The following is a 55,232-nucleotide window of genomic DNA, read 5'->3' as shown; positions in this document are numbered from 1 at the left end:
CGGCGAAACCGGCGCGCGACAGCGCGATCAGCCAGTGGATTTCGACCGTCACGCGATTGCGCATGAAGGCGGCTTCCGAGAGCCAGTCGCGCAGGGCTTCGGTTTTCGCGGCATAGCGGCCGTCGAGCGGGGAGAGCGCGTTCAGCGCGAACAGGGTGTCGGGGTGGATGTCGGACATGATGAGAACCGGGTTGAAGCGTTGAGCGCTCAGCGAGCGGATCGGGGACAGACGGAACCGTGAATTTTACCACTGTGCCGTGATGGGCCTGCCCGGATGCGTCAGCCGCAGCCCGCGCCGCTAGAATGCAGACTTCTTCCCTCCCGATGGCAAGCGCAATCGCATGGAACTGAAATGGCTAGAAGACTTCATTTCGCTCGCGGAAACGCGTAGTTTCAGCCGCTCGGCCGAATTGCGCCACGTTACGCAGCCAGCTTTCTCGCGACGCATCCAGGCGCTCGAAGCGTGGCTCGGCACGGAATTGATCGACCGCTCGGTTTATCCGACGCGCCTTACGGCGGCCGGCCAGGTGTTCAACGAGCAGGCACTCACGATGCTGTCGCAGTTCCACGAGGCACGCGCGCTGTTGCGCGGCCACACGGCGACGCCGCAGGCGACGATCGAATTCGCGGTGCCGCACACGCTGTCGCTCACTTACTTCCCGCGCTGGCTGCAGCGCATCGAGGCGCAGATGGGCCCGATCCATACGCGACTGCGCGCACTGAACGTGCACGACGCGGCGCTGTCGCTGGTGGAAGGCGGCTGCGATCTGATGATGGGCTATCACCATCCGAGCCATCCGGTCGCGCTCGATCCCGCCCGCTACGACATGCTGACACTTGGCCATGAGCCGATCAGCCCGTTCTCGGTGCCGGCCCGGGCGGGCCGTCCGCGTTACACACTGCCGGGCTCGGCCGATGCACCCGCGCCCTATCTCTCGTACACGCCGAACGCGTACCTCGGGCGCATGACCGAGGTGATTCTCGCGAACGCGCCGGAGCGCCTGTACCTGGACCGTCTCTACGAAACCGACATGGCCGAGGGACTCAAGGCGATGGCGCTCGCCGGTCACGGCATCGCGTTTCTGCCGCATAGCGCGGTCGAAGATGCGGTGGCCGAAGGCCGGCTGATCCGCCTCGATCGCGCGACGCGCGGCACGCCTGAAGGACAACTGACCCTCACCATGGAGATTCGCCTGTATCGCGACAAGCTCGCCGCGAAAAGCGACGACGCGCGTCAGATCCTCGTGCGGCAGTTGTGGGACGTGGTGTCGGAAGAACTCAGGCAGGGCGGTGCATAAAACCCGGTATTAGACGCGGCATAAAACTCAAGCTCAAACCTGCATCGCGACGACGCGAATTTGCGGCTTTCCGAACGTTATGCAATAAAAACATAACGGGATAAGGAAACGGCATTGGATTTCGATACGGCGTTTTTCCACAATGCCCGTACTCGATCAAACGCCGGAGCGTTCATGTCATCCCAGCAACAAGCCGCACAATCTGCTTCAACGTTGCAGTCCGTTCCCTCCTACCTCAATAGCGAAGACCTCGGCCCCTGGGGCAACTACCTGCGCCAGGTCGACCGCGTCGCGCCGTATCTCGGTTCGCTGTCCCGCTGGCTCGAAACCCTGAAGCGCCCGAAGCGCATTCTCATCGTCGATGTGCCCATCGAGCTCGATAACGGCACGGTCGCGCACTTCGAGGGCTATCGCGTGCAGCACAACGTGTCCCGCGGCCCGGGCAAGGGCGGCGTGCGTTATCACCAGGACGTTACGCTGTCCGAAGTGATGGCGCTGTCCGCGTGGATGTCGGTGAAGAACGCCGCGGTGAACGTGCCGTACGGCGGCGCGAAGGGCGGCATTCGTGTCGATCCGCGCACGCTGTCGCGCGGCGAGCTGGAGCGCGTGACGCGCCGCTACACGAGCGAAATCGGCATCATCATCGGACCGAATACCGACATCCCCGCGCCGGACGTGAACACGAACGAGCAGATCATGGCGTGGATGATGGACACCTACTCGATGAACCAGGGCCAGACCGCTACCGGCGTCGTGACCGGCAAGCCGATCACGCTCGGCGGCTCGCTCGGGCGTCGCGAGGCGACCGGCCGCGGCGTGTTCGTGGTCGGCTGCGAAGCGGCGCGACGCATCGGCTTCGACATTGAAGGCGCGCGCATCGCGGTGCAGGGCTTCGGCAACGTCGGCGGGATCGCTGCGCGTCTTTTCCAGGAAGCGGGCGCGAGAGTCGTCGCGGTGCAGGACCACACCGGCTCGGTGTACAAGTCCGACGGCATCGACGCGGTCGCGCTGCTCGAATACGTCGCGAAGACGGGCGGCGTCGGCGGTTTCGCTGAAGCCGACGCGATTTCCAGCGATGAGTTCTGGACGGTCGAGTCTGACATCCTGATTCCGGCGGCGCTGGAAAATCAGATCACCGAAAAGAACGCCGGCAAGATCAGGACGAAGATCATCGTCGAAGGCGCGAACGGCCCGACCACGACGGCGGCCGACGACATCCTGCACGACCGCGGCATCCTCGTGATTCCGGACGTGGTCGCGAACGCGGGGGGCGTGACCGTTTCGTACTTCGAATGGGTGCAGGACTTCTCGAGCTTCTTCTGGACCGAGGACGAGATCAACGAGCGGCTCGAGCGCGTGATGCGCGAAGCGTTCGCGGCGGTTTGGCAGGTGTCGAGCGAGCAGAAGGTGTCGGTGCGCACGGCGGCTTTCATCGTCGCTTGTAAGCGGATTCTGCAAGCGCGCGAAATGCGTGGCTTGTATCCCTGATTGACCGTGTTCTACTCTGTTTGAAAAGGCGGTTACGCGGCCCTGTTTTCGGGCCGGGAGGCGCAACCGCCCGACTTTGTGCATCAGCGCGGTCCACAAGACGGCGTGCTTTACCGGCGGACGACATCTATCGATGCCGTCCGCCTTCGCATGCGCGCGAAACGGCTGTGCGACGGCGCCGTGGACTCATCGCGGCGTGCGCGCAACAGCACGGTTAATAGTATTACTTTCAGAAAAATTACTTTGCTACACTGGCGCCCGTTCTTGCATAGGAGATCAACATGAAGATTAAAAAAGCTGCGCTGCTGCTTGCGACTCTCGGTTTGTTTACGGTTGGCGCGCACGCGCAAGATTCAGGCACACTGAAAAAGATCAAGGACACGGGCGTCATTTCGCTGGGCCATCGCGAATCGTCGATTCCGTTCTCGTATTACGACGACAAGCAGAACGTGATCGGCTACTCGCAGGATTACGCGATGAAGATCGTCGAGGCCGTCAAGCAGAAGCTGAACATGCCGAACCTGAAGGTCAAGCTCGTGCCGATCACGTCGCAGAACCGCATTCCGCTGGTGCAGAACGGCACGATCGACATCGAGTGCGGCTCCACCACGAATAACCTCGAGCGCCAGCAACAGGCCGCCTTCTCGAACACGATCTTCGTGATCGGCACGCGCCTCATGACCAGGAAAGACTCCGGCATCAAGGACTTCCCGGACCTGAAGGGCAAGACGGTCGTGACGACCGCTGGCACCACGTCCGAGCGCATCCTTCGCAAGATGAATCAGGACAAGAGCATGGGCATGAACATCATCAGCGCAAAGGATCACGGCGAGTCGTTCCTGACGCTGTCGACGGGTCGCGCCGCAGCGTTCATGATGGACGACGCGCTGCTCGCCGGCGAGCGCGCGAAGTCGAGCAACCCGGGCGATTTCGTGATCGTCGGCGCGCCGCAATCGCGTGAGGCGTACGGCTGCATGTTGCGCAAGAACGACGCCGACTTCAAGAAGGTCGCCGACGACGCAATCGCAAAGGTGCAAACGTCGAGCGAAGGCGAGCAGATCTACAAGCGCTGGTTCGAATCGCCGATCCCGCCGAAGGGCCTGAACCTGAACTTCCCGATGAGCGACGATATGCGTGCGCTGTTCAAGAATCCGAACGACAAGGCAATCGACTAAACGCTAGCTGCTTTTTCGACACTTTCGTAACGCTGAACGGGACGGAAGGGGCCACGCGCTTCTTCCGTTTCTTTTTGCCGGAGTCTTCGTCATGTCATATCACTGGAACTGGGGCATTCTGCTGAGTCCCGTCTCCACGGGCGAGCCGACTACCTATCTGGGCTGGCTGTTGTCGGGTCTGTGGGTGACGGTCACCGTGTCGTTGTCGGCATGGGTGATCGCGCTGATCGTCGGCTCGTTGTTCGGTGTGCTGCGCACGGTGCCGAACAAATGGGCGTCGGGCATCGGCACCGTCTACGTCGCAATTTTCCGCAACATTCCGCTGATCGTGCAGTTCTTTATCTGGTATCTGGTGATACCGGAGTTGCTGCCTGTGTCGATCGGCAACTGGTTCAAGCAATTGCCGCCGAGCGCGCAGTTCTTCTCCTCGTCGATCGTGTGTTTGGGTCTCTTCACCGCCGCGCGCGTGTGCGAGCAGGTGCGCTCGGGCATCAACGCGTTGCCGCGCGGCCAGCGCGCGGCCGGTCTCGCGGTGGGCTTCACCCAATGGCAGACGTATCGCTACGTGCTGCTGCCGGTCGCATACCGGATCATCGTGCCGCCGCTCACCTCGGAGTTTCTGAACATCTTCAAGAACTCCGCGGTCGCCTCGACGATCGGTCTGCTCGATCTGTCCGCGCAGGCGCGTCAGCTCGTTGACTACACGTCGCAGACGTATGAGTCGTTTATTGCGGTCACGCTCGCGTACATGCTGATCAATCTGATCGTGATGCAACTGATGCGCTGGGTCGAAGCGAAGACCCGGCTGCCCGGCTATATCGGAGGCAAGTGATGCATCATTTCGACTGGAGCGGTATTCCGGGCGCGCTGCCTACGCTGTGGACCGGCGCCATCATCACGTTCAAGATCACGCTGATCGCGATCGTGTTCGGCATCATCTGGGGCACCATTCTCGCGATGTTCCGGCTGTCGCCCATCAAGCCCCTCGCGTGGTTCGCGCAGGGCTACGTGACGATCTTCCGTTCGATCCCGCTCGTGATGGTGCTGCTGTGGTTCTTCCTGATCGTGCCGCAGGTGCTGCAAAGCGTGCTCGGTCTGTCGCCGGACATCGACATCCGGCTCGCCTCGGCGATGGTCGCGTTCTCGCTGTTCGAGGCCGCGTATTATTCCGAGATCATCCGCGCCGGCATTCAGTCGGTGCCGCGCGGCCAGGTCAACGCGTCATTCGCGCTGGGCATGACCTATGGTCAGGCGATGCGTCTGATCATACTGCCGCAGGCGTTCCGCGCGATGGTGCCGCTGTTGCTCACGCAAGGTATCGTGCTGTTTCAGGATACTTCGCTCGTCTACGTGATCAGCCTCGCCGACTTCTTCCGCACGGCCACGAATATTGGCGATCGTGACGGCACGAATGTCGAGATGGTACTGTTCGCGGGCGCAGTTTATTTCGTGATCTGCGTGATCGCGTCGAGCCTCGTCAAAGGTCTTCAGAAAAAGGTCGCAAGATGATCTCTATCAAGAATGTTTCGAAGTGGTATGGCCACTTCCAGGTGCTGACCGACTGCACGACGGAAGTCAAAAAGGGCGAAGTGGTCGTGGTGTGCGGGCCGTCCGGTTCGGGCAAGTCCACGCTGATCAAGACCGTCAACGGCCTCGAGCCGTTTCAGAAGGGTGAGATCGTCATCAACGGCCAGTCGCTGACCGACAAGAAAACCAATCTGTCGAAGCTGCGCTCGAAGGTCGGCATGGTGTTCCAGCACTTCGAGCTGTTCCCGCATCTGTCGATCGTGCAGAACCTGACGCTCGCGCAGATCAAGGTGCTCGGCCGCTCGAACGACGAGGCGACCGCGAAGGGCCTGAAGCTGCTCGATCGCGTGGGTCTGCGCGCGCATGCGGACAAGTATCCGGGGCAGCTGTCCGGTGGTCAGCAGCAGCGTGTGGCGATTGCGCGCGCGCTGTCGATGGACCCGATTGCGATGCTGTTCGACGAGCCGACCTCGGCGCTCGACCCGGAGATGATCAACGAAGTGCTCGACGTGATGGTCGAACTCGCGCAGGAAGGCATGACCATGATGTGCGTGACGCACGAAATGGGCTTCGCGAAGAAGGTCGCACATCGCGTGATCTTCATGGACAAGGGCTTGATCGTCGAGGACGACCGCAAGGAAGACTTCTTTGCGAATCCGAAGTCGGATCGCGCGAAGGATTTTCTCGCGAAGATCCTGCACTGAGGATTGGCGCGCAGGCCTCGGTCCGGGGCTTGCGTCGGATGAAAGAAAGCCAGCCGCTCCACGGAGCGGCTTTTTATTGCCCGGGTTCAAGGGGGCGGCAGCGGCCTAGGACTCGAACGCCGCCGTGTCGTCCGCGGCTTCGAGATCCGCCTCGCTGTCGGACGAAAGCGTGGCTCCGCTCGACGCCGCGATCGTCGCGGCCGACGCCGATGCATCGAGCGCCGGATTGCGCAGCTTCTCGAGCACCGACTCCGGCACCGGAATGTTGGTGCGACCGATCACTTCGCCATGCTGGAACATCAGCAGATCGCCGGGCTTGAACGCGGTCCACACTTCGTTGTCGGTCAGCGGCTTGGTGGCGATCACCGCGACGCGGTCTTCGGGCGTCGTGTATTTGGCGAAATCGATCGACACGTCTGCGTCGACCAGATGCGCGGTCGAAAACGGCCAACGGCGCACAAGGTAATGCAGATGCGTCGAGCAATGCGCGAACAGCGCCTGGCCATTCGACATCAGGAAATTGAACACGCCGTATTGCGTGATGTCGCGCGTGAGCGCTTCGAGCGCGGCGAGGAGTTCGTGAAGCGGTGGTTGCTGCGTGCCCGGGAAGGCCTTGCGCAAACCTTGCAGCAGCGCGCAGAACGCGAGCTCGCTGTCGGTCGTGCCGACTGGCTGGTACACGCCGTTCAACTCCGGCGCGTAAGCCTGCAGATCGCCGTTATGCGCGAAGATCCAGTGACGCCCCCACAGCTCGCGCATGAACGGGTGGCAGTTTTCGAGCAGGATGTGCCCTTGCGTCGCCTTGCGGATGTGCGCGATCGTGTTTTTGGATTTGATCGGGTAGCGCTTGACCATCTCGGCGATCGGCGATGTGGCCGACGATTGATGATCGATGAACAGCCGGCAGGCCTTGTCCTCGAAGAAAGCGATGCCCCAGCCGTCGGCGTGGTGATCGGTGACGCCGCCACGCGCCGCGAAACCGGTGAAGGAAAACGTGACGTCCGTCGGCGCGGCGCAGTTCATTCCGAGAAGTTGGCACATGTTGCGGTGAGCCTGTGAACGGAGCGAGCCGTTACAATGATGATTTTCCAAGCATATCACCGAGCCGGAGACGCCAAATAGCAGAATTGACATGTGTTCGGGCCGCAACAACGCGGTTTGACCGGTCGATCAGCCAGGCGCGCGAAGTCTCGTTTCCCTGCCATGACTGCTTCCAACGTTTCCCCTGATTCCATCACGCTAGTCCGCCCGGACGACTGGCACCTGCACGTGCGCGACGGCGCGATGCTCGCGGCCGTGCTGCCTGATACGGCGCGCCAGTTCGGTCGCGCGATCATCATGCCGAACCTGAAGCCGCCGGTCACGACGACGGCGATGGCCGGGGCATATCGCGAGCGCGTCATCGCGGCGATTCCCGAGGGCGCGAAATTCGAGCCGCTGATGACGCTGTACCTGACCGACAACACGCCGCCCGACGAAATCCGCCGCGCGCGCGAAAGCGGCTTCGTGCACGGCGTGAAGCTGTACCCGGCGGGTGCGACGACGAACTCCGACGCGGGCGTCACCGACCTGATGAAGTGCGCGAAGACGCTGGAAGTGATGCAGGAAGTCGGCATGCCGCTGCTCGTGCATGGCGAGGTGACGGATTCGGACATCGATCTGTTCGACCGCGAGAAGGTCTTCATCGATCGCGTGATGATGCCGCTGCGTCGCGAGTTTCCGGCGCTGAAGGTCGTGTTCGAGCACATCACGACGAAGGACGCGGTCGACTACATCCGTGAATCGGGCGCCGCTCCCGAACTGCTCGGCGCGACGATCACCGCGCATCACCTGCTGTACAACCGCAACGCGATCTTCCAGGGCGGCATCCGTCCGCATTACTACTGTCTGCCGGTGCTCAAGCGCGAGACGCATCGCGTCGCGCTGGTCGAGGCGGCGACATCCGGCAATCCACGCTTCTTTCTCGGCACCGACAGCGCGCCGCATCCAAAGGGGCTGAAGGAGCATGCGTGCGGATGCGCGGGCTGCTACACCGCGCTGCACGCGCTCGAGCTTTACACCGAAGCGTTCGACAAGGCCGGCGCGCTCGACAAGCTCGAAGGCTTCGCGAGCTTCCACGGTCCGGACTTCTACCGTTTGCCGCGCAATACGGAGAAGGTCACGCTGCGTCGCGAGGAGTGGACGTTGCCGGCCGAGCTGCCGGCGGGCGATACGCCGGTCGTGCCGCTGCGAGGCGGTGAGTCGATTGGCTGGCGTCTCGTTTGAGGCTGCGCTAGATGCGGGAGCTTGGGGCGCGGCAGCGCGCTGCGGATGAGGTCGCGGTGAAAGCGGGCTCCGCAGTAGCGCACGAAGCCGCGGCCAAAGCCGCGCGCGGCATGGCAACCGAACCTCTATCACCAGGCTTCGCCGCAATCGACTGGTCGAAGGCGTGGTTTGCGCAATTCGCCGCTCGCGGTCAGCGCTGGCAGCAAGCCGCGCTGACCGGCTACGCGGACCTGCTCGCCGTGATGAACGCCGACGCCGCCCAGATGCAACAAACCACCGGCCGCGGCCAGCGTCTTGCGTTCATCGCGCAGGACGATCTGCCGGCGGGCGCCGCGTACGAGGCGCATATCGCGTCGACCGGTTGCGTGCCGACGCGCCACAATCTGCACGACTTCTTCAACGGCTCGATGTGGTTCGCCTTTCCGCGCATCAAGGCGGCGCTGAACGCGCGCCAGTCGGCGGAACTCGACGTGCTTGGCGTCGGCCCGACGCGCGGCGGCGTGCGCGACATGTTGACCCTGTTCGACGAAAACGCGCTGCTGTTCGCTTGCGCCGATCCTTCGCTGAGCGCCGCGCTACGCGGCTTCGACTGGCAGACGCTGTTCGTCGCGCGGCGCGATGCGTGGGGCCGAGGCTGTGAAGTGCGCTGCTTCGGCCATGCGCTGCTGGAGAAGCTGATCGCGCCGTTCAAGGGCTGCACCGGCCATGCCTGGATCGTCGACGTGCCGGCAGCGTATTTCGACTGGGATACCGCTGCGCGCAACGCGTGGCTCGACGAAGCGGTCAGCGCGGCGCTGCTCGGCACCGACGCTTTGACCAGCCGCATGTTCGCGCCGCTGCCCGTGCTCGGCATTCCGGGCTGGTGGCCTGATAACGAATCGCCAGCGTTCTACGACGACACGTCCGTGTTTCGCGCGGGGCGGCGCAAGCGCTAGGCGCGGCACAGGTCGGCGCCGGCGGGATCCGCGTTCGGTGTTAAAATTCGCGCCAGCAAAGCAGGCCAGGCAGTCGCGGCCTCGACGGTTTCGGCCAACGAGGGCGAGGAAAGTCCGGACTCCACAGGGCAGGGTGATGGCTAACGGCCATCCGTGGCGACACGCGGAACAGGGCAACAGAAAGCAAACCGCCGATGGCCCGGCGCAAGCCGGGATCAGGTAAGGGTGAAACGGTGCGGTAAGAGCGCACCGCGGCTGTCGCAAGGCAGACCGGCACGGTAACCTCCACCCGGAGCAATTCCAAGTAGGCAGGCGCGCATCTTCGCGATGCAGGACGGGGCCCCCGTCTCGTCTGCGGGTAGGAAGCTTGAGCGCGTCAGTAATGGCGCGCCTAGAGGAATGGCTGCCACGCGCGTCGCGTCTTCGGACGCGGCGCGTGCACAGAATCCGGCTTATCGGCCTGCTTTGCCGCCAAATAAGAAAAGCCGGCGTCCGTTGGGACGCCGGCTTTTTCATTTGAGGCACGGATGGCGGCCATGACCGCCATCACTATCGCTATCGCGCTCAGATTGCGACGATGTCGAACGAATGCGTGAGTTCGGCGGTCTTCGCGATCATGATCGACGCCGAGCAATACTTGTCGTGCGACAGATTGATCGCGCGCTCGACGGTTGCGGGGTTCAGATTCTTGCCCGTCACCGTGAAGTGGAAATGGATCTTCGTGAACACCTTCGGATCTTCGCTCGCGCGCTCGGCCTTCAGCGTCACCGAGCAGCCGGCGATCTCCTGACGGCTCTTCTTCAGGATCATCACGACGTCGTAGGCGGTGCAGCCGCCGGTGCCGAGCAGCACCATTTCCATCGGACGCGGCGCGAGATTGCGGCCGCCACCTTCGGGTGCGCCGTCCATCGTGACCAGATGGCCGCTACCCGTCTCGGCCGCGAACGCCATCCCGTCTTGCCCCATCCAGCTTACTTTGCATTCCATGCTGTGACTCCCACCGCGCATCGCTATATCGAGTCGGCATTGTAGCCCGGTGTCTGACAATTAGCTCACGCCGCGCGCATCGCGAGTCTATGCATCCTGATTGCTTTTTTGCTGCGGTGCAGAATGGAAGGGCGATTCCCGAATCTTCCCAGCGACTTAGGGGTTTCGCTCTAGAGGACGTCTGATGCGGTTTGGGTTCTTTAATCCTTAGTGCTTGATCCAAAAGAAGTTTCGCAAAACGCGTTCCGCTTTACGATTTTTTTACATTATGAAAACACATTTCGTAATGCAAATGTTCTTGCGTCGCACAAGGGCGGCTCTTATAATCTGTCCCATCGTTGCAGCAGTTCTGCAACCTCCGCTGTCTCCTCCACCTCCTCCTTTGGTGGATTAAACCCGAACCGCTCGTTCGGGTTTTTTTTCGCCCGCATTTGTCCGGCGTTTCGCCCCGTTTTCGGACCGTTCGCGGCGAGTGCATCACGCATTTTGACTTGCGAGCACAAATTCCTTTATAATTCAGGGCTTTTCCGCATCCGCGCCCGCGGAGGAAGAACCAGGGAGAGCCTGCACGCGCCTCGATGCGCACACTACAAGCAGGAAAGAACACATTGGGCGCAGCAATTTTTTTGGATCGATCATGAAGACGTTTTCCGCAAAAGCCCATGAGGTGACGCGCGAATGGTACGTGATTGACGCGACGGATAAGGTTCTCGGGCGTGTCGCCAGCGAAGTGGCACACCGTCTTCGCGGCAAGCACAAGCCTGAATTCACTCCCCACGTCGACACCGGTGATTTCATCATCGTTATCAACGCCGGCAAGCTGAAGGTCACGGGCAACAAGGTTACCGACAAGAAGTACTACCGTCACTCCGGCTACCCGGGCGGTATCTATGAAACGACGTTCGGCAAGATGCAGGAACGCTTCCCGGGCCGCGCGCTCGAGAAGGCGGTCAAGGGCATGCTGCCGAAGGGCCCGCTCGGCTACGCGATGATCAAGAAGCTGAAGGTCTACGCTGACGCAACGCATCCGCATTCGGCACAACAGCCGAAGGCGCTCGAGATCTAAGGGGAGCCCACATGATCGGTAACTGGAATTACGGCACGGGCCGCCGCAAGAGCGCCGTCGCTCGCGTGTTCATCAAGGCAGGCAAGGGCGACATCGTCGTCAACGGCAAGCCCATCGCCGACTACTTCTCGCGCGAAACGTCGCTGATGATCGTCCGTCAGCCGCTGGAACTCACGAACCACGGCACCACGTTCGACATCAAGGTCAACGTGACGGGTGGCGGTGAAACGGGTCAAGCCGGTGCGGTTCGCCACGGCATCACCCGCGCGCTGATGGACTACGACGCAACGCTGAAGCCGGAGCTGTCGAAGGCTGGCTTCGTCACGCGTGACGCTCGTGAAGTCGAACGTAAGAAGGTCGGCTTCCACAAGGCACGTCGCCGCAAGCAGTTCTCGAAGCGTTAATCGTTTCGGGCGCAAACCGGGCTTCACGCCGGTTTGCAGCAAAAGCCGCCAACGCCACGCGCGAAGGCGGCTTTTTTTATGGTTCGCCGGGGTTCGCGGGCCGGTCTCGCTCGCTTGATCGGCAGCGAATCGCCTTGCATTGTCCTTTCAGCAAGAACCCATTGATTTTGTGGGCTTCGGCACGATATCCGGATCAGCCCTACAATACCGGCTAAAGCTATTTGGAGAGTTCGAATGAACGCAGTCACCGACACCCCCGTGACCGAGATGCCGGCCCCCTTCGTCTTTACCGACGCAGCGGCTGACAAGGTCAAGCAACTGATCGATGAGGAAGGCAACCCGGAGCTCAAGCTGCGCGTGTTCGTGCAGGGCGGCGGCTGCTCGGGCTTCCAGTACGGCTTCACGTTTGACGAAGCGATCAACGAAGACGACACCGTGATGAACAAGAGCGGCGTCCAACTGCTGATCGACTCGATGAGCTACCAGTACCTGGTCGGCGCCGAGATCGACTACAAGGACGACATCAACGGCGCGCAGTTCGTCATCAAGAACCCGAACGCGACTACGACCTGCGGTTGCGGCTCGTCGTTCTCGGTCTGAGCGCAAAGGCTCGTCAAGCCACAGCGAAAGAAACGGGGCCGAGAGGCCCCGTTTCTCATTGCATTCGCGCCGCAGACGCAGCGTGCGGCAGCCAAAGGCGTTTGTTTTCCCCCATCCCTTCTCAGCGCGGATAAATCGCCCCCAGCACCCGCTCCGCGGACGCCCCGGTCACGCTCGGCAGATTACCCGGCAGACGCGCGATGCAGCGCATCGCGAGCCACGCGAACGCGAGCGGCTCGACCTGGCTCGGCGGCACGCCGAGCGCGTCGGTCGTCATCACGGGTAGTCCGCTTACGCCGCTGTCTTCGAGTGCCTGCTGCAACGCCTTCATGATTTCCGGATTGCGCGCACCGCCGCCGCACACATACACCGCGCGCGCGTCGGAGGCATGACGCTCGATCTCGCGCGCGACCGTCACCGCGGTCAGCGCGACGAGCGTCGCCTGTACGTCGGCTGGCGCAAGCGCGGCGAACGGCTCGAGCTTCGCATCGAGCCATGCGGTGTTGAACAGATCGCGGCCGGTGCTCTTGGGCGGCTGCTCGGCGAAGAACGGCTCGTCGAGCAACGCGTTCAGCAGCTTGCGATCCACCTGGCCGTTCGCCGCGAAATGACCGTTTTCGTCGAATGGCTTGCCGAGATGGCGCTCGGCCCACGCGTCGAGCAGCGCGTTCGCCGGGCCGCAGTCAAAGCCGCGTACCCCGCCGGTCGCGCTCAGGATCGTGATGTTGCTGATGCCGCCAAGATTGCAGACGACGCGCGTTTCGTCCTTCGCGCCGAAGATCGTCGCGTGAAAAGCGGGCACGAGCGGTGCGCCCTGGCCGCCTGAGGCGACGTCGCGGCTGCGGAAATCGGCGACCACGTCGATATGCAACATTTCCGCGAGCAGCGCCGGGTTGTTGATCTGTCGCGTATAGCCCTTTTCTGGACGATGCCGCACGGTCTGTCCATGCACGCCGATCGCGCGGACGTCGTCGGCCGACACGCGGCTGTCGCGCAGCAGATCGTGACAGCATACCGTGTAGCGCGCCGCAAGCGCGTTGGCGGCGAGCGCCTCGCGCTCGATCTCGTTGTCCCCCGGCTGCTGCAGCGCGAACAGTGCCTGGCGAATGCCGGCCGAGAAGCCGACGAACGCTTCGGCCAGCACCTCGGGCGCCTTCCCTCTGGCAAACCGGACGGCCACGCCGTCCACGCCGTCCATACTGGTTCCCGACATCAGTCCGAAATAGATGCCGTCTGCGGGGTCTTGCGCCACGTCGCTGCTCCTGTCGATGTTCATTGCGATTCGTTGTAGCAGATTATCGACGCAAGCGCGGCCCAAGATAAGCGCGGCGTGGCTGCCCCGCACGCGTCAGTGGGCGCGGCGGCGCGCATCTATGGGACAATCCTGTTTTTTCGCGACTTCACGTTTCCAGCATGAGCACCGAGTCCACCCAGCCCAATCCCGCTTCCGCCTTCCCGATCACCGACGAAGTCCGTCATGCGCTCGCCGTGACCAAGCGAGGCGTCGACGAACTGCTGATCGAAGACGAATTCGCGCAAAAGCTCGCGCGGAGCGCGGCGACGGGCAAGCCGCTGCGCATCAAGCTCGGCCTTGATCCGACCGCGCCCGACATCCACATCGGCCACACGGTCGTGCTGAACAAGATGCGCCAGCTGCAGGACCTCGGCCACACGGTGATTTTCCTGATCGGCGATTTCACGTCGTTAATCGGCGATCCGTCGGGGCGTAACGCGACCCGCCCGCCGCTCACGCGCGAGCAGATCGAATCGAACGCGAAGACCTACTTCGAGCAGGCCGCGCTCGTGCTCGATCGCGACAAGACCGAGATCCGCTACAACAGCGAATGGTCGATGCCGCTCGGCGCCGACGGCATGATCAAGCTCGCGTCGCGCTACACGGTCGCGCGCATTCTCGAGCGCGAGGACTTCACGAAGCGCTTCCAGGGCGGCGTGCCGATCTCGATCCACGAATTCCTGTACCCGCTGATGCAGGGCTACGACTCGGTCGCGCTGAACGCGGACCTCGAACTCGGCGGCACGGACCAGAAGTTCAACCTGCTGGTCGGCCGCGAGTTGCAGAAGCAGTACGGCCAGGAGCAGCAATGCATCCTGACGATGCCGCTGCTCGAAGGGCTCGACGGCGTCGAGAAGATGTCGAAGTCGAAGAACAACTACATCGGCATCAGCGAAAAGCCGACCGACATGTTCGGCAAGCTGATGAGCATCTCCGACACGCTGATGTGGCGTTACTTCGAACTGCTGTCGTTCCGTCCGCTGGACGAGATCGCCGGCTTCAAGCGTGAAGCCGACGCTGGCCGCAATCCGCGCGACTTCAAGGTGATGCTCGGCCAGGAAATCGTCGCGCGTTTCCACTCGCAGGCGGATGCCGAGCGCGCGCTCGACGACTTCAATCATCGCGCGAAGGGCGGCGTGCCCGACGATATTCCCGCGGTGACGCTCGCGGGCGCACCGCTCGCGATCGGCCAATTGCTGAAGCAGGCGAACCTCGTGCCGTCGACGAGCGAGGCGTTGCGCAACATCGAGCAGGGCGGCGTGAAGATCGACGGCACTGCGGTGTCCGACAAGGGCCTGAAGGTCGAAGCGGGCGAGTACGTCGTGCAGGTCGGCAAGCGCCGCTTCGCGCGCGTGACGCTGACGGCGTGATCGCGCTGATCCAACGCGTGCGGCGCGCCGAAGTGCGCGTCGCCGATCGCGTGACCGGCGCGATCGACGCGGGTCTGCTGGCGCTCGTGTGCGCGGAGCGCGGCGACACCGAGGCCGCGGCCGACAAGCTGCTCGCCAAGGTGCTCGGCTACCGCGTGTTCAGCGACGCGGCCGGCAAGATGAACCTGTCGGTGCAGAATCTCGACGGTGCTGGTCGTGCGGGCGGCCTGCTGCTCGTCTCGCAATTCACGCTCGCGGCCGATACCAACAGCGGCCTGCGCCCGAGCTTCACGCCGGCCGCGCCGCCCGACGAGGGCAAGCGCCTGTTTGATTACTTCGTCGCGGCCGCGCGCGCGAAGCATCCGATCGTCGAGACGGGCGAGTTCGGCGCGGATATGCAGGTGTCGCTCGTCAACGACGGGCCGGTCACATTCTGGTTGCAGACCAACGCATAAAAGAGCGCTAGCGTTCAAGCGCTCCGTCGCCGCAAGCGAGGTGCGCCGCCGCTTTTTGCGACAATAGTCGCTCGGCACAATCGGCGAACGGCGCCCCTCTTTCTCATGACGACGCAGATCCTGTTTATCCGGCACGGCGAGACCGACTGGAACCGCATCAAGCGCATCCAAGGCCACATTGACATTCCGCTCGCGGCGACGGGTATCGCGCAAGCGCGACGTCTCGCGCAGCGCTTTGCCGTTGAGGCGAAGCAGGGCGCGCGGCTCGACGCGATCTATTCAAGCGACCTGCAGCGCGCGCGGCAGACCGCGCAGCCGATCGGCGATGCGCTCGGCCTGCCGCTACTTTCGCGCGAGAACTTGCGTGAGCGCTCGTACGGCGCGTTCCAGGGCCATGACAGCGACGAAATCGCGCAACGTTTCCCCGACGAATACGCGCAGTGGCAAACTCGCGATCCCGGCTTCGCGCCGCCCGAAGGCGAGTCGCAACGTGTGTTCTACCACCGCATCGTGCATGCGATCGAGCCGCTCGTCGCCGCGCATCCGGGCGGGCGCATTGCCTGTGTCACGCATGGCGGCGTGCTCGACTGCGTGCGCCGCTTTGCGACCGGCATGCGGCTCGACGCGCCGCGCGACTACCCGCTGCTGAACTCCAGCCTGAACGTCGTGGATTACGTGGACGGTCGCGCGACGATCGTCGCGTGGGCGGACGTATCGCATCTCGACGCGGGCAGCGCCGACGATGATGGTTTCAGGAAGGGGCCAGGGCGCTAAGCAAAGGCGGGAAATGGCCCGAGACGCGTGCCGCAATCAATCCTGCTTCCGCACCGCCGTGGCGCGGCGCCTGGCCCGCTTCGATATCCCATTGACCAGCGCCCAGCGAATCACCGGCGCGACGACCCGCACGCCGGGCCGCGTGAAGGTTCGACGCAGCGCCGCGTAGCGATTCAAGCCGAGCATCGTCTGCGCCCAGTCGGGCAGCAGATCGACGCCGGCGTTGAGCATCAGCGTGCCGGCGGGCCGCATCGCGAAGCTTGGCGCCGGCGCGTTCATCAGAATCCTGACGACTTCGCGCGTGCGCTCGCTGGCAACCATCGCGGGCCGCATCGCGAGCAGGTACGCTTCGATTTCGGCGCGCGAGCGCGGAATGTCGATGGCGCCGAGCATTTCCGCGATGCGCGCGGTCTCTGCGAAGTATTGATCCTGCGCGGCGACGGACAGCACCGGATTCACGTAGCGCAGATGTGCGGTCATGAAGCTCGACACTTCCGCGACGTGCACCCATGTCAGCAACGCGGGCTCGCTCGCGCGATACGACTGGCCGTCCGGCGCGAGGCCGGTCACGTCGAGATGGATACGCTTCACACGTTCGATCAGCGCGAGCGCATCGTCCTTGCTGCCGTACGTCGTGCCGGCGATGAACGTCGCCGTGCGGCGCAGCCGGCCCAGAATGTCGGTGCGAAAGCTCGAATGGTCCCAGACGCCCGCGAGCGCGAGCGGATGCAGCGCCTGCAGCAGTAGCGCGCTGATGCCGCCCGTCATCATCGACGTGAAGTCGGCGTGGACTTTCCAGCAGACGGAGTCGGGCCCGAACAGGCCGGGGTCGCCCGGCGGTGACGAGTAGTCGAGCACGGGGCCGCTGCCGGTCGTCAGATGCGTGACGCCGGCGGCGAGCTTCGAGCGCAGGCGATGGGTGAGCCGCTGTGTGAAGTTGCCGGACGGGTCTCCGGCGGGATTGACGGGGGAATGGTTGGACGGGCCGGGTTGCTGGGTCTGGTCGGACATCCTGGTCGGTCTCGTCGCGTGACTCAGTTCGTGGAATTCCACAGACCCGGCAGCGCGCTCGACGAATCCGGCGCGGCCAGGCCGAAGTGCCGATAGGTGAGCAGCGTGGCGACGCGGCCGCGCGGCGTGCGCTGCAGGAAGCCCTGCTGGATCAGATACGGTTCGAGCACGTCTTCGATCGTGTCGCGCTCCTCGCCGATCGCCGCCGCGAGATTGTCGACACCGACCGGGCCGCCGTCGAACTTGTACAGGATCGCTTCGAGCAGCTTGCGGTCCATCAGGTCGAAGCCGACCGCGTCGACGTCGAGCATGCTGAGCGCGGCGTCGGCCACCTGAGCGGTGATGTTGCCGTCGGCCTTCACTTCGGCGAAGTCACGCACGCGCCGCAGCAGCCGGTTCGCGATACGCGGCGTGCCGCGCGCGCGACGGGCGATTTCGAATGCACCGTCCGGATGAATTTGCGCGCCGAGCAGCGACGCCGAACGCGTGACGATGCGCGAGAGCTCTTCCGCGTTATAGAACTCGAGCCGCGCGACGATGCCGAAGCGGTCGCGCAGCGGATTGGTCAGCATGCCCGCGCGCGTGGTCGCGCCGACCAGCGTGAACGGCTGCAGGTCGAGCTTCACGCTGCGCGCGGCCGGCCCTTCGCCGATCATGATGTCGATCTGATAATCCTCGAGCGCCGGGTACAGAATTTCCTCGACGACCGGCGAGAGCCGGTGGATTTCGTCGATGAACAGCACGTCGTTAGCTTCGAGATTCGTGAGCAGCGCGGCGAGGTCGCCAGCGCGTTCGAGCACCGGCCCCGACGTTTGCCGCAGATTGACGCCCATCTCGCGCGCGATGATGTGCGCGAGCGTGGTCTTGCCGAGGCCCGGCGGGCCGAACAGCAGCACGTGGTCGAGCGATTCGGAACGGCGCTTCGCGGCCTCGATGAAGATTTCGAGCTGGCCGCGTACTTTCTCCTGGCCGACATATTCCTCGAGCTGGCGCGGACGCAGCGCGCGCTCGAACGCTTCTTCGTGCGATGACGCGGGCGTGGCCGCGATGATGCGCTCGGCGGCGAGTTTGTCGGTTTCGATCATGCGGTCATTGTACCGCGCGCGGATCGCGCATCAGCCCTTGGACAGCGCCTTCAACGCGAGCTTGATGCCCTCGGACACACCCGTGCCGGCCGGCACGTTCTTGATCGCCGCGAGCGCTTCTTTTTCCGAGTAGCCGAGCGCGAGCAGCGCATTGAGGATGTCGGATGCGTGGTCGGATGCCGACGCGGCGCCCGCCATCGCGCCGAGGTCGGCGCCGAGCTTGCCTTTCAGTTCGAGCAGCAGGCGCTCGGCGGTCTTCTTGCCGATGCCCGGCACGCGCGTGAGGCGCGCGGCGTCCTGCATCGTGACGGTCTGCGCGAGCTCCGCGACGCTCATGCCCGACAGCACCGCGAGCGCCATGCGCGCGCCGATGCCGGAAATCTTCAGCAGCTCGCGGAAGGTCGCGCGTTCCTGCGCGGTACCGAAGCCGTACAGCAGGTGCGCGTCCTCGCGCACGATCATCTGTGTGAGCAGCACGACGCGCTCGCCGGTCGACGGCAGGTTGTAGAACGTGCTCATCGGCACGTCCACTTCGTAGCCGACGCCGTTGCAGTCGACGAGCAGATGCGGCGGGTTTTTTTCCAGCAGAACGCCGGCAATGCGACCGATCATGGCGGATTAGTTTTTAGAGTCGAATGGGAATGCGCGAGTGTAGCGCAGCGGATCGGCGGCGCGTGCGGCGAAGCGGGTCACATATCGCTTTAACCGACCAGACGTCCGCGCCGCACCCGCAGCCCCTTCTTCGCGAGCGCCGGCGCGATGCCGCCGAGCGTGCTCAGTGTCGAGCCGCCGTGCGCGTGACAGATGGCCATGCCGAGCGCGTCGGCGGCGTCGGTGCCGGGTACGCCGGACAGACTCAGCAGCCGCACGACCATCTGCTGCATCTGCTCCTTGGTGGCGCGGCCATAGCCGACCACCGACTGCTTCAGTTGCAGGGCGGTGTATTCGGCGACCGGCACGCCGCCCGCGACGAGCCCGCAGATCGCGGCGCCGCGCGCCTGGCCGAGCAGCAGCGTCGACTGCGGATTGACGTTGACGAAAACTTTTTCGATCGCCGCCTGATCCGGCGCGTGCTCGCGGATCAACGTCGAGATGCCTGCGAAGATGGTGCCGAGCCGCGACGGCAGATCGGCGTCGGCGGTGCGGATCACGCCGCTCGCGACGTAGCTCAGCTTGTGGCCGTGCTGTTCGATCACGCCGAAGCCGGTCACGCGCAGGCCGGGGTCGATGCCGAGAATTCTCATGAGGTGCCGCAGAAGCGCTAAAAACCAGGTGCCTGCGATACTACAACGAACGCGGCGCGCCCCAAAGCAAAAGGCCCGGCGGAACAACCCGCCGGGCCTTTTTTGCAGCTATCGAACCTCAGCCGATCAATGACGGAAGTGACGCACGCCCGTCAGCACCATCGCGATGTTGTGCTCGTCGGCGGCGCTGACCACCTCGTCGTCACGCACCGAGCCGCCCGGCTGGATCACGCAGGTCGCGCCTGCCGCGACGACCACGTCGAGACCGTCGCGGAACGGGAAGAACGCGTCCGATGCGACCGCCGAACCGGCCAGCGTCAGACCGGCGTTCTGCGCCTTGATGCTCGCGATGCGCGCCGAGTCCACGCGGCTCATCTGGCCCGCGCCGACGCCGAGCGTCATGCCGTTCGCGCAGAACACGATCGCGTTCGACTTCACATACTTCGCGACGCGCCATGCGAACAGCAGGTCGTCCATTTCCTTCGGCGTCGGGTGACGCTTCGTGACCACGCGCAGCTCGCGCGGCTGCACGTTCTTCGAGTCGAGCGACTGCACCAGCAGGCCCCCGCCGACGCGCTTCAGATCGAACGTGTTATGGCCTTCGCCCAGTGCGATTTCGAGCAGACGCACGTTCTGCTTCGCCGCGAACACCTGGCGTGCCTCGGCGCTGAACGACGGCGCGATCAGCACTTCGACGAACTGCTTCGCGACGGCTTGCGCAGCGGCTTCGTCGACTTCGCGGTTGAACGCGATGATGCCGCCGAACGCCGAGGTCGGATCGGTCTGGAATGCCTTCGAATACGCTTCGAGCGCGTTCGCGCCGACCGCGACGCCGCATGGATTCGCGTGCTTGACGATGACGCAGGCCGGCACGTCGAAGGTCTTCACGCATTCCCACGCCGCGTCGGAGTCGGCGATGTTGTTGTACGACAGTTCCTTGCCCTGCAACTGGTTGTAGTTCGCAAGCGCGCCGGCCGGTACCGTCAGGTCGCGGTAGAACGCCGCGCTCTGATGCGGGTTTTCGCCGTAGCGCAGGTCCTGCACCTTCTCGAACGCCATGTTGAAGGTGGCCGGATATTCGTTGCGCGACGCATGCTGCAGCTCGTCGGTCAGGCTCGTCAGGTAGTTCGTGATCGCGCCGTCGTACTGCGCGGTGTGCGCGTACACCTTGGTCGCGAGGCGGAAGTTCGTCCTGTACGACACCGTGTTGCCGTTCGCGCGCATTTCATCGAGCACGACCGCGTAGTCGGCCGGATCGACGATCACCGTCACGTCGCGGTGATTCTTCGCGGCCGAGCGCAGCATCGTCGGGCCGCCGATGTCGATGTTCTCGATCGCGTCTTCCAGCGAGCACTCTTCCTTCGACACGGTCTGCACGAACGGGTACAGGTTCACGACCAGCAGGTCGATGGTCGGAATGTCGTGCTTCTCAAGTGCGGCCATGTGCTCGGGCAGATCGCGACGCGCGAGGATGCCGCCGTGCACCTTCGGATGCAGCGTTTTCACGCGCCCATCGAGCATTTCCGGGAAGCCCGTGTAATCGGCGACTTCAGTGACGGACAGGCCCGCGTCCGCGAGCAGTTTCGCGGTGCCGCCGGTCGACAGGATCTTGATGCCGAGGTCCGACAGCGATTTGGCGAAGTCGACGATGCCGGACTTGTCTGAAACGGAGATGAGCGCTTGCTTGATCATGATGAAGACGAAAAGCCGAAGGGAAACGTGGCAGGGCGCCAGAAACTACAACGCGCTACAGCAAACCGTGTTGTTGCAGCTTCTTGCGCAGCGTATTGCGGTTGATGCCGAGATACTCGGCGGCCAGCGACTGGTTACCGCCGGCCTGCTCGAGCACCACTTCGAGCAAGGGTTTTTCCACGCATGAAATGACCATGTCGTAGACGTCGTGCGGATTGGATCCGTCGAGATCCTGGAAATACACGTCCAGGCTGTCGCGGACGGATTGTTCGATATTGTTCTTGCTCATGCTGCTAGTCGGTCGGTGGGGTCCTCGCCCTGGCTGTCGGGCGCTTCGTCGACGTAGACGAGGCGGTCTGAGATCGCCTTTTGCGCGTCAAAGAATTCGTTGACGGCGAGGAGTTGTTCGCGCGTGGTGTCCAGCGTATTCATGCGATGCCGGAACAGGTTGGCGCCGGAAAGGCCGCGAGTGTACCAGCCGATGTGCTTGCGCGCAGTGCGCACACCGGTAAATTCGCCGTAAAACGCATAGTGATCTTCGAGATGCTCGTTCATCACCTGCTGGATTTCGTCGATGCGCGGCGGCGGCAGCAGCTCGCCCGTCTGCAGGAAATGCTCGATTTCGCGAAACAGCCACGGACGGCCCTGCGCGGCGCGCCCGATCATGATCGCGTCCGCGCCGGTCGCGGCGAGCACCTCGCGCGCCTTTTGCGGCGACGTAATGTCGCCGTTCGCGACGACTGGAATGCGTACCGCCGCTTTCACCGCGGCGATGGTTTCGTATTCGGCGTCCCCGTGGTACAGGTCGGCGCGCGTGCGGCCGTGGACGGTCAGCATCGAAATGCCCGCTTCTTGCGCGAGACGCGCGACATTCAACGCGTTTTTGTTCTCGCGATTCCAGCCGGTGCGGATTTTCAGCGTGACGGGCACTGCGTCGGGCCCGACGCCGACCGCGTTGACGACGGCCTCGACGATCCGCTGCACGAGCGGCTCGTTCTGCAGCAGCGCCGAGCCGGCCGCGACGTTGCAGACCTTCTTGGCCGGGCAGCCCATGTTGATGTCGATGATCTGCGCGCCGTTCGCGACGTTGTAGCGGGCGGCTTCGGCCATCATGTCGGGGTCCGCGCCGGCGATCTGAACGGCGATCGGCTCGACCTCGCCTTCGTGGTTCGCGCGGCGCATGGTTTTTTCGCTCTTCCACAGCTGCGCGTTCGACGCGACCATTTCCGACACGGCGTAGCCCGCGCCGAGCCGTTTGCACAGCTGGCGGAATGGCCGGTCGGTCACGCCGGCCATCGGGGCGACGAACAGGTTGTTGCGCAGATTGTGGGAGCCGAGAGTGGGCATGACGTGAGCGCGCGCCGGCGACGGGTCAGGATTTGACAATCGTGACAGCCGACGCAACGCGAAATGCGAGGGAAAACGTCCATTTTAGCGTTAACGGCTTGCCGGGACTCGCCATCTGAGTCTCGTAACCCGTTAAATCTTCTATGAAAGTCGCGCGGTTCATAGAACCGCGCAGCGCTTTCTCGCGGTTAGCGGCGCTGGCCGAACATCATCTGCCGGGCGAGCGCGGTCTTCACCGGTGGCACGAATTCGAGCGCGGTTAGCGCGAGGCCGCGCAGTACCGCGAGCGGCGCGAAGTCGATGGTGAACAGGCGCGCGAGCGTGTCGGTCGAGCCGATCGTCAGGCGCCGGTCGAGCTCGCGGCGTTGCGCGAAGCTCGCGAGCGCGAGCGGCGTCGGGCCTTCGGCCGACAGCGCATCGGCGAGCGCGTGCGCGTCGCGCAAGCCCAGATTGAGGCCCTGACCCGCCACCGGATGCAAGGTCTGCGCCGCATTGCCGATCGCGACGATGTGGCCGTTCACAAGCGTGTCGACCGCGTTGAGCCCGAGCGGGAACGATGCGCGCCCCTTGATGTGCGTAAAACGGCCCATGCGGTCGCCGAACGCGGCGTCGAGCTCGCGCAGGAACGCTTCGTCGGAGAGCTGCGCACGGCGCACGGCTTCGTCGGGTGCGCAGCACCAGACGAGCGCGTAGTCGGCGCCGCGCACGCCGCCCATCGGCAGCAGCGCGATCGGACCTTGCGACGTGAAGCGCTCCCACGCGACGTGCGGCTGCGGCGCGGACACGGTGACCGTGCCAACCAGCGCGGTCTGGCCGTAGTCGCGCGAGCCGGCGTTGTTCTTGCCGAGGTTGCGTGCGCCGGGGTTTTCGTCCGGGACGCTGCTCACGTTTTTCGCGTGCTTCTGGTCGCCGAACAGTCCGCCCTCGGCGTTCACCAGAATCCGCGTGCGCAACTGTCGGGCGACGCCCGCGGTTTCGATCGGCAGCGTGACGCCGTCGAGTTCCTGAACCGGCGAGCCGGCCGACGTCGAGCGGAACCAGTGGACGGGCGTCGCACGCACCGCGTCGGCGAGGCCGTGCACGATCGAGCCGTAGCGCAGCACGTAGCCGAGCGCGGGCAGCCCGTGCTCGCGATGATCGATCAGCGTGCGCCCGAAATGGCCACGCTGCGACACGTGGATGCGCTCGATCGCGGTGGCATCGGCGGGCCAGCGCAGCGGCTCGAGGATCATGCGGCTGCCGTGCGAGACCGCGATCGCGCGTGGATCGGCGATCGAGTCTTCCGGTTCGCGCGCATCGACGAGCGCAATCTTCAGTTCGCGTGTGACGCTGCGGCGCGCGAGCCAACCGGCGAGCGCGAGGCCGACCGGTCCGGCGCCGACGATCGTTACGTCGAAATTGAACCCCTGCTGGTGGGAGGCGGGTTTCAGGATCACCGCCGATGGAGAGGCTTCGTTCATCGCGGATCAGGTCCTTGCTTCATGCGGCGCCGGGTGGACCGCCCGGGCTTCCTGCATCAGGGCCTCGATCTCGTCGGCGGCCACCGGCACGTCGCGCGTGATCAGATCGCAGCCCGTCGGCGTGACGATCGCGTCGTCCTCGATGCGGATGCCGATATTCCAGTAGCGCTCCGGTACACCCTCGGCCGGGCGGATGTACAGGCCCGGCTCGATCGTAAGCGTCATCGACGCGCGCAGTGTTCTCCACGGCAGCGCGCCCGCCTCGTCGCGCGCCGCGCCGCGCTCGCGGTAGTCGCCGCAGTCGTGCACGTCCATGCCAAGCCAGTGGCCGGTGCGGTGCATGTAGAACGGCGCGTAGGCGTGCTCGGCGATCACGTCGTCGACCGATGCGAACTTCGCGCGCGGCACGATGCCGGTGTCGAGCAGCCCCTGCGACAGTACGCGCAGGGCAGCCTGGTGCGGATCGTCGAAGCTTGCGCCGGCGCGCGTCGCGGCGACGGCGGCCTGCTGCGCGGCCAGCACGATGTCGTATAGCTCGCGCTGCGCCGGCGTGAAACGGCCGTTCGCCGGGAAGGTCCGCGTGATGTCGGACGCGTAGCCGTCGAGTTCGCAGGCCGCGTCGATCAGGATCAGGTCGCCGTCCTGCGCGATCGCGTTGCCGGCCGGGTAGTGCAGCACGCACGCGTTGGCGCCGGCCGCGACGATCGACCCATAGGCCGGCGCCTGCGCGCCGAACTTGCGGAACGTGTACAGCAGCTCGGCCTCGAGTTCGTACTCGCGGATGCCGGGGCGGCACGCCGCCATCGCGCGACGATGCGCGGCCGCCGAAATCTGCCCGGCGCGGCGCATGATCGCGAGCTCGTGATCGTCCTTGACGAGCCGCATTTCGTCGAGCAGCGGCAGCAGGTCGCGCACGGCCGTCGGCGCGACGGTGCCGCTGCGGCTTTGCGCGCGCACCGCGTCAAGCCAACCGCGCACCTGCTCGTCGAGCCGCGCCGACGTGCCGAGCGCGTAGTGCAGCGCCGGCTTGTCGGCGATGATGCGCGGCAGCTGTGTGTCGAGTTCGCCGAACGGAAACGCGGCGTCGAGCCCAAACGCTTCGCGCGCGCCGTCGGGGCCGAAGCGGAAGCCTTCCCAGGTCTCGCGCTCGACGTTTTTCTCGCGGCAGAACAGGATCGACGCGGGCGCGCCGGGCGCGGCGCTGGCGTCGAGCACGAGCAGCGCTTCGGGCTCGGTGAAGCCGGTCAGATAATAGAAATAGCTGTCGTGACGGTACGGGTAGTCGGCGTCGCGGTTGCGCAGCGCCTCCGGCGCGGTGGGGACGATGGCGACGCCGCCGCCCGCGGCGCGCAGCGCGGCGAGAACGCGCTCGCGGCGCGCGCGGTAGACGTCGATGGCGATGGTGGGTTCGGTCGGCTGGTTCATCGTGCGATTGTAGCGCCGCGATTCTCAAGGCCCTATTTCCCGCGCCCGACATTGACCGGTTTTGTGCGGATCCCGACGGCGCGGCGGCCGCCGTCATGTTGCAATCCGCCTACAGCGGGTCGGCGGGAAGCTCGCGAAGATGCTGGCAGCACGTTCGCGAACGCCTTGGACCACTTATACTTTCGCCGGATTCAGATAAAGGCATAAGGTCATGATGAAACTCATCGGTTCGTTTGGCAGCCCGTTCGTGCGTAAAGCGCGGATCGTGCTCGCCGATAAGAAGATCGACTATGAACTGGTGCCCGAGAACGTCTGGGCGCCGGATACCCGGATTCACACCTTCAATCCGCTCGGCAAGATACCGTGCCTCGTGATGGAAGACGGCGAGGCCGTGTTCGATTCACGGGTGATCTGCGAATACGTCGATACGCTGTCGCCGGTCGGCAAGCTGATTCCGCCGTCGGGGCGCGAGCGCGTCGAGGTTCGCTGCTGGGAAGCGCTCGCCGACGGCGTGCTTGACGCGGCCGTGCTGATCCGTCTCGAAGGCACGCAGCGCGCGCCCGAGCAGCGCGTCGACGCGTGGGTCGCGCGGCAGCAGCGCAAGATCGACGAAGGGCTGATCGCGATATCGCAAGGGCTTGGCAGCAAGCCGTGGTGCGCGAGCAATCACTACACGCTCGCCGACATCGCGGTAGGCTGCGCGCTCGGCTATCTGGACTTCCGCACGCCGGAACTGAACTGGCGCGAATTGCATCCGAATCTGGACAAGCACTTCCAGAAGCTGTCGCTTCGGCAGTCGTTCATCGATACGGTGCCGAGGGATTGAGGAAGCTCGAAAGAGCATGAAAAAAATGCGCCTGCATGTCAGGCGCATTTTTTTTGCGGGTGGTGTTCGTCTGACGTTGGCGTTACCGCTTGCCGTTGCGTCGCCGCGCGATCCCCGGTCCGAAAGCAAAACCGAACGCGAGCAGCAGCGCGGACACCGCGAGCACCGTGTTGTTGCCGCTCGTCACGTAAGGCGTGTTGCCCGAGGTGCCTTGCACGCTCACGTCGAGCGAACCGACCGTGTACGGCGTCAGGCGCCCGATTACGCGGCCGTTCGCGTCGATCGCGGCGGTCATGCCGGTGTTGGTCGCGCGCAGCATCGGCCGGCCGGTTTCGAGCGAGCGCATGCGCGCGATCTGCAAATGCTGGTCGAGCGCGATGGTGTCGCCGAACCACGCGAGATTGGTCGAGTTGATGAGCACGCCGGCGGGCGTCGCATTCTCGCGCAGCGTGCGCGCGATCTCCTCGCCGAAGATGTCCTCGTAGCAGATGTTCACCGCGACCGGCTGGTTATGAACCATGAACGGCTGTTGCACCGGCGGGCCGCGGAAGAAGTCGCCGAGCGGAATGTTCATCAGGTTCACGAACCAGCGGAAGCCCCACGGCACGAATTCGCCGAACGGCACCAGGTGGTGCTTGTCGTAGCGGTAGATCTCGTGCGAGCCGGGCGTGACGCCGAACAGGCTGTTGGTGTAGTCGACGACCCGGCCTTCCGGCGTGATCGTGCCGCCGATCGCGCCGAACAGCAGCGCGCTGCCGGTCGAATCCGAGAACTTCCGGATCGCCGCCGCGAAGTTCGGCGGCAACTGCTGCGCGAGCACGGGGATCGCGGTTTCCGGCGTGACGATCAGATCGGCCGGCTTCGACGTGATCATCTGCTGATACTCTTCGATCGCCCCGCGCGTGCCGGCTTCCTCGAACTTCATCTCCTGCTTCACGTTGCCTTGCAGCAGACGCACCGACAGCGGCGCGTTGGCGGGCGTGGTCCATTGCACGAGCGGCAGCAGCAGGCCGATCACGATCAGCGCGAGCGCGACGCCGGTGGGCATGACGATAGGGGCGATGCGGCCTCTGGTGCCCGGATCGCGCGCTTCATCGGCACGCCCGGAGCGCCACGACGGTCGCAGCGCGAGTAGCGCCTGCACGATCAACGCGGCCGTCAGCGCGACCATCCAGCCGACGCCGTATACGCCGACCACCGGCGCAAACCCCGCGAACGGGCCGTCGACCTGCGCATAGCCGGTCGCGAGCCACGGAAAACCGGTGAACACCGTGCCGCGCAGCCATTCACCGATCGCCCAGGCGCTCGCAAAGGCGAGCGCGCCGTGCCAGGTCGGTGAGAACGGTGCGCGCTCGTCGGCCGCGCCGTTCTGCGCATGGCCCGCGCAGAACGACCACAACCCCGCGGCGAGCGCCGGATAGACGGCGAGGTACAGCGAGAACAGCACCAGCGCCGTGCCGGCAAGCGGCGCGGGCATGCCGCCGTAGTAGTGCATGCTCACATAAAGCCACCAGATCCCGCTCACGAAATTGCCGAAGCCGAACGCGCCGCCAGTCAGCGCGGCGCTTTTCCAGCCGGTGCTGCGCGTGAGCCACGCGAAGAAGAACACGAAGATCGCGAGCTGCAGCCAGCCGCCGTGCGGCGTCGGCGCGAACGACAGCGTATTGGCCGCGCCAGCGGCCAGTGCGACGAGGTAGTGCCAGCGAGGCAGCGCGCGGCTGCGCGCGACGTCGTCGGCGGGAGCGGGGGTGCTCACGCCGCGGCGCGAACGGGAAGTGATCGGGTCGGCCATTGTTGCGCGGTCGGCGTCGGAAGTTAAAAAGTCAAATGAGAACGCAAAATGCGCACACGAAAAAACGCGCGGACGCGCAGGCAGTGCATAGGCCCGCGCAGCGGGCTCAGGTTTGCACGTCCTGCGTCTCGCGCTCGCGCTGGCCCGCGAGCGGGTCGCGGCGCACCAGCAGCATGTGGACCTGGCGGGCGTCGCCGCGCAGGATCTCGAAGATCAGATCGTCGAGGCGGACCTTCTCGCCACGATGGGGCACCCGGCCGAAGTGATGCGTGACGAGCCCGCCGATCGTGTCGACTTCGTCGTCCGGATAGTGCGTGCCGAAGGTGTCGTTGAACTGCTCGATCTCGGTCAGCGCGCGCACGCGGAAGCGTCCGTCCGGCGACGCGATGATGTTGCCGCTTTCCTCGTCGAAATCGTATTCGTCCTCGATGTCGCCGACGATCTGCTCGAGCACGTCCTCGATCGTGATCAGGCCCGCGACGCCGCCGTATTCGTCGACGACCACCGCGAGGTGATTGCGATTCACGCGGAAGTCGTGCAGCAGCACGTTCAGCCGCTTCGACTCGGGGATGAACACGGCCGGGCGCAGCATGCCGCGCACGTCGAACTCTTCTTCGGCGTAGTAGCGCAGCAGGTCCTTCGCGAGCAGCACGCCGATGATGTTGTCACGATTGCCCTCGTACACCGGATAGCGCGAATGCGCTTTCTCCAGCACGTAAGGGATGAATTCAGCGGGATTGTCCGCGATGTTGATCGCGTCCATCTGCGCGCGCGGCACCATGATGTCGCGTGCGCTCAGTTCCGACACCTGGAATACGCCTTCGATCATCGACAGCGAGTCGGCGTCGATCAGGTTGCGCTCGTGCGCGTCCTGCAGAATTTCCAGAAGTTCGGCGCGCGAGTCGGGCTCGGGCGAGATGAAGTCGGTCAGGCGCTCGAGCAGCGAGCGCTTTTCCTGCGGTTTGTCGAGTTGGCGTCCGGTATGGCGTCGACTGGGATACGTGTCGTTCATGGTAGTGCGCCCGGCGAGACTGGGCGCGCTGTTACAGAGCGTTAAGGATACACCAGGCGTATGGCGGAACCGTGTCCCACCGGGACTGGCGATGAGCGAAGCCGGGGTGAAGCGGCCGCGCCGAAACGGCGGGGCGTGGGTCCATGCTAACCGATTACGCGGGCAAAAGCGCTTGCCGGAAAAAAAGTCGTGGGTGGGGTTTTCGCCGATTCGCCGGGGTCACACCGTGCGCTCGCAGCGCGCGAGTAGCGCTTCGAGCGCACGGTCCGGTATCCCGCTTTCGCGCAGCGCGTGCACGGTGCGACTCACGTATTCGAACGTCGTGCCGTAGCGGCCGCTCGCGCAGCCCAGCACGGTCCGGATGATGTCGTCGTCCAGCTTGCCGGTGTAACTCGGCACGTCGCGGCGCATCACGAACGCGAGCGCCTCGACACGTCGGCCGTCCGCGAGTACGCACGGCAGCCACGCGGGACGGTACGAGCCCATCGGCATTTCGCGGCGCCACAGTGCTTCGAGATGCGGCATCGAGCCAACGGCGGCGAGCCGGAACGCCATGCCCGTGCATGAGCCGCCGCGATCGAGCGCGAGCACGAGGCCGGGCTGCTCGGGCGTGCCGCGATTTACGCGTGACCACAGATAGAGGCCGCGGTGATAGCCGTGCACCTTCGAGCGCATCGCCTCGACGGTGGGCAGGCCCGGGTTCCAGATCAGCGAGCCATAGCCGAACAGCCACAGATCGCTCTTGCGGTCCCAGCCGCGCAACGCGCATTCGAGCGACTCGCGCAGCTCGTCGTCCGTCAGAAGCCGCGATTCGCCGAGCACCGGCGGGTAGTCCGGGCACTGCACGGGGGTATCGGCTTCGGGGAACGGTGTGCTCACGATGGGTTCGACCGGGCTGGCGTGGAAGAGGACGGGGCCGCGAGAAGGGAGCTTATTGATAAGGGTCCGGAAAGCCGAGCTTGCCAAGGATTTCGGTTTCGATCGCTTCCATTTCCTCGGCTTCTTCTTCGACCTCGTGGTCGTAGCCCTGTGCATGCAGCGTGCCGTGTACGAGCAGGTGCGCGTAATGCGAGGCGAGCGGCTTGCCCTGCTCGGCGGCTTCCTTTTCGACCACCGGACAGCACAGGATCAGATCGCCCGTGACCGGGTCATCTTCCGATTCGGCGTAGGCGAAGGTCAGCACGTTGGTCGCGTAATCCTTGCCGCGATAGGTGCGGTTCAGCGTGCGGCCTTCTTCGGCATCGACGAACCGCACCGTCAGTTCGCCATCCGCGAACAGCGCAGCCTTGATCCAGCCGGCCACCGTCGCTCGGGGCAGCAGCGCCTTGTGTTCCGGCCAGGCTTTGGCGGCGGGGAATTGCAGGTTCAACGTCAGTTTCGGGGTGCGGGTCATGCGGTTTCTGTGCGTGGCGTTCGTGGCTTAAGCGTTTTTTTGCGGTGTGGCTGGTTGCGCCTCGGGCCGCGAGGCGCATCGCTCAGCGCGGATCGACCGAAGCCGGCGTTTTCTGCGCATGCGCATCGTACGCCTCCACAATTCGCGCGACCAGCGGATGCCGCACGACGTCCGCACTCGTGAAGCGCGTGAGCGCAATGCCGCGCACGTTCGCGAGCACCTGCTGCGCTTCGATCAGACCGCTCTTGTGACCGCGCGGCAGGTCGACCTGGGTCGTGTCGCCGGTGACGACCGCCTTCGAGCCGAAGCCGATCCGCGTGAGGAACATCTTCATCTGCTCGGGCGTCGTGTTCTGCGCCTCGTCGAGGATGATGAACGCGTGATTGAGCGTGCGGCCGCGCATGTACGCGAGCGGTGCGATTTCGATCATCTGCCGCTCGAACATCTTCGCGGTCTTGTCGAAGCCGAGCAGGTCGTACAGCGCGTCGTACAGCGGACGCAGATACGGATCGACCTTCTGTGCGAGATCGCCCGGCAAAAAGCCGAGCCGCTCGCCCGCTTCGACCGCGGGGCGCGTGAGCACGATGCGCTTGACCTGGTCGCGCTCGAGCGCGTCGACCGCGCAGGCCACCGCGAGGTAGGTCTTGCCGGTGCCGGCCGGACCGACGCCGAACGTGACGTCGTGCGACACGATCTGCTTCAGGTACTCGCGCTGCGCCGGGGTGCGGCCGCGCAGATCCGCGCGTCGCGTGTACAGCTTCGGGCCGTATTCCTCGAAGTCGTCTTCGCTCGCATTGGCATCGACGGGCTGGTCGAACGGATGGTCGGGGTTGCCCGCGAAGCGCGGTTCGCCGTCGCCGTCGCCCTTGCCATTGCCATTGCCATTGCCGTTGCCGTTCGGGCGGTGGCGCGCCGGGTGGCGCACTTCGACGAGCGCAAGCTGGATGTCGTCGACCGACAATGGCTCGCGTGCGTTGTTGTAGAAGTTTTCGAGCGCGGTGAGCGCGAGTTTCGCGCCGCGCCCGCGGATCGTGATGCGGTGGCCACGGCGCTGCAGGGTCACGTCGAGCGCCTGCTCGATCTGCCGCAGATTTTCGTCGAGCGGTCCGCAGAGGTTGGCGAGCCGCGCGTTGTCTTCGCGCGGTGCGGTGAATTCCAGATGCTGCTGAGTGGTCTTCAAGGCGGTGAGTCGATCCTGTCGGTTGGTACTCAGAATGTCGTTCAGTGCGTCGCGGCGGCGCTGTCGTCGTGAACCATCACGAGTTCGCCACGCAGCGAGTGCGGGTACGCGTGCACGATCTTCACGTCGACCATCTGACCGATCAGCCGTGCATGCGAGGCGACCGGCGCCGGGAAATTGACGACGCGGTTGTTCTCGGTGCGGCCGGCGAGTTCGTTCGGGTCCTTGCGCGCCGGGCGCTCGACCAGAATGCGCTCGACCTTGCCGACCATCGCATTGCTGATGCGCTGCACGTTCTCTTCGATCGTGGCCTGCAAGTGTTGCAGGCGTTTGAGCTTGACCTCGCGCGGCGTGTCGTCGTGCAGGTTCGCGGCCGGCGTGCCGGGGCGCGGGCTGTAGATGAACGAGAAGCTCGTGTCGTACTTCATCTCGTCGACGAGCGCCATCATCTTCGCGAAGTCCTCGTCGGTCTCGCCGGGGAAGCCGACGATCATGTCCGTCGACAGCGACAGGTCCGGGCGGATCGCGCGCAGCTTGCGGATCACGGACTTGTACTCGAGCACGGTGTAGCCGCGCTTCATCGCCATCAGGATGCGGTCGGAGCCGTGTTGCACCGGCAGATGCAGGTGGCTGACGAGCTTGGGCACCTTCGCGTAGGCGTCGATCAGGCGCTGCGTGAATTCCTTCGGATGCGACGTCGTATAACGGATCCGCTCGATGCCGGGGATGTCCGCGACGTATTCGATCAGCGTCGCGAAGTCGGCGATCTCGGTCGAGCCGATTGTGAGCGCGCCGCGATAGGCGTTGACGTTCTGGCCGAGCAGCGTGACTTCGCGCACGCCCTGGTCGGCGAGGCCGGCGATTTCGGTCAGCACGTCGTCGAGCGGACGCGATACTTCCTCGCCGCGCGTGTACGGCACGACGCAGTAGCTGCAGTACTTGCTGCAGCCTTCCATGATCGACACGAATGCGCTCGGGCCTTCGACGCGCGCCGGCGGCAGGTGATCGAACTTCTCGATTTCGGGGAACGAAATATCGACCTGCGCACGGCCGCTGGCGCGGCGCTCGTCGATCATCTGCGGCAGGCGGTGCAGCGTTTGCGGACCGAACACGATGTCGACGTACGGCGCGCGCGCGACGATCGATGCGCCTTCCTGGCTGGCAACGCAGCCACCCACGCCAATGATCAGATCCGGATTCGCGTCCTTCAGCTCGCGCACGCGGCCGAGGTCGGAAAAGACCTTTTCCTGGGCTTTTTCGCGCACCGAGCAGGTGTTGAACAGGATCACGTCGGCGTCTTCCGGCGTGTCGGTCTTGACGAGTCCTTCAGCGGCGCCGAGCACGTCGACCATCTTGTCGGAGTCGTACTCGTTCATCTGGCAGCCAAAGGTCTTTACATAAACTTTCTTGGTCATCGAATTTCGCCGGTCGCAGTGGTTAACCTGGGGGCGTCGTAAAAAGGTGAAGGAGGCTGCGGCGCGGGGTTGCGCGGCGCGTGGCGGCCGGCTTGCACGTGTCTTTGCAGCGTAACTGCATATTATAGCCCTTCACGCTACGGGGGTTTTGGTGCTCATCGGCCGGACCGGCGGCAGTCCCAGCAAGCTTTTCAGCTCATCCGACACGTGCGCGAAGCGCGCGTGAGTCGTCAGTTGCTTGCCTCCACAATGCTGATAACAGTGTGAAGATAACTTCGTTGGGCGCGGCGAAAGCCGATGCTATCTTGCTTCCACTTACTGCTCTTGCGTCCCCCGCCGGCGCTCTGGAGGCCAATATGCATTCCCCGCTCGCACTGGTTCGCGATCCCTCGGCGCAGGCCGATAGCGACGCGGCGCCGCGCTGCGCCGAACCCTTCGATGCGCTCGAACAGCTGGTCGGCGTGAATCTGGCGCGGCTGCGTGCCGAACGGCAGCTTTCGCTCGACGCGCTGGCGCGTGCATCCGGCGTGTCGCGCGCGATGCTCGCGCAGATCGAGTCGGCGCGCAGCGTGCCGTCGATCAAGGTGCTGTGCAAGGTGGCGGCGGCGCTGAAGGTATCGGTGGCGGCGTTCCTGCGGCGTCACGCGACCAATGGCTTCGAGCATCTGCCGGCCGAGCGCTCGGTGCGCGTGGTCAGCGCGAACGGGCGGTACTCGGCGCGGCCGCTCTATCCCGACGACGAGCCGATCGCCGCCGAGTTTCACGAGCTGCGTATCGCGCCGCTCCACACCGAAGCGGGCATCCGCCGCGCGCCGGGCACGACGGTGAATCTGGTGGTCAGCGACGGCACGCTCGAAGTCAGCGTGCACGACCAGCGTCAGCTGCTCGCCACCGGCGACGCGATCGTGTTCGACGCCGACCAGCCGCACAGCCTGCGCAATCCCGGCGACACCGAGGCGCGCGCGTTTCGCGTGACGCTGCGGGCGGAGACGCCGCCGCGCTGGGACGTGCCGGCGGCAGGCGTCGCACGTGATGAAGCCGCGCGCGCAGGCGTGTCGGGTTGAGGATCGACGGCGTTCGAGGTTCAGGCGCAGGTCAGGGCGTTGATCCAGGTCAACCGCCACGAGTAGGGTCTTTGTGTGTCGCGCTGCAACTCAGGCGCGACTGTTGTATGCTTCGCCCGCCGGTCGAACCGGCAATCAGTGCGTCTTCAGGGCGGGGTGAAATTCCCCACCGGCGGTAGGCCGGCAGCGCGACAGCGCGAGCCGGCAAGCCCGCGAGCGCCCGCATCGTGCGGTCTTCGAAGTGTTGGAGACAGCGGCGGGGTCAGCAGATCTGGTCAGAAGCCAGAGCCGACGGTCATAGTCCGGATGGAAGAAGATGTGCAGATAGTTCTGTGCGTTCCGCGACGCCGCCTGTAGCTGAGGCGGCAGATGAGCGCCCGCTTTCGTGCGGCGCCCGGCGGCGCGTCTCAGTCTGTTTGCAATGCCCTGAAACGTTTCTCGCCCAACTTTTGCGATGAGCGTTTCAACCATGTCTTTTGCTACTTTTCCCGCTCCGTCGACGATTGCAGACGATGCCTTCGCCGATCTCCCGCTGCTTGCCGCCGAAGCCGTTCCGCCGCGTATCGCCGCCGCCTTGCAGGCGCTGCGCGAGGGTCGCGCCGTGGTGCTGCAGGACGACCACGACCGCGAGAACGAAGCCGATCTGATCGTCGCGGCCGAGCGCCTGTCGGTCGAAACGATGGCGCTGCTGATCCGCGAATGCAGCGGCATCGTGTGCCTGTGCCTGCCCGACGACAAGATCCGTGCGCTCGAACTGCCGCCGATGGCCGTCAACAACGAAAGCCGTCACGGCACCGCGTTCACGGTGTCGATCGAGGCGCGCGAAGGCGTCAGCACCGGCGTGTCGGCGCAGGATCGCGTGACGACGATCCGTGCCGCGATCGCCGATACGGCGAAGCCCGCCGACATCGTGCGCCCTGGTCACGTGTTCCCGCTGCGCGCGATGCCCGGCGGCGTGCTCGCGCGGCGCGGCCACACCGAAGGCACCGTCGATCTCGCGATCCTCGCGGGCCTGAAGCCGGCTGGCGTGCTGTGCGAACTGATGAACGCCGACGGCACGATGACGCGCGGCGCGGACGTCGAACGCTTTGCCGCGCAACACAATCTGCCGATGCTGACGATCGCCGAGCTGGTCGAGTTTCGCGAGGCGCTCGCGCAGGTGCGCGAGGGCGCGATGGTCGAGGCTTGACGGGCCATCCATCGAGCGGCGCTTGACGCCATCATGCAAAAAGCCGGTTCTTCAGAAGAAGAACCGGCTTTTTTTCGCCTTGCGGAAACCGCTACGACTGCACGTCGCCAAACTCGCCGCGCACGCCCGCCTCGATGAGCGCCGGCAGCTCATCCATGTGCTTCATGATCCGCGTGATGCCCATCGCGCGCAGCGCATCCGCGTAGCCGTCCGGAATATGGCTCGCGCCGACGAACGCGATCGTCTTCATGCCGGCTGCGCGCGCCGCGTTCAGACCCGCGACGCTGTCTTCGACGACGAGGCAGCGCGCCGGCTCGACCCCGAGCGTGCTGGCCGCGAACAGATAGACGTCGGGATAGGGCTTCGGCCGCGCGACCTGCTCGGCGCTGAACACGCGCTCGCCGAAGATCTGCTGCAAACCCGCGCGCCGCACCGAAGCGCTCACGCGCGTCAAGCGGCTGTTCGAGACGACCGCGGCCGGTAGCGTCACGCGTTGCAGCGCGTCGCGCACGCCGTGGATCGGACCGAGCGACGCGGCGAGCGCGAGCTCGACGTTGTGCTCGATCGTATCGAGGAAGTTCGCGGGCAGCGTAATGTCGAACTGCTTTTCGAGGCCGGCGAGAAAGCGCGACGTCTGCTGGCCGAACGCGGTTTTGACGACGGGGGCGAAATCGAGGCCGGGGAAGGTGGCCGTCAGCGTGTCGAACATCACGCGATCGGCGATGACTTCACTGTCGACGAGCACGCCGTCGCAGTCACAGATGAGGTGGTCGATCATGCCTGAAAAACGTTAAGCGCAAAGCGCTCGGGCGACGGGTTGCGGGCCCGCGCGCCGCGGTGAAAAAGCGCCATCATACGTGCTTTCGGACGCGGGCCTTCGCGCCGCGCCAAACCGGACGAATGCGCCGCCTTACGGCGTATCGGCCCAGGCCTTCGCCGCGCGAATCGCGCGCTGCCAGCCTTCGAGACACGTCTTCACCTCCGCATGCGGCAGCGCCGGGGTAAAGCGGTGCTCGAGCTTCCACTGGCTTTTCAATTCGTCGATGTCCTTCCAGTAGCCGACCGCAAGCCCGGCCAGATACGCGGCGCCCAGTGCGGTCGTCTCCGACACCTGCGGTCGCACCGTGTCGACGCCGAGAATGTCGGCCTGGAACTGCATCAGCAGATTGTTCGCGCAGGCGCCGCCATCCACGCGCAACTCGCCGATGCGAATGCCCGAGTCGGCTTCCATGGCCGTCAGCACGTCGAGCGATTGATACGCGATCGAATCGAGCGCGGCGCGCGCGATGTGCGCCGACGTGGTGCCACGCGTGACGCCGAACAGCGTGCCGCGCGCATGCGCGTTCCAGTGCGGTGCGCCGAGACCGGCGAACGCGGGCACGAGGTACACGCCGTCGCAATGCGGCACGCCGCGCGCGAGCGTTTCGATTTCCGCCGCGTTCTTGATGATGCCGAGGCCATCGCGCAGCCACTGCACGACCGCGCCGCCGATGAAGATGCTGCCTTCGAGCGCATAGTCGATCCGCTCGCCGATCTGCCAAGCGATCGTCGTGATGAGATTGTTCTTCGATTCGATCGGTTTCTCGCCCGTGTTCATCACGAGGAAGCAGCCGGTGCCGTAGGTGTTCTTCACCATGCCGGACTCGGTGCACATCTGGCCGAACAGTGCCGCGTGCTGATCGCCGGCGATGCCCGCGAGCGGAATTTTCGACGCGAACACGGTGGTCACCGTCAGTCCGTACACCTCCGACGACGGCCGCACGTCCGGCAGCATGCTTCGCGGGATGTCGAGCGCGGCGAGCAGCTCGTCGTCCCACTTCAGCATGTGGATGTTGAACAGCATCGTGCGCGAAGCGTTGGTCACGTCGGTGACGTGCAGCGCGCCTTTCGTGAAATTCCACATGAGCCAGCTATCGACGGTGCCGAACGCGAGCCGGCCCTGACGCGCTTTTTCGCGCGCACCTTCGACGTTGTCGAGAATCCAGCGGATTTTGGTCGCCGAGAAATACGAGTCGATCGGCAGACCGGTCTTCGCGCGTACGCTCGCTTCGAGCCCCTGCGCCTTCAGTTCGTCGCAGAAGTCGGCGGTACGGCGGTCCTGCCAGACGATCGCGTTGTAGATCGGATGGCCGGTTTCGCGATCCCACACGATGGTGGTTTCGCGCTGGTTCGTGATGCCGATCGCCGCGATCGACGTGCCGTTCATGCCGGCGCGCGTGACGGCCTCGGCGGCGACGCCGGCCTGCGTCGACCAGATTTCCTGCGGGTCGTGCTCGACCCAGCCCGGATGCGGGTAGATCTGCTGGAATTCCTTCTGCGCGATCGACACGACGTTGCCGCGCCGGTCGAACAGCATCGCGCGCGAGCTGGTGGTGCCTTGGTCAAGCGCGAGGACGTACTGATCCTGCATTGTCTCTTCTCCATGCGTGTTACGGATCGCCGGATTGCTGGCCGGCGATGGGAACGGCGTGTTGTTATGAGCGGGCCGCCATAGTGTGAGGGTGCGTGCCGGAGCCGTCCAGCCGAACCTGCAGTGGGTGGCCGAAGCGCGGCGCGTGGGTGCGGGTGGCGCGCCGCCTACGCGCTCTGCTGCGCCGGCTCGCGCGCGAACCACGCGTCGATGTCGCGCGTGACCTGCTCGAGCGTGCCCGGCTCGAGATGCAGGCCGAGCTTCGAGCGTCGCCACAGCACGTCCTCGGCGCTGAGCGCCCATTCGGTATCGCGCAGATAGACCAGCTCGGCTTCGTGCAGTCCCGGCGCGAACTCGCGGCCGAGCTCGGCGCGCGAACGTGCCGGGCCGATCACGCGATTCGCCCGCGTGCCATACGCGCGCGCGAGCCGGTGCGCGAGCGACGCCGGAAGCCACGCATGCTCGCGCGAGAACTCACCGAGGAAGCGATTGAAGTTCGCCTGCGCGATGTCGCCGCCCGGCAGCGGCGCGCCGGCGGTCCACGCGGGCGCACCGTGTCGCAGTGCCTCGGTGAGCGTGTCGACGGCCTGCTCGGCGAGCTTGCGAAAGGTCGTGATCTTGCCGCCGAACACCGACAGCAGCGGCGCCTCGTTCGCGGGCGCGTCGAGTTCGAGCGAGTAGTCGCGCGTGACCGCCGACGGATTGTCCGCGTTCTCGTCCTCCAGCAGCGGGCGCACGCCCGAATAGCTCCAGCGCACGTCGGCGGGGGAGATCTTCTGCCTGAAGTAGCGGTTGATCGAATCGCACAGGTACTGCGTTTCGTTCGCGTCGATCGCGACCTGCGACGGGTCGCCGCGATATTCGAGGTCGGTCGTGCCGATCAGCGTGTAGTCGTGCTCGTACGGAATCGCAAAGATGATCCGCTTGTCCGGGTTCTGGAAGATGTACGCATGGTCGTGCTCGAACAGGCGCCGCGTAACGATGTGGCTGCCCTTGACGAGCCGCACGCTGTGCGACGCCGGCCGGCCGAGAGCGCCTTTCAGCAGCTCGCCGACCCACGGGCCCGCCGCGTTGGCGATCGCGGCGGCGCGCACGTCGAGCGTCGTGCCGTCCGCGCGCTGCAGTCGCGCGCGCCACTCGCCATTGGCGCGCTCGGCCTTGACCAGCTTCGTGCGCGTTAGGATCGTCGCGCCGCGCTCGTGCGCGTCGAGCGCGGTCAGCACGACGAGGCGCGCGTCGTTGACCCAGCCATCCGAATATACAAAGCCGCGCTTGATCGAATCGACGAGCGGCGCGCCGGCGGGATGCCGGCTCATCACGATGCCGCGCGAACCCGGCAGCAGCTCGCGTTTGGCCAGATGGTCGTAGAGGAACAGACCCGCCCGGATCAGCCAGGCGGGGCGCAGGTCCGGCATATGCGGCATCACGAAGCGCAGCGGCCACATGATATGCGGCGCCGCACGTAGCAGCGTTTCGCGTTCCTGCAGCGCCTTGCGCACGAGCCCGAACTCACGGTACTCGAGGTAGCGCAGGCCGCCGTGAATCAGCTTGGTACTCGCCGACGACGTGTGCGCGGCCAGATCGTCCTGCTCGCACAGCAGCACCGACAGGCCGCGACCGGCCGCGTCGCGGGCGATGCCGGCGCCGTTGATCCCGCCGCCCACGACGAGCAAATCGTAGTTCGTGCCTTGCGCCACCTGCTGAGTCCTTTGCATCGAATCTGGAAGTGAGTTGGAAAGCAAATCGAACGCACCATGTTCGTTTGCGAACTCTAATGAACATATTCGAAAAAGTAAAGTTCACTCTATCCGAACCAATCCTGGCCGTATGGCGAGGGAGTGGCGCAACGCATAGCCGCGGACGATACTCTCGTCAGCAGCCATTTCGAGGTGATGTATGCGTGGACTTTTGATGATCGGCGCGGCGGTGCTTCTGGCGGGATGCGTGAGCACGCCGAGCCTGGAGGGGACGAGGGGCGCGCCGTCGTTCGATGCGTTGCAGCAGATGTGCTCGCCGCAGATCGTCGACTACGGCCCCGACGCGCAGGTCGTCTACGAGACGTTCTTCGACGCCTATGTGGCGAACCGGCGCGGGCGGCTGTCGAAGGAGGACTTCTGCGCGTTCCAGGCGTCGATTGCGCAGCGCCATGCCAGCGAGGCGACGAGCAGCGATCCGAAGGTGCGTAACCAGTGGGTCGAGTTCTTCAACGAGCAGCGCGCAAGGGCAATCAGCTGGCGTGCGAGTGTCGATTCGACCTTGCGTGCCGGGTGAGCGGCGCACAGATTTACGCGCGCTGCGCCAACGCTCCGCGCCACAGCATGCGCAAAATCTGCGCGAACACCGCTTCGCGCGACGGCTGTTGGGCGCCGTCCGCAGCAGAAGGGGCCTGTTGCGCCGCCGACGGCGGCAACTGGTTCGCGAGCGCGAGCATCGTGAAACCGTGCAGGCTCGTCCAGTACGCGTAGCCGATCAGGCGCGGATCGCCTTCGAGAATGCCCGCTTCGACGAGCCGCTCGAAATGCGCTTCCAGCAGCTGCCATGCGCGCCGCGACGCGTCGGCCAGTTCAGGGTAAGCGCCTTGCTGCTGCGGCGTCTGGTCGAACATCAAACGGTAGGCGTGCGGTTCGTCGAGCGCGAAGGCGACGTAGGCCCGGCTGACGGCGCTGTGATCGATCGCGGGGGCATCCATGGGGATGCTTTGCGCGGCCGCTTCGAGGCGCGCGGCGAACCGGTTGAACGCGGCGGCGCGGACCATCGCCAGAATTTCGTCTTTGTCGCGGAAATAGCGATAGGGAGTCATCGCGCTGCAGCCGAGCTCCTTCGCCAGCTCGCGCATCGTTACGCCCTGCGCGCCGCGTGTCGCGAAGGCATTTTCGGCGACACGCCGCATGGCTTCGCGAAACTGCTGGATGTCGTCGGCGGAGAGCGTCTTGGGCATATGCGAGGGCGGGGAGTCCGTCGCGTGAATTTACTGTGTAAATGAGCCGCGCACAATAAAAGGCCGCGAAGGCGGCCGTCGTTATGCGAATCGGGTGAGGCGAAGTCGCAAGAGGGGAGCGCGCGGGGCGTGCGCCAAGGCGGCGCGAGCACGCCGCCAACGACTCTCGAATCGACTGCCGGAGAAACTCAGGAATAACGTTTGATGGCCCGCAACGCGGTGTCGCCGGTTTCCGTGACGCGCCATTCTTCATTGCCCGATGCGAGGCGTTCGAGTTGCACCAATTGGCGTTCGAGCAACGCATCGAGTTCTTGTCGGTCCATATCGACCTGGTGGGGGGCGTCCTTGACGAGCAACAACGTGGCGAATTCATGCGGACTCAGCATCGTTCTCTCCATGTCAGGCAATCGCGGACAACCCATACAGTCGACCGGCAGGCCGGGTCGGGGTCCGCTAAAGGATCAGGGCGGGAGGTACGGCTTACACGACAGATTCACACAACCGACGCCGTGCGAAACTCGCAACGCACGTTGGGGAACTGGAGTGTAGGCGAGCACCGATGAAACGCCAACCTGGTGCCCGTAAATTTTCCATTTGACAATTCGCTGCGCGATTGGCGGTCCGGCCCCGCAGCCAGATTCTTGATTTCACGCGAAGTTTTGCGTGCACCGCAGCATGGCGGAGAACGCCTGGCATTATCCGGCGATATAGATTTGACAATTGGCGGCGCTCAGCGCCTCGGTCATGTCGGCGGGCGGGGCTGCGTCGGTAAACAGCGCATCGATCTGTTCCAGATGTCCCTGGCGAACTAGTGCCGGGCGGCCGAACTTTGAGTGATCGGCAGCGAGGAACACGGTGCGCGCGTGCTCGATGATCGCCTCGGCGACACGCACCTCGCGCGTGTCGAAATCGCGCAGCGTACCGTCCGTTTCGATGCTCGACGTGCCGATGATCGCGAAATCGACCTTGAACTGCCGGATGAAGTCGATCGCCAGTTCGCCGACGATGCCTTTGTCCCATGGCCGCACGATGCCGCCCGTCACCAGCACCTCGCAATCCGGGTAGCCGCTCATCATGCTTGCGACGTTCAGATTGTTCGTGACCACGCGCAGTCCGCGGTGGCGGTTCAGCGCACGCGCGACTTCCTCGGTAGTCGTGCCGAGGTTGATGAACAGCGACGCCTGATCGGGAATGTGAGTGGCCACGAGTGCCGCGATGCGTCGTTTCTCTTCATGGAACATCCGCTGCCGCGCGGTGTAGGAGACGTTCTCGGAGCTGGTCGGCAGACTGGCGCCGCCGTGATAGCGGCGCAGCAGGTTCATATCGGCGAGCCAGTTGACGTCGCGGCGGATCGTCTGCGGTGTGACGTCGAAATGGCTCGCGAGGTCGTCCACGGTTACGAAGCCGTCGCGTTGCACCCACTCCAGCAATTCCTGTTGCCGGGCGTTGAGAGTCAGGCGGGGGTCTCGTGTCATGTGTCTCGTGTCGTGGCTGTTGTATCGGCGCGGTCCGTCGCCGAACGCGGCTGTCGCTATTGTAAGACCATCGGGCCCCTCGCCCGCTAACGGGCGCAATCCGCCTAAACTTCACGGCAAGGTTTCAAACCTGCTTCGACCCCGCCATTCAGATGCATCGCGCATTTATTCATTTGATAAATGAATTTGTTTTTTGCCCCGCTTCGCGATGCAATCCTGGGTTCCACGATTTACTTGCTTTACAACCTTTCCCACGATGTCCGGCGACTTTTGCGTGCCGGGCCACGCTTTCGAGAGTGTTCGACATGACTGGCTTCAACTGGCAAAACCCCTATCCGACACAACGTCTGCCCGTATTCGCACGCAATATCGTCTCGACCTCGCATCCGCTCGCCGCGCAGGCCGGGCTGCGTATGCTGTGGAAGGGCGGCAATGCCGTCGATGCGGCCATCGCGGCCGCCGCCGCGATCACGGTCGTCGAGCCGGTGTCGTGCGGCCTTGGCGGCGATGCGTTCGCGCTCGTGTGGGACGGCAAGAAGCTGCATGGTCTGAACGCGTCGGGCGTGTCGCCGGCCGCATGGAACGTCGAATACTTCAAGCGCAAATACGGCGAGGAAAACGGCCTCGCGAAGCAGCCGAAGCGCGGCTGGGACGCGGTCACGGTGCCCGGCGTGATCGCCGGCTGGGAAGCGCTGCATCAGAAGTTCGGCAAGCTGCCGTTCGCCGACCTGATGGAGCCGGCCATCGAGATCGCGGAGCGCGGTCACGCGGTGGCGAGCGTCGTCGCGTACAAATGGGCGGCTGCCGTGCCGGAACTGAAGGATCAGCCGGGCTTCGCACAGACCTTCATGCCGCGCGGCCGCGCGCCTGAAGTCAGCGAACTGGTGCGCTTCCCCGGTCACGCAAAGACGCTGCGTCAACTCGCCGAGCAAGGCCCGCGCGCGTACTACGAAGGCGAGATCGCCGAGCGTATCGCCGCGTTCGCGCGCGAAGGCGGCGGCGCGCTGAGCGCCGACGATCTGCGCAACTACCGCGCGGACTGGGTCGAGCCGATCGGCAAGGACTATCGCGGCTACACCGTGCATGAGATTCCGCCGAACGGCCAGGGCATCGCGGCGCTGGTTGCGCTCGGCATTCTCGAGAAGTTCGACGTGAAGTCGCTGAAGGTCGACAGCGTCGAGTCGCAGCATCTGCAGATTGAAGCGATGAAGCTCGCGTTTGCCGACGTGTATCGCTACGTCGCTGATCCGCGTTCGATGGAAGTCACGCCCGAGCAGATGCTCGACGACGCTTATCTCACGTCGCGTGCGAAGCTGATCGATCCCAAGCGCGCGACGCACTTCAACTTCGGCATGCCGAAGGCGGGCGGCACGATCTACATGTCGGCGGCGGACGAGAGCGGCATGATGGTCAGCTTCATCCAGTCGAACTACATGGGCTTCGGCTCGGGCGTCGTGGTGCCGGACAGCGGTATCGCGCTGCAGAACCGCGGCTGCGGCTTCTCGATGGATCCGAACTCGCCGAACGTCGTCGAGGGCGGCAAGCGGCCGTTCCACACGATCATCCCGGCGTTCCTCACGCAGCAGGTGAACGGTCGGCAGGAAGCGGTGATGAGCTTCGGCGTGATGGGCGGCGACATGCAGCCGCAAGGCCATCTGCAAACGGTAGTGCGCATGCTCGACTACGGTCAGCAGCCGCAGGCCGCGTGCGATGCGCCGCGCTGGAAGGTCAACCACGACTTCACGGTCGATATCGAGTCGACGCTCGATCCGAAGACCACCGAGGGCTTGCAGAAGCTCGGCCACACGATCAAGTCGGTCGACGATCCGTACATGGACTTCGGCTCCGGCCAGTTCATCTGGAAGCTCGATCGCAACGAGCCGGAACGCGGCTACGTGGCAGCCAGCGACAGCCGCCGCGACGGGCTCGCCGCCGGTTTCTAGGTCGCAACACCGCAACACGCTGAGCCGAGGTCCGCAACAGTAGACAAACAGGAGACCACCATGAACACTCCCGCGTTGCATTCGACGATCGCTTCGCCTCGCGCCGCGCCGCTTTCGAAAGCGATGGTGCGGCGGATCGTTTTCTCGTCGTCGATTGGCAACGCGCTCGAGTGGTTCGACTTCCTGGTCTACGGCTACTTCGCGACGATCATTGCGAAACAGTTCTTCCCGATGCAGGACGAGTGGCTCTCGACGCTGCTCGCAATCGCCACGTTCGGCATCTCGTTCCTGATGCGTCCGCTCGGCGCGGTCGTGCTCGGCGTGTACGGCGACCGCAAGGGCCGCAAGGCGGCGCTCACGCTCGCCATCGCGCTGATGATGGTCGGTACCTTCACGATGGCGGTGATGCCGCCGTTTTCGTCGGTCGGTCTCGCGGCGCCGCTGCTGGTGCTGTTCGCCCGGCTCGTGCAGGGCTTCGCGGTCGGCGGTGAGTTCGGCAGCGCGACCGCGTTCATGGTCGAGCACAGCGCGTCGCGTCGCGGCTATTACGCGAGCTGGCAGTTCGCGAGCCAGGGTCTCGCGGCGATCACCGCGGCGGCCTTCGGTTCGCTCCTGAGCGCATGGCTGCCGGCCGAGCATCTGAATAGCTGGGGCTGGCGCTTGCCGTTCGTGTTTGGTCTGCTGCTCGGGCCGGTCGGCTACTACATCCGCTCGCATCTCGACGAGACGCCCGAATTCCTCGCGTTGCGTGAAGAGCGCGCGGCCAGCGAGGCGGCTGGCGAGCGCAAGGTCGTGAGCGAGACGAAGGACGCGTCGTTCTCCAATCAGTGGGTCAACCTGCTGCTCACGATCGGCATCGTCGCGCAGTCGACCGTCGGCGTGTACGTGCTGCAGCTCTACATGCCGCTCTACGCGGTCAAGCAGCTGCATATGGCGGCGGCCGCGTCGTTCGGCGTAGTCGTGCTGAACGGCGGTATGCAGTTCATCTTCTCGCCGATCATGGGCGCGCTGTCAGATCGCATCGGCCGCATTCGCATCATGCTGACGACGTCGATCCTGCTGGGTCTACTGATTTATCCGATGTTCGCGTGGCTGCAGACTCATCCGACGATTGGCTGGCTGCTCGTGCTGCAAGGCGTCGCCGGTATGTTCAAGGCCGCTTACTCGGGGCCGATGCCCGCGCTGATGTCGGAGATCTTCCCAACCCAGGTGCGCTCGACCGGTCTTTCGATCGGTTACAGCCTCGGCGTGACGATCTTCGGCGGCTTCGCGCCGACCATCGTCGAAACCTTCATTCATTTGACCGGCGACAAACTCGCGCCAAGTTATTACGTGCTGCTTGCGGCGGTGCTCTCGGGCGTGTCGCTGATCATCGTCGCGCTGCGTATGCGTCGCGTGCGTCCCGTGTCGGGCGACGTACAACCTGCCTGAGGACGCGGACGCCCGCCAGGGCCGACAAGCCCGCCGGACCGGACGTCTGTCCAGAAAGCCAGCCGTTTGAACGGGTTTTTTTCCGCCTTGCGCACTTCGTTGAATACGTTGGAAGATTTCGACTATCTTGCAGTCGGAACTGCGTTGATGCGGCATGGTCTGTGCTGTGTGATCTGCATGCCCGGATATCTCCGGCTAACATGCAGAGTACGAGGGCCCAACTCTAATTCACGGCGTTGTATCCGGCACGGAGAAACATCACGGCGAGCGCGGGGGGCAGTTGCGAGTGGCTCCACCGGCCGGTACAGCATGGGAGCAAGACACGATGCAAACAGAGCTGAACCATGTCATGCCCTGGCGGATCGAGGACATCGATCTGACGCGCATTGACCGGCAGAAGGCCGCCGTCAACGAAGACCTGCTGCTGTTGCTGTGTGCGGCTTCGTTCATCGAAAGCGGCACCGATCTCTATACCAGCAATCTGAGTACGTTTTTCAACGGCGATCCCGAGGTCTCTGCCTGGCTCAACGACGAGTGGGAGCCTGAGGAAATGCAGCACGGCCGGGCGCTGAAGACCTATATCGGATATGTGTGGCCGGAGTTCGACTGGGACACCGCGTTCCGTAATTTCATGGGCGAGTATTCGCTCACGTGCTCGGTCGAGGATTTCGAAAAGACCCGCGCGCTCGAGATGGTCGCGCGTTGCGTCGTCGAAACGGGTACCGCGACGCTGTATCGCGCGATCAACGAGTGCTCGGACGAGCCGGTGCTCAAGCAGATCACCGACAACATCCGCACCGACGAAGTCCGTCACTACAAGCACTTTTTCAAATACTTCAAGAAGTACAACCGCATCGAAGGCAATGGCCGGCTCGCGGTGCTCGGCGCGTTGATGCGTCGCGTGATGGAAATCAAGAACGAAGATTCGGAGATCGCGTTGCGGCACGTGTTCGCGATTCGCTATCCGGAGCGCGTGCACGACTTCGCGTATAACCGCGAGCGCGCGGCCCGCATCACTACCCTGGTGCGGCGCAATCTGTCTGCCGACATGTGCGTGAAGATGCTGCTCAAGCCGCTACAGCTGCCGGCGCGCATTCAACCGGGCGTGCATTACCCGCTCGCGAAGATCACGCAGCACGTGTTCTTTCGCTGAGCGATCGATCGTTGCGGCATTCATCAGCCGGATGCAGTTGCAACGACCTGACGAAGCGAACCAAAGTCCGCTCATGCGGGCTTTGGTTCTTTCGAGGCATGATTGAGCCTTATTGACCACTTCGAATGGATCGATGCCATGAGCGATTCCTCCGCATCCGCGCGTCCGCTCGAACAGACCGTATTCGACGAATGGCCGTCCAACGTGCGTGCGCTCTTCGACGGGGCGTCGCTTGCTGATAAGGCGGGCTTCACGGCCTCGCTGCTGACTGTCGATGCGAACGGCCACGTGCGCACATCGCTGCTGAGCGTCGGAGAACTCTATGTACCCGACTCACGCACGCTGTGCATCGCGCTATGGCCGCAAGCCCGAGCGACGCGCGCGATCGCGCAAAGCGGACGCGCGGCGCTGAGCTTCGTCTGTGATGCGGAGTTCTATCAGGTGCAGTTGCGTGTCGCGCCGTTGCCCGGCGTTGACGGCGACGACAGCGGTCTCGTCTATCTGCTCGGCGCGATCGACACGGCGGAAGCGCAAAGCGTCCGTTATGCGCGCCTGACCGGCGGCGTCACTTTCGAATTGCAAGGAGAGGGGAGTGCGGTGCTCGAGCGATGGGAACAGCAGGTCGAGCATTTGAAGCGGGCCGCCGCCGCGAGCAGCCGTTAGTCTTCGAGCAGAGAAGCACTAACGGCTGATACAGCGGCAGCCTTCAGGCACGGCGACGCTTAACGGCCGCGCTCGCCGTTGCGCGACGGTTGCGCGCCACGCGGCGCATCGTTGCGCTTGACACCGCCGCCGAGCAACGCGCCCGGATTGCCGTTGTGCGAACGATTGCCCTGCGGCTTGCGCGGCGCATGGTGCGCGGCGCTGCCCTCAGGCGCTGCGGTACGCGGCCGGTCGTCGTGACGCTGCGCATCGCGACGCGGCTGGCCGCCGTTGCCGGCCGGCTTCGCGCCTTGCGAGCGCGGCGCGGGCTGACCGTTCGACGGACGCTGGCCCGAGCGCTCACCCGTGCCTTGTCCCGTACGCTGACCGGAGCCTTGAGCCGGTTTGGCCGAAGCGCCACCACCAGCACCGCCCGCACTTGCCCCGCCACGGCGCCCAGCGCCTTGTTCCTGGCGCGGCGAACGTCCGCCGCCGCCCTGGCCGCGTCGCTGGATCGGCTCCGGCTTCGCGGTCGGGTCCGGCTCGAATCCGGCGATGACTTCCTGTGGGACCGGACGCTTGATCAGCTTCTCGATGTCCTTCAGCAACTGCAGTTCATCGACGCACACGAGCGACACCGCCTCGCCCGTCGCGCCCGCGCGACCCGTGCGGCCGATGCGGTGCACGTAGTCTTCCGGCACGTTCGGCAGATCGAAGTTGACCACGTGCGGCAGCTGATCGATATCGATGCCGCGTGCCGCGATGTCGGTCGCGACCAGCACCTGCAGCGTGCCGTCCTTGAACTCGGCGAGCGCGCGCGTGCGCGCGGACTGGCTCTTGTTGCCGTGAATCGCGAGCGCGCTGATGCCGTCCTTCGTCAGCTGCTCGGCGAGGCGGTTCGCGCCGTGCTTGGTGCGCGTGAACACGAGCACCTGGAACCAGTTGTGCTGACGAATCAGATGCGTGAGCAGCTCGCGCTTGCGGTCGCGATCGACCGGATGAATCTTCTGCGCGACCGTTTCGGCCGTCGTGTTGCGGCGCGCGACTTCGATCAGCGCCGGCGAGTCGAGCAGGCTGTCGGCGAGCGTCTTGATCTCGTCGGAGAAAGTCGCCGAGAACAGCAGGTTCTGGCGCTTCGGCGGCAGCTTCGCGAGCACGCGCTTGATGTCGTGGATGAAGCCCATGTCGAGCATGCGGTCCGCTTCGTCGAGCACGAGGATCTCGAGATGAGACAGGTCGATGGTCTTCTGCTGCATGTGATCGAGCAGACGGCCCGGCGTCGCGACGACGATATCGACGCCGCGCTTCAATGCGTCGATCTGCGGATTGATGCCGACGCCGCCGAACATCACGGTCGACTTCAGCTTCAGGTACTTGCCGTACGCACGCACACTTTCTTCGACCTGGGCGGCGAGTTCGCGCGTCGGCGTGAGGATCAGCGCGCGCACTACGCGCTTGCCGCCGGCGGCCGGCGGCATCGAATTCAGACGCTGCAGGATCGGCAGCGTGAAGCCGGCGGTTTTGCCGGTGCCGGTCTGCGCGCCGGCGAGCAGGTCGCCGCCATTGAGCACGGCGGGGATCGCCTGAGTCTGGATCGGAGTCGGGCTGGTGTAGCCAAGTTCATTGACAGCGCGGACCAGCGGTTCGGACAAGCCGAGGGAATCAAAAGACATAAAAGCTCTTTGCAATGCAGTTTCGCGAACGGTCCAGCGGGGGCAACGGACCCCAACGCGGAAAAACCAGCGCGGCATCGACACGCCAGGATGGCGTGTGCGAGGCCGAAGCCCGGTTCCGTTCACGGAGAAATCGGCGGCACGCTCACAGATGTGCCGGATGTTTCAACGCGCTATGCAGACACGTCGACTGGCCTTAAGTTGCATTTCGTCGCCGTGGAATGTCACGCGACATAGCGCGCGACACTGACGAATTGACACAGACTGCCCGCCAGTACGAACAGGTGCCAGATACCATGTCCGTGGCGGATGCGCTCGTCGTTGATGAAGAAATAGATGCCGGCGCTATAGATGACGCCGCCGGCCACGAGCCACGCGGTACCCGCGGCTGGCAATGCCTCCACCAGCGGGCGGACGGCTACGAGCGCGAGCCATCCCATCAACACATACAGCACCATCGACACGCTGCGGGTGCGTCGCCCGAGCGTGAGTTCCTGCACGATGCCGAGGGCGGCAAGCCCCCAGCTCACGCCGAATAGCGACCAGCCCCACGGTCCACGCAAGGTGACGAGCGTGAACGGTGTGTAGCTGCCGGCGATCAGCAGGTAGATCGCCGAATGATCGCATTTCTGCAGAATCGCCTTCAGACGCGGATGGCTCACGCTGTGATACAGCGTCGAGATCGCATACAGCACGAACAGCATCGCACCATACACGCTGAAGCTCACCACCTTGTACGCGTCGCCGGCGAGTGCGCCCATCGTGACGAGCGTCGCCAGCCCCACCACCGACAGCACGGCGCCGACGAGATGGGTAATGCTGTTCAAGCGCTCACCAACGGGCACGGCTCCTTCCTCCTGCACGGTCACCCGAGGGTGGCCACTAACACAAACGGACCCATATGATACCGGTCTTGAAAAAACGAAGGGCGCGGCCGCGAAATTCGCAGGCCGCGCCCGGGGTGCGTCGGACGCTGCTTAGTCGAGCGGTGCCGAACGCAGGTCGGCCACTTGCTGCGGCGACACGGCCGTGCCGTGGTTGCCCCAGGACATACGGATGTACGTCACGACCGCCGCCACTTCCTGATTCGACAGAGCCTGTGCGAACGGCGGCATGCCGTACGGATGCGGGTTCGCGTCCGTGCTCGGCGGATAACCACCGTTCAGCACCATGCGGATCGGGTTGACCGCCGACGGCATCTGGATCGACGGGTTGTTCGCGAGCGGCGGGAACGCCGGTGGCATGCCGAGACCATTGTCCGCGTGGCACTTCGCGCACTTGTCACCGTAGATCTTCTGACCTTGCTTCAACAGTTCGCCGCCAAACTTTTCCGAGGTTTCGAGCTGCAGCGGTTCCGGTGCTTCGCTCTTCTGCGGAATCGTCTTCAGGTACGTCGCCATCGCGTTGATGTCTTCGGCCGACAAATACTGCAAGCTGTTGTGAACCACTTCGGCCATCGGACCGAACACCGCGCCGCGGCTCGACACGCCGGTCTTGAGCAGATCGGCGATGTCCTGCAGCTCCCAGTCGCCGAGGCCGGCTTCACGGTTCGACGTCAGCGACGGCGCATACCAGTTCTGCAGCGGAATCAGACCACCCGCGAAAGCCGCCGAGCTGACCGGGCCGCCCATCGCGTTGATCGACGTGTGGCACATGCCGCAGTGGCCGAGGCCTTCGACCAGATACGCACCGCGGTTCCATTCGACCGACTTGGTCGGATCCGGCTTGAACTCGCCTTCACGGAAGAACAGCGTGCGCCAGCCGATCAGCATGTTGCGCTGGTTGAACGGGAACTTCAGTTCGTGCGGACGGCTCGGCACGTTGACCGGCGCGACCGAGCGCAGGTACGCATAGATCGCGTCGGAGTCGGCGCGCGTGACCTTCGTGTAGCTCGTGAACGGGAAGCCCGGATAGAGCAGGCTGCCGTCCTTCGAGCGGCCCGTGTGCATCGCGCGATAGAAGTCGTCCTGAGTCCACTTGCCGATGCCGTACTGGTCGTCCGGCGTGATGTTCGGCGTGAACATCGTGCCGAACGGCGTGGCCATCGGCAGGCCGCCCGCGAACGGCTGGCCGCCGCGCACCGTGTGGCAGGCGATACAGTCGCCGGCGCGGGCGAGGTACTCGCCCTTCTTGATCAGGTCGGCCTGGTCCGCGGGCGTTGCCGCCACGGCCGCGCCGCTGCCATGCAGATTGTCGCCGCCCGACCACAGGACGGGAACGAGTGCGGCAGCCGCGACCACGATGACTGCCGAGAGGGCGAACAAAGACTTGCGTTTCATTTGAATGTCTCTCCCGGCGCCTTATTGCGGTTCGCTGCCGCAGGCAAGCGGAGTCTTCAAGGAGCGGGCCGGAGCCGGCACGGGGTTTTGCGGAGCCTGCTGCGTGGAAAGCCAGGCCGCGACCGCGTTCACGTCTTCGTCGCTAAGGCGCGTGGCGATCGTGTGCATGCAGTCCGGCGCGATGGCGCGACGCGTGCCCGAGCGCCATGAGCCGAGTTGCGCGCTGATGTAGTCGGAGTGCAGACCGACGAGACCCGGGATCGCCGGTTCCATACCGGTCAGCGCCTTGCCGTGGCAAGCCGCGCAAGCGGGCACCTGCTTCGATGCATCACCTTGCAGCACGATCTGCTGACCGCGCGCGAGCGTGGCGGCCGATACCGTCGGCCTGGCCGGCGTCGGATACGGCGGGCGCTGCTGCGAGAAGAAGGTGGCGATCTGATGCAGGTAGTCGTCGGAGAGATACGTGACGAGGTAGTTCATGGGCGGGTACTTGCGGCGCCCTTCACGGAAGTTCTGCAACTGATTGAACAGATATCCCGCCGGCTTGCCCGCGAGGCGCGGGAAGTAGTCGTTGTCGGTACCTTGCCCATGTGTGCCGTGGCAGGCTGTGCAGCCTTGCACGCGCGCTTCCATCGTGTCAGGGGCCTTCGGTTGAGTCTGCGCTTTCGCAGCGCTATAGACACCCGCGGTGCCGATCAACAGAATGGCAAGCAACGGGCGGAAGAGGCGTCTTGAAGACACGCGTAACTCCATCAGAATCGGGGACCTGACCGAACTTCGGGCGGCTCGGTGTGAAGGACAGCCGTCGCTGCGGCGACGCAGCATTCTATCATCGAAGGGTGATGGTGACCATTTGCCGCATTAGAGACGGTTCCAGGTGTGACCGCCATGCGACAGTGTGTCGCGATGTGCCGATTTCGGACTTCTCCTGATTCATGTGTCGTGGTCAAGCCAGGTTGAACCGATCCCCGCGCGCGCCATCGAAGCGTACACTTCCGGGCTCGCCGGCCGTCGTGGAGACGACGCGCCTCGCCGGTCCGGCCATGTTCCATTCGTTCTCATCCGCTATCGGCCTTACATGAAGCTATTCGATTTTTCCTCGTCGACGCTGCGTGCGTTGATGTCCGGCGCGGTGGCGCTGGCCATGTCGTCCACCGCGTTCGCGCATGCGCATCTGATCTCGAGCGTGCCGGCCGCGAACGCCGACGCCGTCGCGCCCGCCGACGTGACGATCCATTTCACCGAGCCGCTCGAGCCCGCGTTCAGCAGGATCACGCTCGCCGGTACCAGCGGCAAGCCCGCGACGACGAGTACGTCGGCGGTCGATAGCGCGGACGCCCGCGTGATGCGCCTCGCGCTGCCGCAACTGACGAGCGGCCGCTATGCGGTGCACTGGATCGCGGTGGCCACCGACGGCCATCGTACGCAAGGCGACTTCGCGTTCAACGTCAAATGAACTTCGACGGACTGTGGATCGGGCAGGTCGCAATGGCCGCGCTCATGAACGTCGCGTTCGGCTTCGCCGTCGGCTCGGCGCTGCTCGGCGCATGGCTCGCGAAGGACGGACGACTCGGCACGTCGCCAGCGCGCCCCGGCTGGATGCGCGCGCAACGGTCGATGCTCACGGCGACCATCGTGCTGGTACTTGCCGATCTCGGCTGGCTGCTGTATCAGGCGGCGTCGATGAGTGGCGTCGCGTTGCCCGCCGCGTTCGGCGTGGTGCCGACCGTGCTGACCCAAACGCATGTCGGCTACGGCTGGAGTCTCGCGTTCGGCGGCGCGCTGGTGCTGCTCGGCACCGCGCTGAACCACGGCTCGGGCATGCTGCGTAACACCCTGCTGTGGCTCGCGGTGCTCGCGATAGCGGCGGGCAAGGCGTCGCTTGGTCATGCAGCCGATTCCGGCGTCGTCTCTGCCGCGATCGGCATGCAGACGCTGCACGTGCTCGCGACGAGCGTATGGGGCGGACTCACGATGGCCGCCGGCCTCGCGGTGCTGCCGGCGCTCGGCGCATCGACGGCGCGCGGCATGCTGATCCGCACGGCGACCCAGGTGTCGAGCGTGTCGATCGTCGCGGTCGCGTTGGTATTGCTGTCGGGCGTCTTCAATGCGGTGCGCGGCTCGGGCGGTTCGTTTGAAGCGATCCATGCGAGCACGTGGGGGCATGTGCTGACGTTGAAGCTCGTGCTGGTCGCGCTTGCACTCGTGCTCGGCGGGCTGAACCGGACCTCGGCGCTGCCGCGCCTGCGTCGCACCGCGTCGACCATGGATGCGCACACCTTCGTCAACGTGATGTATCTGGAAGCGCTCGTGATAATCGGCGTGTTCGTCGTTGCGGCTGCGCTGTCGCATAGCGTGCCGGCGTTCGCGGCGCTCGGTTGAACGCGTGGCGCGGCCTGCGTGTTTGAGCGATCCGTCGATGGATGCTTGAGGGCCGCTTACTCGAAGCCGAGGCGATGACCGAGAATCGGCGCGCAGAACAGCGCGATCGCGCAGCCCGCGGCCTTGCCTTCGAGTTCGGCGCCGGCCGCGTGCGAGCCGGCCATCTGCGTGAGCAGATGGAAGACCTGTGGCAGGCAGTACAGCACCGCCGCGCCCATGAAGCATTTCCCGACCACCGCGATGCTCCATCCGCGCTCGTAAGCGAGCATCGCGCCGATGATGCGCAGCACGCCGAACGCGACCAGCGCGCCGACCGCTGCCTGTTCGCGGATCAGATAGTCAGGAAGGAATTCGCCCATGGCCGTGCCCAATGCATGTGTCGTTTGCATGCATTTCAGCAAGGCGCTGGCGATACGTCTGTCCGATACCGAACAAACGGTGCGAAGGCCCGCGCGTCACGTGGCCGTGACGCGCGGGCAGGGCCACGAACGAGGCGCTCAGCGGATGCGCTCGATCTTGCCCACTAGGAACAGATACGACAGCGCGCCGATCACGCCGACTGCGCTCATGAACATCAGCGCGGGCTTGAAGTCGCCGTTGCGGACGATGAACCCGATCACCACCGGCACGCAGATCGACGACAGATTGCCCATCAGGTTGAACATGCCGCCGGTCAGGCCGAGCAATTCCTTCTTCGCCATCGACGACACCAGCACCCACGTTATCGACGCAAAGCCGCTGCCGAAGAACGCGATCGCCATGAAGAGGATCACCATCGCGGGCGTGTCGACGTAGTTCGCGCCGACGATCGTTGTCGATAGCAGGAGGCCCGTGACGATCGGCACCTTGCGCGCGACCGTGGCCGACACGCCGCGCCGGATCATCCAGTCCGACAGCAGACCCGAGCCCAGAATTCCGACGAACGCGGCGAGAAACGGCACGGCCGCCATGAAGCCGGCCTTCAGGAAGTCCATGTGCCGGTACTTGACGAGGTAGGTCGGAAACCAGGTGAGGAAGAACCACAGCGTCGAGGTCACGGCGATCTGGCCGATATACACGCCCCACAACTTACGGTTGCCGAGCACGGCGCGCCAGTCGGCGGCGGTGTAGCGCGCGCGGGCGCGCTGCATGTTCCCGAGGTCGACGAGGCCGCCGCCCGCGCGGATGGTTTCGAGCTCGGCGGCGTTAATGTCGGTGGCCTCGGACGGCTCGCGGTACAGCGCGTACCAGACGAGCGCCCAGCCGAGGCCGATCGCGCCCGTCAGAAAGAACACGCCCGGCCAGCCGAAATGCTGCTGCGTGAGCACGAGCGCGGGCGTCAGGAATGCCAGCCCGACGTACTGGCCGGACGTGTAGGTGGCGATCGCGCGGGCCCGCTCGTTATCCGGAAACCACGTGGTGACGACGCGATTGAGCGTCGGATAGGCGG

The 55,232-nt window shown here is 64.7% G+C and carries 55 protein-coding genes, 1 other RNA gene and 1 riboswitch (2 of these 57 only partly in view); of the genes, 25 read left to right on the top strand and 31 right to left on the bottom strand.

Annotation, left to right across the window (positions count from 1 at the left end):
- On the bottom strand, window positions 1-178 hold the beginning of the coding sequence (gene purB / locus L0U81_RS13310; protein ID WP_233803342.1) for an adenylosuccinate lyase. It extends 1,211 nt beyond the left edge of the window; only the first 178 of its 1,389 coding nucleotides appear in the window; it begins with the start codon at window positions 176-178; its stop codon lies beyond the left edge, outside the window.
- 163 nt (window positions 179-341) lie between these two features.
- On the opposite strand from purB, the gene L0U81_RS13305 reads away from it, so the two are divergent.
- From L0U81_RS13305 to L0U81_RS13280, 6 genes are all read left to right on the top strand, one after another.
- Window positions 342-1,298 carry a LysR family transcriptional regulator gene (locus L0U81_RS13305; RefSeq protein WP_233803340.1) on the top strand — a complete coding sequence of 319 codons (957 nt, stop codon included), beginning with the start codon at window positions 342-344 and terminating at the stop codon, window positions 1,296-1,298.
- Window positions 1,299-1,472: 174 nt separating this feature from the next.
- Window positions 1,473-2,786, top strand: a complete 1,314-nt coding sequence (locus L0U81_RS13300; protein ID WP_233803338.1) for a Glu/Leu/Phe/Val family dehydrogenase — start codon at window positions 1,473-1,475, stop codon at window positions 2,784-2,786.
- Between the two features lie 281 nt (window positions 2,787-3,067).
- A complete protein-coding gene (locus L0U81_RS13295) occupies window positions 3,068-3,961 on the top strand; it encodes a glutamate/aspartate ABC transporter substrate-binding protein (RefSeq protein ID WP_233803336.1) in 894 nt (297 codons plus the stop codon).
- 91 nt (window positions 3,962-4,052) lie between these two features.
- Window positions 4,053-4,793, top strand: a complete 741-nt coding sequence (locus tag L0U81_RS13290) for an amino acid ABC transporter permease (protein ID WP_233803334.1) — start codon at window positions 4,053-4,055, stop codon at window positions 4,791-4,793.
- Window positions 4,793-5,470, top strand: a complete 678-nt coding sequence (gltK, locus tag L0U81_RS13285; protein WP_233803332.1) for a glutamate/aspartate ABC transporter permease GltK — start codon at window positions 4,793-4,795, stop codon at window positions 5,468-5,470. The genes L0U81_RS13290 and gltK overlap by 1 nt, the downstream gene beginning before the upstream one ends.
- Complete coding sequence (locus L0U81_RS13280) at window positions 5,467-6,192, top strand: amino acid ABC transporter ATP-binding protein (RefSeq protein ID WP_013090513.1); 726 nt, start codon at window positions 5,467-5,469, stop codon at window positions 6,190-6,192. The genes gltK and L0U81_RS13280 overlap by 4 nt, the downstream gene beginning before the upstream one ends.
- Window positions 6,193-6,297: 105 nt before the next feature.
- On the opposite strand, the gene L0U81_RS13275 is transcribed toward L0U81_RS13280, so the two are convergent.
- Window positions 6,298-7,233, bottom strand: coding sequence for a class II glutamine amidotransferase (locus L0U81_RS13275; protein ID WP_233803330.1), 936 nt, complete (start codon window positions 7,231-7,233; stop codon window positions 6,298-6,300).
- Between the two features lie 162 nt (window positions 7,234-7,395).
- Here L0U81_RS13275 and pyrC point away from each other — a divergent pair, with 162 nt between their 5' ends.
- From pyrC to rnpB, 3 genes are all read left to right on the top strand, one after another.
- Complete coding sequence (gene pyrC / locus L0U81_RS13270) at window positions 7,396-8,457, top strand: dihydroorotase (protein ID WP_233803329.1); 1,062 nt, start codon at window positions 7,396-7,398, stop codon at window positions 8,455-8,457.
- 11 nt (window positions 8,458-8,468) lie between these two features.
- Window positions 8,469-9,392 carry a DUF3025 domain-containing protein gene (locus tag L0U81_RS13265; RefSeq protein WP_233803327.1) on the top strand — a complete coding sequence of 308 codons (924 nt, stop codon included), beginning with the start codon at window positions 8,469-8,471 and terminating at the stop codon, window positions 9,390-9,392.
- Window positions 9,393-9,449: 57 nt separating this feature from the next.
- Window positions 9,450-9,863, top strand: an RNA gene (gene rnpB, locus L0U81_RS13260) — RNase P RNA component class A.
- 93 nt (window positions 9,864-9,956) lie between these two features.
- Here rnpB and L0U81_RS13255 read toward each other — a convergent pair.
- On the bottom strand, window positions 9,957-10,379 hold the full coding sequence (locus tag L0U81_RS13255; protein ID WP_230562358.1) for an OsmC family protein: 423 nt from the start codon (window positions 10,377-10,379) through the stop codon (window positions 9,957-9,959).
- A gap of 637 nt (window positions 10,380-11,016) precedes the next feature.
- Here L0U81_RS13255 and rplM point away from each other — a divergent pair.
- The 3 genes from rplM to erpA all read left to right on the top strand — a co-directional run bounded on the left by rplM (window position 11,017) and on the right by erpA (window position 12,449).
- Window positions 11,017-11,445, top strand: coding sequence for a 50S ribosomal protein L13 (gene rplM / locus L0U81_RS13250; protein ID WP_013090508.1), 429 nt, complete (start codon window positions 11,017-11,019; stop codon window positions 11,443-11,445).
- 11 nt (window positions 11,446-11,456) lie between these two features.
- Window positions 11,457-11,849 carry a 30S ribosomal protein S9 gene (gene rpsI / locus L0U81_RS13245; RefSeq protein WP_008919630.1) on the top strand — a complete coding sequence of 131 codons (393 nt, stop codon included), beginning with the start codon at window positions 11,457-11,459 and terminating at the stop codon, window positions 11,847-11,849.
- Window positions 11,850-12,083: 234 nt separating this feature from the next.
- Window positions 12,084-12,449 (top strand): iron-sulfur cluster insertion protein ErpA, encoded by a 366-nt coding sequence (gene erpA / locus L0U81_RS13240; RefSeq protein WP_013090506.1) that lies wholly within the window; start codon window positions 12,084-12,086, stop codon window positions 12,447-12,449.
- Window positions 12,450-12,570: 121 nt separating this feature from the next.
- On the opposite strand, the gene L0U81_RS13235 is transcribed toward erpA, so the two are convergent.
- On the bottom strand, window positions 12,571-13,701 hold the full coding sequence (locus tag L0U81_RS13235; protein WP_233804327.1) for an anhydro-N-acetylmuramic acid kinase: 1,131 nt from the start codon (window positions 13,699-13,701) through the stop codon (window positions 12,571-12,573).
- A 161-nt stretch (window positions 13,702-13,862) separates the two neighbouring features.
- On the opposite strand from L0U81_RS13235, the gene tyrS reads away from it, so the two are divergent.
- The 3 genes from tyrS (at window position 13,863) to L0U81_RS13220 (ending at window position 16,342) form a co-directional block, all read left to right on the top strand.
- Window positions 13,863-15,113 (top strand): tyrosine--tRNA ligase, encoded by a 1,251-nt coding sequence (tyrS, locus tag L0U81_RS13230; protein ID WP_233803325.1) that lies wholly within the window; start codon window positions 13,863-13,865, stop codon window positions 15,111-15,113.
- Complete coding sequence (gene dtd / locus L0U81_RS13225) at window positions 15,110-15,568, top strand: D-aminoacyl-tRNA deacylase (RefSeq protein ID WP_129957848.1); 459 nt, start codon at window positions 15,110-15,112, stop codon at window positions 15,566-15,568. The genes tyrS and dtd overlap by 4 nt, the downstream gene beginning before the upstream one ends.
- 105 nt (window positions 15,569-15,673) lie before the next feature.
- Window positions 15,674-16,342: a histidine phosphatase family protein gene (locus tag L0U81_RS13220; RefSeq protein WP_233803323.1), complete on the top strand. Its 669-nt coding sequence runs from the start codon at window positions 15,674-15,676 to the stop codon at window positions 16,340-16,342.
- A 36-nt stretch (window positions 16,343-16,378) separates the two neighbouring features.
- On the opposite strand, the gene L0U81_RS13215 is transcribed toward L0U81_RS13220, so the two are convergent.
- The 9 genes from L0U81_RS13215 to L0U81_RS13175 all read right to left on the bottom strand — a co-directional run bounded on the left by L0U81_RS13215 (window position 16,379) and on the right by L0U81_RS13175 (window position 25,606).
- A complete protein-coding gene (locus L0U81_RS13215) occupies window positions 16,379-17,353 on the bottom strand; it encodes an oxygenase MpaB family protein (RefSeq protein WP_233803321.1) in 975 nt (324 codons plus the stop codon).
- A 23-nt stretch (window positions 17,354-17,376) separates the two neighbouring features.
- Window positions 17,377-18,438, bottom strand: coding sequence for a Holliday junction branch migration DNA helicase RuvB (gene ruvB / locus L0U81_RS13210; RefSeq protein WP_233803319.1), 1,062 nt, complete (start codon window positions 18,436-18,438; stop codon window positions 17,377-17,379).
- A gap of 30 nt (window positions 18,439-18,468) precedes the next feature.
- Complete coding sequence (gene ruvA / locus L0U81_RS13205) at window positions 18,469-19,050, bottom strand: Holliday junction branch migration protein RuvA (RefSeq protein WP_233803318.1); 582 nt, start codon at window positions 19,048-19,050, stop codon at window positions 18,469-18,471.
- Window positions 19,051-19,139: 89 nt separating this feature from the next.
- Window positions 19,140-19,682 carry a crossover junction endodeoxyribonuclease RuvC gene (gene ruvC / locus L0U81_RS13200; protein ID WP_233803316.1) on the bottom strand — a complete coding sequence of 181 codons (543 nt, stop codon included), beginning with the start codon at window positions 19,680-19,682 and terminating at the stop codon, window positions 19,140-19,142.
- 126 nt (window positions 19,683-19,808) lie between these two features.
- On the bottom strand, window positions 19,809-21,374 hold the full coding sequence (gene purH / locus L0U81_RS13195; protein ID WP_233803314.1) for a bifunctional phosphoribosylaminoimidazolecarboxamide formyltransferase/IMP cyclohydrolase: 1,566 nt from the start codon (window positions 21,372-21,374) through the stop codon (window positions 19,809-19,811).
- Between the two features lie 55 nt (window positions 21,375-21,429).
- Window positions 21,430-21,663: a Fis family transcriptional regulator gene (locus tag L0U81_RS13190; RefSeq protein ID WP_008919619.1), complete on the bottom strand. Its 234-nt coding sequence runs from the start codon at window positions 21,661-21,663 to the stop codon at window positions 21,430-21,432.
- Window positions 21,660-22,721 (bottom strand): tRNA dihydrouridine synthase DusB, encoded by a 1,062-nt coding sequence (dusB, locus tag L0U81_RS13185; RefSeq protein ID WP_233803312.1) that lies wholly within the window; start codon window positions 22,719-22,721, stop codon window positions 21,660-21,662. Before dusB ends, L0U81_RS13190 begins: the two co-directional genes overlap by 4 nt.
- A gap of 188 nt (window positions 22,722-22,909) precedes the next feature.
- Window positions 22,910-24,181: a UbiH/UbiF/VisC/COQ6 family ubiquinone biosynthesis hydroxylase gene (locus tag L0U81_RS13180; RefSeq protein ID WP_233803310.1), complete on the bottom strand. Its 1,272-nt coding sequence runs from the start codon at window positions 24,179-24,181 to the stop codon at window positions 22,910-22,912.
- A 6-nt stretch (window positions 24,182-24,187) separates the two neighbouring features.
- A complete protein-coding gene (locus L0U81_RS13175) occupies window positions 24,188-25,606 on the bottom strand; it encodes an aminopeptidase P N-terminal domain-containing protein (protein WP_233803308.1) in 1,419 nt (472 codons plus the stop codon).
- Window positions 25,607-25,817: 211 nt separating this feature from the next.
- Between L0U81_RS13175 and L0U81_RS13170 the strand changes: the two genes are divergently transcribed.
- Window positions 25,818-26,432: a glutathione S-transferase C-terminal domain-containing protein gene (locus L0U81_RS13170; protein ID WP_233803306.1), complete on the top strand. Its 615-nt coding sequence runs from the start codon at window positions 25,818-25,820 to the stop codon at window positions 26,430-26,432.
- Between the two features lie 82 nt (window positions 26,433-26,514).
- Here the strand turns inward: L0U81_RS13170 and lnt are convergent, their stop codons facing one another.
- The 6 genes from lnt to miaB all read right to left on the bottom strand — a co-directional run bounded on the left by lnt (window position 26,515) and on the right by miaB (window position 33,224).
- Complete coding sequence (lnt, locus tag L0U81_RS13165) at window positions 26,515-28,224, bottom strand: apolipoprotein N-acyltransferase (protein ID WP_233803304.1); 1,710 nt, start codon at window positions 28,222-28,224, stop codon at window positions 26,515-26,517.
- A 106-nt stretch (window positions 28,225-28,330) separates the two neighbouring features.
- Window positions 28,331-29,236, bottom strand: a complete 906-nt coding sequence (locus tag L0U81_RS13160; RefSeq protein ID WP_233803302.1) for an HlyC/CorC family transporter — start codon at window positions 29,234-29,236, stop codon at window positions 28,331-28,333.
- 219 nt (window positions 29,237-29,455) lie between these two features.
- Window positions 29,456-30,115, bottom strand: a complete 660-nt coding sequence (locus L0U81_RS13155) for a gamma-glutamylcyclotransferase (protein WP_233803300.1) — start codon at window positions 30,113-30,115, stop codon at window positions 29,456-29,458.
- 52 nt (window positions 30,116-30,167) lie between these two features.
- Entirely contained in the window at window positions 30,168-30,629 is a 462-nt protein-coding gene (gene ybeY, locus L0U81_RS13150; RefSeq protein WP_233803298.1) for an rRNA maturation RNase YbeY, read from the bottom strand.
- An 82-nt stretch (window positions 30,630-30,711) separates the two neighbouring features.
- Window positions 30,712-31,809 carry a PhoH family protein gene (locus L0U81_RS13145; RefSeq protein WP_233803297.1) on the bottom strand — a complete coding sequence of 366 codons (1,098 nt, stop codon included), beginning with the start codon at window positions 31,807-31,809 and terminating at the stop codon, window positions 30,712-30,714.
- 41 nt (window positions 31,810-31,850) lie between these two features.
- Window positions 31,851-33,224 (bottom strand): tRNA (N6-isopentenyl adenosine(37)-C2)-methylthiotransferase MiaB, encoded by a 1,374-nt coding sequence (miaB, locus tag L0U81_RS13140; RefSeq protein ID WP_233803295.1) that lies wholly within the window; start codon window positions 33,222-33,224, stop codon window positions 31,851-31,853.
- Between the two features lie 356 nt (window positions 33,225-33,580).
- On the opposite strand from miaB, the gene L0U81_RS13135 reads away from it, so the two are divergent.
- Both L0U81_RS13135 and ribB read left to right on the top strand, forming a co-directional pair.
- Window positions 33,581-34,288: a helix-turn-helix domain-containing protein gene (locus L0U81_RS13135; RefSeq protein WP_233803293.1), complete on the top strand. Its 708-nt coding sequence runs from the start codon at window positions 33,581-33,583 to the stop codon at window positions 34,286-34,288.
- Window positions 34,289-34,426: 138 nt separating this feature from the next.
- Window positions 34,427-34,610, top strand: a riboswitch (FMN riboswitch).
- A gap of 147 nt (window positions 34,611-34,757) precedes the next feature.
- Window positions 34,758-35,477 carry a 3,4-dihydroxy-2-butanone-4-phosphate synthase gene (gene ribB, locus L0U81_RS13130; protein ID WP_233803291.1) on the top strand — a complete coding sequence of 240 codons (720 nt, stop codon included), beginning with the start codon at window positions 34,758-34,760 and terminating at the stop codon, window positions 35,475-35,477.
- Window positions 35,478-35,568: 91 nt separating this feature from the next.
- On the opposite strand, the gene L0U81_RS13125 is transcribed toward ribB, so the two are convergent.
- The 3 genes from L0U81_RS13125 to glpD form a co-directional block, all read right to left on the bottom strand.
- Entirely contained in the window at window positions 35,569-36,255 is a 687-nt protein-coding gene (locus L0U81_RS13125) for an HAD family hydrolase (RefSeq protein ID WP_233803289.1), read from the bottom strand.
- A 132-nt stretch (window positions 36,256-36,387) separates the two neighbouring features.
- Entirely contained in the window at window positions 36,388-37,887 is a 1,500-nt protein-coding gene (glpK, locus tag L0U81_RS13120) for a glycerol kinase GlpK (protein ID WP_233803287.1), read from the bottom strand.
- A 167-nt stretch (window positions 37,888-38,054) separates the two neighbouring features.
- Window positions 38,055-39,602, bottom strand: a complete 1,548-nt coding sequence (glpD, locus tag L0U81_RS13115) for a glycerol-3-phosphate dehydrogenase (protein WP_233803285.1) — start codon at window positions 39,600-39,602, stop codon at window positions 38,055-38,057.
- Between the two features lie 181 nt (window positions 39,603-39,783).
- Between glpD and L0U81_RS13110 the strand changes: the two genes are divergently transcribed.
- Window positions 39,784-40,158: a hypothetical protein gene (locus L0U81_RS13110; protein ID WP_233803283.1), complete on the top strand. Its 375-nt coding sequence runs from the start codon at window positions 39,784-39,786 to the stop codon at window positions 40,156-40,158.
- A gap of 13 nt (window positions 40,159-40,171) precedes the next feature.
- On the opposite strand, the gene L0U81_RS13105 is transcribed toward L0U81_RS13110, so the two are convergent.
- The 3 genes from L0U81_RS13105 to L0U81_RS13095 all read right to left on the bottom strand — a co-directional run bounded on the left by L0U81_RS13105 (window position 40,172) and on the right by L0U81_RS13095 (window position 42,300).
- Entirely contained in the window at window positions 40,172-40,825 is a 654-nt protein-coding gene (locus L0U81_RS13105) for a TetR/AcrR family transcriptional regulator (protein ID WP_233803281.1), read from the bottom strand.
- A 188-nt stretch (window positions 40,826-41,013) separates the two neighbouring features.
- Window positions 41,014-41,211 (bottom strand): hypothetical protein, encoded by a 198-nt coding sequence (locus L0U81_RS13100; protein ID WP_008919601.1) that lies wholly within the window; start codon window positions 41,209-41,211, stop codon window positions 41,014-41,016.
- Window positions 41,212-41,520: 309 nt separating this feature from the next.
- Window positions 41,521-42,300, bottom strand: a complete 780-nt coding sequence (locus tag L0U81_RS13095; RefSeq protein WP_233803279.1) for a DeoR/GlpR family DNA-binding transcription regulator — start codon at window positions 42,298-42,300, stop codon at window positions 41,521-41,523.
- Window positions 42,301-42,605: 305 nt separating this feature from the next.
- Between L0U81_RS13095 and ggt the strand changes: the two genes are divergently transcribed.
- The 4 genes from ggt (at window position 42,606) to L0U81_RS13075 (ending at window position 47,490) form a co-directional block, all read left to right on the top strand.
- The gene (gene ggt / locus L0U81_RS13090; protein WP_233803277.1) at window positions 42,606-44,243 is read left to right on the top strand and encodes a gamma-glutamyltransferase; all 1,638 of its coding nucleotides are present in this window, start codon (window positions 42,606-42,608) and stop codon (window positions 44,241-44,243) included.
- A 60-nt stretch (window positions 44,244-44,303) separates the two neighbouring features.
- Window positions 44,304-45,674: an MFS transporter gene (locus tag L0U81_RS13085; RefSeq protein WP_233803275.1), complete on the top strand. Its 1,371-nt coding sequence runs from the start codon at window positions 44,304-44,306 to the stop codon at window positions 45,672-45,674.
- Window positions 45,675-45,999: 325 nt separating this feature from the next.
- Window positions 46,000-46,827, top strand: coding sequence for a ferritin-like domain-containing protein (locus L0U81_RS13080; RefSeq protein ID WP_233803273.1), 828 nt, complete (start codon window positions 46,000-46,002; stop codon window positions 46,825-46,827).
- Between the two features lie 138 nt (window positions 46,828-46,965).
- The gene (locus L0U81_RS13075; protein ID WP_233803271.1) at window positions 46,966-47,490 is read left to right on the top strand and encodes a hypothetical protein; all 525 of its coding nucleotides are present in this window, start codon (window positions 46,966-46,968) and stop codon (window positions 47,488-47,490) included.
- A 59-nt stretch (window positions 47,491-47,549) separates the two neighbouring features.
- Here the strand turns inward: L0U81_RS13075 and L0U81_RS13070 are convergent, their stop codons facing one another.
- The 4 genes from L0U81_RS13070 to L0U81_RS13055 all read right to left on the bottom strand — a co-directional run bounded on the left by L0U81_RS13070 (window position 47,550) and on the right by L0U81_RS13055 (window position 52,174).
- Window positions 47,550-49,142, bottom strand: coding sequence for a DEAD/DEAH box helicase (locus tag L0U81_RS13070; RefSeq protein WP_233803269.1), 1,593 nt, complete (start codon window positions 49,140-49,142; stop codon window positions 47,550-47,552).
- 224 nt (window positions 49,143-49,366) lie between these two features.
- Entirely contained in the window at window positions 49,367-49,987 is a 621-nt protein-coding gene (gene trhA, locus L0U81_RS13065; RefSeq protein WP_233803267.1) for a PAQR family membrane homeostasis protein TrhA, read from the bottom strand.
- 132 nt (window positions 49,988-50,119) lie between these two features.
- Entirely contained in the window at window positions 50,120-51,421 is a 1,302-nt protein-coding gene (locus L0U81_RS13060) for a c-type cytochrome (RefSeq protein ID WP_233803265.1), read from the bottom strand.
- Between the two features lie 21 nt (window positions 51,422-51,442).
- Window positions 51,443-52,174, bottom strand: coding sequence for a c-type cytochrome (locus tag L0U81_RS13055; protein ID WP_233803263.1), 732 nt, complete (start codon window positions 52,172-52,174; stop codon window positions 51,443-51,445).
- Between the two features lie 325 nt (window positions 52,175-52,499).
- Here L0U81_RS13055 and copC point away from each other — a divergent pair, with 325 nt between their 5' ends.
- Both copC and L0U81_RS13045 read left to right on the top strand, forming a co-directional pair.
- A complete protein-coding gene (gene copC / locus L0U81_RS13050) occupies window positions 52,500-52,877 on the top strand; it encodes a copper homeostasis periplasmic binding protein CopC (protein ID WP_233803261.1) in 378 nt (125 codons plus the stop codon).
- On the top strand, window positions 52,874-53,803 hold the full coding sequence (locus tag L0U81_RS13045) for a CopD family protein (RefSeq protein ID WP_233803258.1): 930 nt from the start codon (window positions 52,874-52,876) through the stop codon (window positions 53,801-53,803). Before copC ends, L0U81_RS13045 begins: the two co-directional genes overlap by 4 nt.
- Window positions 53,804-53,859: 56 nt before the next feature.
- Here L0U81_RS13045 and L0U81_RS13040 read toward each other — a convergent pair whose 3' ends face one another.
- Window positions 53,860-54,162, bottom strand: coding sequence for a hypothetical protein (locus tag L0U81_RS13040; protein ID WP_233804325.1), 303 nt, complete (start codon window positions 54,160-54,162; stop codon window positions 53,860-53,862).
- A 138-nt stretch (window positions 54,163-54,300) separates the two neighbouring features.
- Window positions 54,301-55,232, bottom strand: partial view of an MFS transporter gene (locus L0U81_RS13035; protein WP_233803256.1) — the 3' portion only. The gene runs 364 nt beyond the window's last position; the window shows 932 of its 1,296 coding nt (coding positions 365-1,296); the start codon falls outside the window, past its right edge; its stop codon occupies window positions 54,301-54,303.

It is taken from the genome of Paraburkholderia sp. HP33-1 (assembly GCF_021390595.1).
Lineage (GTDB): Bacteria > Pseudomonadota > Gammaproteobacteria > Burkholderiales > Burkholderiaceae > Paraburkholderia.
The sequence above is the reverse complement of the archived record's forward strand: the minus strand, read 5'-3'. Positions and strand labels throughout refer to the sequence as shown.

What these genes read in the sequence shown, in the direction of transcription:
- L0U81_RS13305 (WP_233803340.1), top strand. Translation starts at nt 342, where the DNA reads ATGGAACTGAAATGGCTAGAAGACTTCATTTCGCTCGCGGAAACGCGT.
- L0U81_RS13300 (WP_233803338.1), top strand. Translation starts at nt 1,473, where the DNA reads ATGTCATCCCAGCAACAAGCCGCACAATCTGCTTCAACGTTGCAGTCC.
- L0U81_RS13295 (WP_233803336.1), top strand. Translation starts at nt 3,068, where the DNA reads ATGAAGATTAAAAAAGCTGCGCTGCTGCTTGCGACTCTCGGTTTGTTT.
- L0U81_RS13290 (WP_233803334.1), top strand. Translation starts at nt 4,053, where the DNA reads ATGTCATATCACTGGAACTGGGGCATTCTGCTGAGTCCCGTCTCCACG.
- gltK (WP_233803332.1), top strand. Translation starts at nt 4,793, where the DNA reads ATGCATCATTTCGACTGGAGCGGTATTCCGGGCGCGCTGCCTACGCTG.
- L0U81_RS13280 (WP_013090513.1), top strand. Translation starts at nt 5,467, where the DNA reads ATGATCTCTATCAAGAATGTTTCGAAGTGGTATGGCCACTTCCAGGTG.
- L0U81_RS13275 (WP_233803330.1), bottom strand. Translation starts at nt 7,233, where the DNA reads ATGTGCCAACTTCTCGGAATGAACTGCGCCGCGCCGACGGACGTCACG.
- pyrC (WP_233803329.1), top strand. Translation starts at nt 7,396, where the DNA reads ATGACTGCTTCCAACGTTTCCCCTGATTCCATCACGCTAGTCCGCCCG.
- L0U81_RS13265 (WP_233803327.1), top strand. Translation starts at nt 8,469, where the DNA reads ATGCGGGAGCTTGGGGCGCGGCAGCGCGCTGCGGATGAGGTCGCGGTG.
- L0U81_RS13255 (WP_230562358.1), bottom strand. Translation starts at nt 10,379, where the DNA reads ATGGAATGCAAAGTAAGCTGGATGGGGCAAGACGGGATGGCGTTCGCG.
- rplM (WP_013090508.1), top strand. Translation starts at nt 11,017, where the DNA reads ATGAAGACGTTTTCCGCAAAAGCCCATGAGGTGACGCGCGAATGGTAC.
- rpsI (WP_008919630.1), top strand. Translation starts at nt 11,457, where the DNA reads ATGATCGGTAACTGGAATTACGGCACGGGCCGCCGCAAGAGCGCCGTC.
- erpA (WP_013090506.1), top strand. Translation starts at nt 12,084, where the DNA reads ATGAACGCAGTCACCGACACCCCCGTGACCGAGATGCCGGCCCCCTTC.
- tyrS (WP_233803325.1), top strand. Translation starts at nt 13,863, where the DNA reads ATGAGCACCGAGTCCACCCAGCCCAATCCCGCTTCCGCCTTCCCGATC.
- L0U81_RS13220 (WP_233803323.1), top strand. Translation starts at nt 15,674, where the DNA reads ATGACGACGCAGATCCTGTTTATCCGGCACGGCGAGACCGACTGGAAC.
- L0U81_RS13215 (WP_233803321.1), bottom strand. Translation starts at nt 17,353, where the DNA reads ATGTCCGACCAGACCCAGCAACCCGGCCCGTCCAACCATTCCCCCGTC.
- ruvB (WP_233803319.1), bottom strand. Translation starts at nt 18,438, where the DNA reads ATGATCGAAACCGACAAACTCGCCGCCGAGCGCATCATCGCGGCCACG.
- ruvA (WP_233803318.1), bottom strand. Translation starts at nt 19,050, where the DNA reads ATGATCGGTCGCATTGCCGGCGTTCTGCTGGAAAAAAACCCGCCGCAT.
- ruvC (WP_233803316.1), bottom strand. Translation starts at nt 19,682, where the DNA reads ATGAGAATTCTCGGCATCGACCCCGGCCTGCGCGTGACCGGCTTCGGC.
- purH (WP_233803314.1), bottom strand. Translation starts at nt 21,374, where the DNA reads ATGATCAAGCAAGCGCTCATCTCCGTTTCAGACAAGTCCGGCATCGTC.
- L0U81_RS13190 (WP_008919619.1), bottom strand. Translation starts at nt 21,663, where the DNA reads ATGAGCAAGAACAATATCGAACAATCCGTCCGCGACAGCCTGGACGTG.
- dusB (WP_233803312.1), bottom strand. Translation starts at nt 22,721, where the DNA reads ATGCCCACTCTCGGCTCCCACAATCTGCGCAACAACCTGTTCGTCGCC.
- L0U81_RS13180 (WP_233803310.1), bottom strand. Translation starts at nt 24,181, where the DNA reads ATGAACGAAGCCTCTCCATCGGCGGTGATCCTGAAACCCGCCTCCCAC.
- L0U81_RS13175 (WP_233803308.1), bottom strand. Translation starts at nt 25,606, where the DNA reads ATGAACCAGCCGACCGAACCCACCATCGCCATCGACGTCTACCGCGCG.
- L0U81_RS13170 (WP_233803306.1), top strand. Translation starts at nt 25,818, where the DNA reads ATGATGAAACTCATCGGTTCGTTTGGCAGCCCGTTCGTGCGTAAAGCG.
- lnt (WP_233803304.1), bottom strand. Translation starts at nt 28,224, where the DNA reads ATGGCCGACCCGATCACTTCCCGTTCGCGCCGCGGCGTGAGCACCCCC.
- L0U81_RS13160 (WP_233803302.1), bottom strand. Translation starts at nt 29,236, where the DNA reads ATGAACGACACGTATCCCAGTCGACGCCATACCGGACGCCAACTCGAC.
- ybeY (WP_233803298.1), bottom strand. Translation starts at nt 30,629, where the DNA reads ATGACCCGCACCCCGAAACTGACGTTGAACCTGCAATTCCCCGCCGCC.
- miaB (WP_233803295.1), bottom strand. Translation starts at nt 33,224, where the DNA reads ATGACCAAGAAAGTTTATGTAAAGACCTTTGGCTGCCAGATGAACGAG.
- L0U81_RS13135 (WP_233803293.1), top strand. Translation starts at nt 33,581, where the DNA reads ATGCATTCCCCGCTCGCACTGGTTCGCGATCCCTCGGCGCAGGCCGAT.
- ribB (WP_233803291.1), top strand. Translation starts at nt 34,758, where the DNA reads ATGTCTTTTGCTACTTTTCCCGCTCCGTCGACGATTGCAGACGATGCC.
- L0U81_RS13125 (WP_233803289.1), bottom strand. Translation starts at nt 36,255, where the DNA reads ATGATCGACCACCTCATCTGTGACTGCGACGGCGTGCTCGTCGACAGT.
- glpK (WP_233803287.1), bottom strand. Translation starts at nt 37,887, where the DNA reads ATGCAGGATCAGTACGTCCTCGCGCTTGACCAAGGCACCACCAGCTCG.
- glpD (WP_233803285.1), bottom strand. Translation starts at nt 39,602, where the DNA reads ATGCAAAGGACTCAGCAGGTGGCGCAAGGCACGAACTACGATTTGCTC.
- L0U81_RS13110 (WP_233803283.1), top strand. Translation starts at nt 39,784, where the DNA reads ATGCGTGGACTTTTGATGATCGGCGCGGCGGTGCTTCTGGCGGGATGC.
- L0U81_RS13105 (WP_233803281.1), bottom strand. Translation starts at nt 40,825, where the DNA reads ATGCCCAAGACGCTCTCCGCCGACGACATCCAGCAGTTTCGCGAAGCC.
- L0U81_RS13100 (WP_008919601.1), bottom strand. Translation starts at nt 41,211, where the DNA reads ATGCTGAGTCCGCATGAATTCGCCACGTTGTTGCTCGTCAAGGACGCC.
- L0U81_RS13095 (WP_233803279.1), bottom strand. Translation starts at nt 42,300, where the DNA reads ATGACACGAGACCCCCGCCTGACTCTCAACGCCCGGCAACAGGAATTG.
- ggt (WP_233803277.1), top strand. Translation starts at nt 42,606, where the DNA reads ATGACTGGCTTCAACTGGCAAAACCCCTATCCGACACAACGTCTGCCC.
- L0U81_RS13085 (WP_233803275.1), top strand. Translation starts at nt 44,304, where the DNA reads ATGAACACTCCCGCGTTGCATTCGACGATCGCTTCGCCTCGCGCCGCG.
- L0U81_RS13080 (WP_233803273.1), top strand. Translation starts at nt 46,000, where the DNA reads ATGCAAACAGAGCTGAACCATGTCATGCCCTGGCGGATCGAGGACATC.
- L0U81_RS13075 (WP_233803271.1), top strand. Translation starts at nt 46,966, where the DNA reads ATGAGCGATTCCTCCGCATCCGCGCGTCCGCTCGAACAGACCGTATTC.
- L0U81_RS13070 (WP_233803269.1), bottom strand. Translation starts at nt 49,142, where the DNA reads ATGTCTTTTGATTCCCTCGGCTTGTCCGAACCGCTGGTCCGCGCTGTC.
- L0U81_RS13060 (WP_233803265.1), bottom strand. Translation starts at nt 51,421, where the DNA reads ATGAAACGCAAGTCTTTGTTCGCCCTCTCGGCAGTCATCGTGGTCGCG.
- L0U81_RS13055 (WP_233803263.1), bottom strand. Translation starts at nt 52,174, where the DNA reads ATGGAGTTACGCGTGTCTTCAAGACGCCTCTTCCGCCCGTTGCTTGCC.
- copC (WP_233803261.1), top strand. Translation starts at nt 52,500, where the DNA reads ATGAAGCTATTCGATTTTTCCTCGTCGACGCTGCGTGCGTTGATGTCC.
- L0U81_RS13045 (WP_233803258.1), top strand. Translation starts at nt 52,874, where the DNA reads ATGAACTTCGACGGACTGTGGATCGGGCAGGTCGCAATGGCCGCGCTC.
- L0U81_RS13040 (WP_233804325.1), bottom strand. Translation starts at nt 54,162, where the DNA reads ATGGGCGAATTCCTTCCTGACTATCTGATCCGCGAACAGGCAGCGGTC.